This window comes from Pantoea pleuroti, assembly GCF_014156615.1.
In the GTDB taxonomy this organism is placed as follows: Bacteria; Pseudomonadota; Gammaproteobacteria; order Enterobacterales; family Enterobacteriaceae; genus Pantoea; species Pantoea agglomerans.
In genome coordinates this window covers 1-57,037 of the sequence record NZ_SBFD01000015.1, presented here as the reverse complement: position 1 = coordinate 57,037, position 57,037 = coordinate 1, and the positions used below count along the sequence as shown (strand labels likewise).

The following is a 57,037-nucleotide window of genomic DNA, read 5'->3' as shown; positions in this document are numbered from 1 at the left end:
CTCCGAGCCGCTTTTTTTGCACGCAGATGCCGAGTTCGAACGGCGCAACCGAGTCAATATTCTCCAGTAGCAGCACGCGGTTACGCACCGGATCCGGGCTGTTTTCCAGTACCACATCCGGTAAAAGTGCAATACCGCAGCCCAGCGCCACCATCGAAACAATCGCCTCATGACCCGAGACCGTGGCGTAAATCACCGGGTTCGGGATGCGCTGGCGGCGGAACCAGAGATCGATACGTCGCCGTGCCGGTCCCTGCACCGGCAGGATAAACGGAATTTTTGACCAGTCGGGCTGCGGCTGCGTTGCCTGGGTGCGAACGGCGCAGGGCAGTGCGGGTGCGATCAGCACCAGCGGGATCAGCCCCAGTGGCATAAAATCAATGCTGGCGGGCAGCGTTTCAGGACGGCCGGCAATGGCCAGATCGGCATCGCCGGAGTGCACTTTTTCCACCGCATCCGCGGCATCGCCGGTATCCAGTTTGATTTCGACCTGCGGATGTTCAGCGCGAAAGCGGTCGAGGATGGGCGGCAGATGACTGTAGGCCGCCGTCACTGAGCAGAACAGGCGCAGCTCGCCGCTGAGCGACGGGCCGTTAAGATCCATCACATGGCGCAGTTGCTGATACTGCAACAGTGTCTGCTGGGCAAACTGGCGCAGGCGTTCGCCCGCTTCTGTCAGCGTCACGGTGCGGTTATCGCGCAGAAACAGCGCATGGCCGACATCTTCTTCAAGCCGCTGGATCTGGCGTGACAGCGTGGAAGGGCTGACGTGCATAGCACGCGCAGTGCGTCCGAAGTGGCAGCTTTCTGCCAGATGAAGAAACAGTTTCAGATCCCGTAAATCCATGTGCGCGTCGCCTCTGGGTGGTGTTGCATTTATTGCAATGTGACGTTGTTAATATATCAATTTAAGCAACAGAATTCCTGTCATATGATGGGGTCATTCGCGGCGCTGCATGACACGCCGTTCCTGAACAAAAAAAGCAAACACAACCTTACCGGAGTACCCATGGCTAACTATTTCAACACATTGAACCTGCGCAACCAGCTGGCGCAATTAGGCAAGTGCCGTTTCATGGCGCGCGATGAATTCGCGGATGGTGCCAGTTTCCTGAAAGGCAAAAAAGTCGTTATCGTTGGCTGTGGTGCGCAGGGCCTGAATCAGGGTCTGAACATGCGTGATTCCGGTCTGGATGTGGCCTATGCACTGCGTGCTGAAGCAATTGCGGAAAAACGCCCTTCATGGCGCAAAGCGACCGATAACGGTTTCAAAGTGGGCACCTACGAAGAACTGATCCCGCAGGCTGATCTGGTGGTTAACCTGACGCCAGACAAGCAGCACTCCGCTGTAGTTCAGGCTGTTCAGCCGCTGATGAAAGATGGCGCTGCGCTGGGCTACTCGCACGGTTTCAACATCGTTGAAGTGGGCGAAAGCATCCGTAAAGACATCACCGTGGTGATGGTGGCACCGAAGTGTCCGGGTACAGAAGTCCGTGAAGAGTACAAACGTGGCTTTGGTGTACCGACGCTGATCGCGGTCCATCCGGAAAACGATCCAAAAGGCGAAGGCATGGCGATTGCCAAAGCCTGGGCAGCAGCAACTGGCGGCGATCGTGCTGGCGTGCTGGAGTCCTCCTTCGTTGCAGAAGTGAAATCGGACCTGATGGGTGAACAGACTATCCTGTGCGGCATGTTGCAGGCTGGTTCACTGCTCTGCTTCGACAAGCTGGTGGCTGAAGGCACCGATCCGGCTTACGCAGAAAAACTGATCCAGTTCGGCTGGGAAACTATCACCGAATCACTGAAGTTTGGCGGCATCACACTGATGATGGATCGCCTCTCTAATCCAGCCAAACTGCGCGCTTATGCGCTGTCAGAGCAGCTGAAAACCATCATGGCACCGCTGTTCCAGAAACACATGGATGACATCATCTCCGGCGAATTCTCTTCCGGCATGATGGCGGACTGGGCCAACGATGATAAAAACCTGCTGACCTGGCGTGAAGAGACCGGCCAGACCGCGTTCGAAACCGCCTCACAGTATGAAGGCAAAATCGAAGAGCAGGAGTACTACGACAAAGGTGTGGTGATGGTTGCGATGGTTAAAGCGGGCGTTGAGCTGGCGTTTGAAACCATGGTGGACGCCGGCATCATTGAAGAGTCTGCCTACTACGAATCACTGCATGAGCTGCCGCTGATCGCGAACACCATCGCCCGTAAGCGCCTGTATGAAATGAACGTGGTGATCTCCGATACCGCCGAATATGGTAACTACCTGTTCTCCTTCGCCGCGGTGCCGCTGCTGAAAGAGTTCATGACCACGCTTCAGCCAGGCGATCTGGGTAAAGCGGTTGAAGGCACGCAGGTTGATAACGCGCAGCTGCGTGACGTTAACGAAGCGGTTCGCCAGCACCCGATTGAAACCGTTGGCCGCAAGCTGCGTGGCTACATGACCGACATGAAGCGTATCGCTGTCGCGGGCTAATTACCGTCATCACAGTTTTCAGCAAAACAAACCCCGGCTTGCCGGGGTTTTTTGTTGGTGAACCATACCAGGCAAGGCCGATTGTAAGTTAGTGCCTGCACTGCTGTGAGACAGTGCAGGCACATGGAATACGGTCAGATCGGAAAGACGCAAAATCCGCCATCCATGGCATGCTCGGCCCGCGCCGTCCATGGCGCGGGACGCTTTCCTCTTCTGACCGTATTCCCTGTGCCCTTAAGCTTCTTTATTGCTGCCAATATCAATACGCCTTTCAGCGAGGTCCGGTTTTTCAAACAGACAGCTAACCCGCTTAAGGCGTATGCTCCCTGAGCCTGTCGCCTGATATTGTTTAGCCCTTCAGAGCGGTTGTACTCTGTGAGCCTGCTCCATAAAAAAACCCGGCAGCCGCCGGGTTTTCACTGACCTTCATCCAGCCGGATTAAACGTCATACAGCGTCTGATTACGCGTCTCTTTACAGGCGAGCAATGCAATCAGCGTCAGCACGGCCATCGACGCCAGATAAAGCCCTACCGCCTGCAAACCATAATGCGCATTTAGCCAGGTCGCGATATAAGGCGCAACAGAGGCACCCAGAATCGATGAGAGGTTATAAGAGAACGATGCGCCGGTATAACGCACTTCGGTCGGAAACAGCTCCGGCAGCAGGGCGCCCATCGGACCAAAGGTCAGGCCCATAATGCTCAGACCCAGCAACAGAAACGCCATCACCAGCGCCTGCGATCCGGAACCGAGCATCGCCGGGAACAGGAACGAAAACGCGATAATCATCAGCGTAATGGTAATCATCGTCTTGCGGCGACCAAAACGGTCAGCCAGCAAACCGGCAATCGGCACCATCACTCCAAAGCCAATCACCGCCAGCATCAGCATCCACAACATACTATTACGCGGAATACCCAGACCGGCCGGTGCTGCCGTGGTGCCGTAGCTCATCGAATAGACGGTCATGATATAGAACAGTGTATAGGTCGCCAGCATGATAAAGGTGCCGAGAATGGTGGCAGTCAGATGCTTGCTCAGCAGCGCTGCAATGGGCACCCGAACCTGCTTCTTCTCTTTCTGTACTTTGGCAAACACCGGACTCTCATGCAGCGAAACGCGCACATACAGGCCAATCAGCACCAGCACGGCGGAGAGAATAAACGGCACGCGCCAGCCCCACTGCATAAACTGCTCGTCGGTCAACAGCCACGAAAGCAGCAGAAAAGTGCCGTTAGCGAAGAAAAAGCCAATCGGCGCACCCAACTGAGGGAAGGAGCCATAAAGCGCACGTTTCTTCGCCGGGGCATTTTCCGTCGCCAGCAGCGCCGCGCCACCCCATTCACCACCCAGTCCCAGTCCCTGACCAAAACGCGCCAGCGCCAGCAGCAGCGGAGCCATCACGCCGATAGTTTCATAGCCGGGCAGCAGACCAATCACCACGGTGGAGATCCCCATGGTCAGCAGCGAGGCAACCAGCGTGGCTTTGCGACCCACGCGATCGCCAAAGTGACCAAACACGGCGGAGCCAATCGGACGCGCGATAAAGGCGATAGCAAAGGTGGCCAGCGACTGTAGCGTCGCGACCGTGGCATCACCCTGCGGGAAGAAAATGTGCGGGAAAACAATCACCGCAGCAGTGGCATAAATATAAAAGTCGAAGAACTCGATGGCCGTTCCGACCAGCGAGGCAATCACCACTTTACTGCGTGAGTTAACCGGCGTGGGATCCTGCTGTTTGTCGAGCGTGTCTGTGAGGGAGGCTTGCATAACTGTTTCTTATTTGTAAATACAGACAAAGAATCTTACGCATCTGCCAGAGCGCATTCAATGAAGAAAACCCGCGCCGCGTCTGGCTTCAGCGGGCAAAAAGAGGATAATTTTTGAGGTGCGACGAATGTCGGGTGATACCGGGGTAATCCGGACGATATCTGGCGGGATACTCTACGAAAGGGCTAAATAAAAGTGACCCCTCAGCTATTCATCCTGTTATCTGGTTAAAAAATAGCCGAGAGGTAATATTTTCCGCTGTTGTTAACGGATTACGATGATTTGTGTCGTGACGCGCTGCCCGCTTCAGGCATTTGTGGGTCGTCTTTATATTTGGCAGTGGCGATCCATGCCGCACAGAACAGCGTCAGACGGGCGAAGAAGTAGAAAAACGCCATCAGGCCGAGCACGGAACCAAAGGCCGCACCGGAAGGCGAGGTCGCCAGCTTGGGCAGCGTCAGCGTCATCACAAACTTGATCACCTCAAAACCGATTGCCGCCAGCAGAGTGCCGCGGAACAGCGCTTTCTTACGCGGCTTATGACGCGGCAGGATCCAGAAAATCCACAGGAACAGCAGATAGTTAGCCATAACGGAAATCGAGGTGGCGATAATGGTCAGGGCAGGCCGTAACCAGTCGACACCGTCCAGCCCCAGTGCGCTGACGATCATTGCCTGCGCAGAACCGGCTACCGAGGTCAGCGACAGCGTAATCACCAGCGCCAGCATCAGACCGGTAAGCGACAGGAAATCGCGGATATAGCGCTTCCAGATCTTCTCTTTGTCATCCGGTTTGCGTTCCCACACGTCGCGCGACTGGGCACGAATCGCTTCGCGCAGGTTACCCATCCAGTTAAGACCGGAGTAGAGCGCCAGCAGTAAACCGGTAATACCCACGGTGGCACGCTGCTGAATGGCGGTATTTACCGTATTCTTCAGCGTGGTGGCCAGCGTCGGGTCGCTGATGCTGCTGACGATTTTGTTGATGATATCGGTCAGCAGATCCGGGTTCGATGCCAGCACAAAACCCACGGCGGCAAACGACACCATCAGAATGGGGATCAGCGATAAAAAAGAGAAATAGGTAATGGCCGCGCCAAACTGGCTGCCGAGCCGATCGTTAAAGCGGTCAAGGGCGCGAATAAAATGCGCCACTGCCGGGATCGCCTGAAACCAGGCGGCAAAACGCGACACGCGCACTATCGAATGATCAACCGTCTCGTTGCCGGTTTTAATATCGATAAGCGGCTTTTGCGGCTGCGTATCCTGCGGGTTTTCCTGCTTGTCTGTCATAGACCTTCACTGTCCTGTTTATCATTAAAATCAAAGTATAGCCGCTCAGGTGACGTACTCCTGTAACACCTGACTCAGCCACTCCATAAAAACCCGCACGCGACGCGCCACATTGCGCCGGTGCGGATAGAGCAGGTGGATCGGCATCGGTCTGGCGGGAAAGCGATGCAGCACTTCTACCAGCTCGCCTCTTTCCAGTAATGTCTGAATCCCGGCGGCAGGCACCTGAATAATGCCTAACCCCGCCAGACAGGCGGCGCGATAGGTTTCGGTGCTGTTCACGGTGACCACACCGCCGGTGTGAACATAGTGACACTGCCTGCCATCAAAATATTCAAAACCCGGTGAGGCCTGACCCAGTTGCTGGCTGTAATGCACCATCGCATGCTGCGACAGCTCTTCCAGCCGGATCGGCATGCCAAAACGCGAAAGGTAGCCAGGGCTGGCGCAGTTGATCAAGGTATGGGTACCAATTTTTCGCGCAATCAGGCCAGAATCTTTGAGTTCGCCGACGCGGATTACGCAGTCAAACCCTTCCCGGATCACATCCACCTGACGGTCGCTGCTGCTCAGCTCAATCTCTACGCCGGGGTAGTGCTGCAAAAATTCCGGCAGCCGTGGCAGGATAAAACTGGTGGCCATTGCCACAGACATATCAATCCGGAGTTTACCGCTGAGCGAGGCAGGCTCGTGCTGGAACAGGCTGTCCATATCGTCAATCATCGACAATAAATCAAGACAGCGATCGTAATAGACCAACCCGTCCTGGGTTAGTTGCACCCGGTGCGTGGTGCGATGCAGCAAACGTGTTGCCATTTGATTCTCCAGCGCCTGTATCTGTCGCGAAACACTGCCTTTGGGGACACCTAAACTCTCTGCCGCGCGGGTAAAACTACCCATTTCGGCCACCCGCACAAACACCTGCATTGCGTGAATTTTGTCCATGTTGTTCACCGATTGTTGTTTTTATTGAAACAGTGATGCGCATTTAACACTGTTTATAGATCAATAATTCGCGAATATCCTTAACCTGTGTTCAATTTTTCAACAGGTGCGAGAGATGAATCAGAAAGTGGCGTTAATTACCGGTGCAAACCGCGGTTTAGGCCGTAATGGTGCGTTAAAACTGGCGGCCAGGGGGACAGACATTATCCTGACTTACCGCAGCCATGCCGATGAGGCGCAGACGGTAGTGAAGGAGATCGAGGCGCTGGGACGACGTGCAGTGGCGCTGGCGCTGGACGTCGGCGAAACCGGTCAGTTCGATCGCTTTGTCGGCCAGGTGAAAGAGGCACTGCAACAGCAGTGGCAGCGTGAGCGCTTTGACTATTTAGTGAACAACGCCGGACACGGACACTACAAGCCATTTACCGACACTACCGAGGCGGAATTTGATGCGCTGGTTAATGTGCATTTCAAAGGACCTTACTTCCTGACCCAGAAGCTGCTGCCGCTGATCAACGACGGTGGCCGCATCCTGAATATCTCCAGCGGTCTGACCCGGCTGATCTATCCTGGCTCCTCGACCTATGCGTCGATGAAAGGGGCGATGGAAGTACTGACGCGCTACCAGGCGAAGGAGCTGGGCGAACGACGCATTCGCGTCAACATCCTGGCACCTGGCGCGATAGAGACCGACTTTGGCGGTGGCCGGGTACGCGATACTCCCGAGATTAACAATCAGATTGCCGGGCTCACGGCGCTGGGCCGGGTCGGACTGCCGGATGATATCGGCGACGCCATCAGCGCGATCCTCAGTGACGAAACCGGCTGGATCACCGCTCAGCGTATTGAAGCTTCAGGCGGGCAGGGGATTTAACCGCTGGCGGCATCGCGGAAAGCACCCCGCGACGCCGCCGCCTTTTACAGCGTAATGGTGCCATCGATGACGGTTACCGTATTACCGCCAATCCAGATGGTCTCACCATTAAAGGTTACGTTCACCCGACCGGCACGCTGCAGGGCAGTACCCTGACGCACGCGATAGGAGATGGTATGGCCTGCGGCTGCAAAATACCGCGCCAGACAGGCGTTGGCGCTGCCGGTCACCGGATCTTCGGTCAGGCTGCCATTTTCCACCAGCAGGCCACGCACTTCATACTGTTCATGCTCGCCCGAGGGCAAACGGCCAAAGGGCATCACGCCCGAGACACCCGCATGTTTAATCAGACGCTGCAAATCGCTGACATTGGGCTGCAGCGCCAGCACGGCCTCGGCGCTGACCATCGGCACCAGCAGCCAGCGGATACCCATATCCACCACGGTGGGGCTTTGCGTCAGATCGAACGCATCGCTGTTTAAGGCGTTACCCATCAGCGCATCCTGCCATGGCATCAGGGTGGCAGCAGGTGCGGCAAAGGCCAGTTCGCCCGTCTCATTAATCTTCACCGTCACGTTGCCGACACCACACTCCTGAACGATTTCGCCCGGCGTACGGGTTGGCCAGCCCGCCTCCAGCAGCGCGTGTGCGGTGCCCAGCGTAGGGTGACCGGCAAACGGCAGTTCGCCTTCAACGGTAAAAATACGCACCCGGTAGTCCGCCTCTTCATGTTGTGGCGGCAGCACAAAGGTGGTTTCCGACAGGTTAGTCCAGCGGGCAATCGACGCCAGCTGGCTGTCGCTTAACCCCTGAGCATCCATAATCACCGCCAGCGGATTGCCATTAAAGGCTGCTGAGGTAAACACATCGACTTGCTTAAACGCGACCTTCATGATGACTCCTTGCGATTGGGTTCAGTGCGGCCTTTTCTCTGCCGGATGATTGCTTATAACAGCTAACAGCGTTATCAATAAGTTAAAGAGTTTACCGGAGACTGTGAATGCTAACGATCCTGGGACGCGCCTCCTCAATCAACGTGCGCAAAGTATTATGGCTGTGTGACGAGCTTGACCTTGATTACCAGCGCGAAGAGTGGGGCGATGGATTCCGCTCAACGCACCTGCCCGAATTCATGGCACTCAACCCCAATGCGATGGTGCCGGTACTGAAAGATGATGACTTTGTGATGTGGGAATCCAACGCCATCCTGCGCTATCTGGCGAACGCCTATGGTGGCGAGTGGCTCTATCCTCATCATCCGCAAACGCGTGCGCCTGTCGATCAGTGGATGGACTGGCAGTCCACCGAACTCAACACTTCATGGCGCTACGCATTTATGTCGCTGGTGCGAAATTCACCGGCTCATCAGGATCCACGTCTGCTGGCCGCGGCCAGCAAAGGCTGGGCACATACCATGAGCATTCTCAATCAGCAGCTGGAAAAAACCGGTCGTTACGTTGCCGGGCGTAATTTCACGCTGGCAGACATTCCGATTGGCCTGGCGGTGAACCGCTGGTTTGAAACCCCGCTCGAACACCCTGATTATCCGGCGGTACGCACCTATTACGAACGCCTGACTGAACGCCGCGGCTATACCGTCTGGGGCCGCAACGGCACACCCTGAGTCTCGCCGCATGCGACTCCCGCCAGTTCACAGGCGATTTCGCCCGCGCGTCTGATTGCCCAGCTGTAGCGCGCATCAAACGGATAGCAGCAGGAGAGGCGCAGTGCATGGTTGTAGCGCTCGCTCAGCGAATAGAGCGCGCCGGGCGTGACGCAAATCTGCTCCTGCAGCAGCCGATCAAACATCTCGGTGGTATTTACGCCGCCCGGTAACTCGACCCAGAAGACGAAGCCACCGCGCGGCAACGTCGCGCGGGTGCCCTCCGGGAAGTAGCGGGCAATCAGTCCCCGCGCCTCATCCAGATTGGCCGCGTAGCGACGGCGCAGCGTGCGCAGATGGTGGTCATAACCGCCGGAAGCAAGAAACTCCGCCAGCGTTTCAGAGAGCAGGGCGGATTCTGCCATCGACGACACCGCTTTCAGTCGGGCAATCGCATCATGAAAACGGCCAGCGGCGGTCCAGCCAATACGGAAATCGGGCGCCACAGTTTTGGTGAAGCTGGTGCAGTAGATCACCCAGCCGTCGCGATCAAAGGCTTTTACCGCGGGCGAGAGCGGCCAGTCGAACTGCAACTCGTCATACAGCCCATCTTCTATCAGCGGAACGTGGTAAGTATTCACTAACTTCGCCAGCCGCTTCTTGTTCTCCAGCGACATGCCGCAGCCCAGCGGGTTTTGCGCGCTCGGCATCGCAATCAGCGCCTTAATTCGCTGCTCCTGAAGCAGCATCTCCAGCGCATCCAGCGACAGCCCATGCTGCGGATCGGTGGGGATTTCCAGCGCCTTAAGGCCCAGTGAAGCCAGCAGCGGGAAGAGGAAAAAGTAGGTTGGCGACTCCAGCCCCACGCAGTCGCCGGGCTGCGTAACCGCCCGCAGCGCCAGCTGAAGCGCTTCCATACAGCCGTGGGTCAGGGTGATCTCATCGGCGGTGAGCGTCTGTCCGGCGTGCAGCGCCCGTCGCGCAATCTCCTCCCGTAAGCGCTCACTACCGGGCGGAAGCGCATAGCGCCCAATCATGTTCGGATGACGGCGCAGCAGTGAGGCAGTAATCCGGGCAATACGCGCCGCAGGAAACAGCTCGCTATCCTGGGGGCAGGCCAGGGAAATATTGATGTAGTCGGGATGGTTCTGCGCCGCAAACACCTTATCGATCAGGTCGAGCTTGCCGCTGCTGGGGTCGCGTACCCGGGTTTTATGCTGACCATGACGGGTCACGGCGGGCAACACGCCGCGCACGTAATAGCCCGACTGGGGACGCGCCTCAATCAACCCGCGATCTTCCAGCAACTGCCAGGCATTCAGTACCGTATTGACACTGACCTGATGTGACTGGGCGACGCGGCGGATCGCCGGCAGACGTTTGCCGGGTTTCAGCGTGCCCTGATGGATGGCCTCAGCGAAGCTGTCTGCCAGCTGCTGATAGAGAGGCCGATCGGAAGTGGGAGCAAGGGACACAGTAGCCTCCGGATTGGATGGGTACAATTGCTATTAACGGAAACTGTAACCATAACAATAGTGATTTTGTGTCACTGTTACCATCCCTTTTCCCGCCGTAGCATAGAACTCTGTCTGTTTCAGGAGAGTCACCATGCTCGATCCCTCTTTCTTCAGTTACGTTACCGTCATGTCGATTACGCCAGGCCCGAACAATCTGCTGCTGGCGACCTCAGGCGTCAATTTCGGCATGCGCCGCACGCTGCCGATGGTGTTTGGCATACTGGTAGGTTGTGCGCTGCAAACGGTGATCGCCGGCGTCGCACTGGAGGTCTTACTGCACTGGATGGCGGCGATTCGCCTGCCGCTGACGCTGGCAGGCTGTGCCTATCTGTTGTGGCTGTCATGGAAGATTTTCCGTGCGGCAGCACCTGAAGTGCGCAGCAAGCCGCAGCCCATGACGCTGCTGGGCGGTGCCTGTTTCCAGGCGATCAATCCCAAAGCCTGGCTGATGGCGACCAATGTGGCGCTGTTGTACAGCGCCAGCAGCGGCGTGCTGACGGTGATGATCGGCTTTATGCTGCTGAACCTGCCCTGCATTCTGATCTGGGCTGCGCTGGGCGATCGCCTGCGCAGCCATCTGCAGATTGCCTGGAAGCGTCAGTTATTTAACAGCCTGATGGCGCTGTCGCTGGTGGCGACTACCATCTGGATGCTGACCGACGCCTTGCTGGCCGCTTAATCGGGTGCACCTGGTGCTGTGGCCGACGGCCATTTCCAGTTCTGCACCTCCGGCACATCTTCACCGTGTTCACGCACATAGCGATGATGCTCAGCGATGCGCTCCTGCAGATCGTCCAGCAGCTCAGGATGCGCATCGGCCAGGCCAGGCACGCGAAGAATCGCCTCCTGCGCCAGATGATAGCGGTCAAGCTCGTTCAGCACCGTCATATCAAATGGCGTGGTGGTGGTTCCCTCTTCATTAAAGCCGCGCACATGGAAGTTGCGGTGGTTAGTTCGCGAATAGGTCAGGCGATGTATCAGCGTCGGATAGCCGTGGAAGGCGAAGATCACCGGTTTATCCGGGGTAAACAGCACGTCGAATTCCGCATCAGATTTGCCATGCGGATGCTGATCCTGCGGCTGCAGCGCCAGAAGATCGACCACGTTCACCACGCGGATACGCAGTTCGGGCAGCATACCGCGCAGCAGATCCACCGCCGCCATCGTCTCCATGGTCGGCACATCACCGGCACAGGCCATCACCACATCCGGCTCCTCATGCTCTGGCGTGGTGCCCGCCCAGCGCCACTCGCCCATGCCCGCTTCACAATGGGTTACCGCACTCGCCATATCCAGCCACTGCGGCGCAGGCTGCTTGCCCGCCACAATCACATTGATGCGGTCCCAGGTGCGCAGGCAGTGATCGCCAACCCACAGCAGCGTATTGGCATCGGGCGGCAGATAGATGCGCACAATGTCCGCTTTTTTATTGGCAACGTGATCGATAAAGCCCGGATCCTGATGGCTGTAGCCATTGTGATCCTGTCGCCAGACGTGTGAAGAGAGCAGATAGTTCAGCGACGAGATCGGCTTACGCCAGCCCAGTTTACGCGAGACTTTCAGCCACTTGGCGTGCTGGTTAAACATCGAATCGACGATATGAATAAAAGCTTCATAACAGTTAAACAGCCCGTGGCGGCCGGTCAGCAGATAGCCCTCAAGCCAGCCCTGACACTGATGCTCACTGAGAATTTCCATCACCCGGCCATCACGCGCCAGTTGTTCATCGTAAGGCTCTGTTCGTTCCAGCCAGGTACGGCTGGTCACGTCGAAGACCGGCGTCAGGCGGTTAGAGGCAGTTTCATCCGGGCCAAACAGGCGGAAATTATCGCGGTTGCGCTGGAACAGCACGCTGAGATAACGGCCCAGATGCTCAGTGGCCTGCGCCATCTGTGCGCCTGGCTCGCTGACATCGCAGGCAAACTCCGCGAGTTCAGGCGCATCCAGCTCACGGCGCAACAGGCCGCCATTGGCATAAGGGGAAGACCCCATGCGTTTATCACCTTCCGGTGCCAGCGCCTGCAGTTCCGGCTTTAAGCGACCCTGTTCATCAAACAGGTCGTCTGGCTGATAACTCCGCATCCACGTCTCAAGGATCTGGCGATGACCTTCATCTTCACGACAGGCCGCGACGGGAACCTGATGCGCCCGCCAGAAATCCTCCACTTTCTTGCCGTCGACCGTTTTGGGGCCGGTCCAGCCTTTGGGGCTGCGCAGGATAATCATTGGCCAGCGCGGCACCCCGGTGGTGGCTTTGCCCTGACGCGCCTCGCGCTGATAAGCGGCGATTTTACTGAAGGCACTATCCAGCGCCTCCGCCATCAGCGGATGCATTTTTTCAGGCTCATGCCCGCAGACGAACAGCGGCTCGTAGCCGTAGCCACTGAACAACTGGTGCAAATCTTCATCGCTGCTGCGACCCAGCAGCGTTGGGTTGGCGATTTTATAGCCATTGAGGTGCAGAATCGGCAGGACCGCGCCGTCACGTTCAGGATTCAGGAACTTAATGCCGTGCCAGCTGGAAGCCAGCGGGCCGGTCTCCGCTTCGCCGTCGCCAATCACGCAGGGTACAACCAGTTCGGGATGATCGAAGGCCGCGCCAAACGCATGGGAGAGCGAATAGCCCAGCTCACCGCCTTCATTAATCGAGCCAGGCGTTTCCGGTGCCGCATGACTGGGAATGCCCCCCGGAAAGGAGAACTGTTTGAACAGACGCTGCATGCCTGCCGCATCCTGAGTGATGTGCGGATAAACTTCGCTGTAGCTACCCTCAAGCCAGGTATTCGCTACCATGCCGGGGCCGCCATGTCCTGGTCCGCAGATGTAGATCATATCCAGGTTTTGCTTCCGGATAACGCGGTTGAGGTGGGCATAGATAAAATTCAGGCCTGGCGTGGTGCCCCAGTGACCCAGCAGACGCGGTTTAATGTGTTCCGGCCTGAGTGGCTCACGCAACAGCGGGTTATCCATCAGATAAATTTGTCCGACGGAGAGGTAGTTTGCTGCCCGCCAGTAGCGGTCGAGCAGCGTGAATTCCGGTGAAGCAGGGGAGTAAGACATGCAGTTTCCTCCTGATCGTGCAGCTAAAAGATGCCTTAACCCTAATAGAGAATGCCCGGATCGACCAGGTAACCAGCCAATAAAAAAGGCCCCGCAGTGCGGAGCCTTTTTATCAATGGCGCTGAATTATTTGCCGACGACGAAAGCGGTTTCCCGTCCTTCATCGTTTGCCGCCATCGGGGTAACCGGCGAATAGTCGAGCTGCAGAATCCGGCTGGTTTCGGCTAACACTTTCTCTGTCAGCGCTACGTCACCGTTCAGCTTACGTCCCCAGGATGGGATCACCGCACGGATTTTATTCTGCCATTCCGGCGAAGCCATCTGCTCAGGACAGACCTTGTGCAGCAGCTCCAGCATGATCGGTGCCGCCGTAGAGGCGCCAGGCGATGCACCCAGCAGTGCTGAAATCGAGCCATCCTGTGAGGCGACCACTTCGGTGCCCAGGCGTAACACGGCGCCCTCTTTCTCATCTTTCTTGATGATCTGCACACGCTGACCGGCAGTCACTAAGCGCCAGTCCTCCTGCTTCGCCTGCGGCACATAGGCGCGCAGGGCGTCCATCCGGTCGCGATCGCTTTGCAGCACCTGATCCATCAGGTATTTCACCAGATCAAAACTTTTCAGTCCCACTTTCACCATCGGCAGCATATTGCTGCTGTTCAGTGAGGTGAACATATCCATCAGCGAACCCTGCTTCAGGAACTTAGTCGAGAAGGTGGCGAACGGACCAAACAGCAGCACCTGCTTGCCATCCAGCACGCGGGTGTCGACGTGCGGCACGGACATCGGCGGCGCACCGACGCTGGCTTTGCCATAGACCTTGGCCATGTGCTGCGCGACGACCTGCGGATTTTCCGTTACCAGGAATGAACCGCCCACCGGGAAACCAGCGTAACCGTTGGCTTCCGGGATGCCAGCCTTCTGCAACAGCGGTAACGCTGCGCCGCCAGCACCGATAAATATTCTACCCGCCGTCAGTGTGCGACGCGTGCCGCTGTTCAGACACTGCAGCGTCACCTGCCAGCGACCGTCGGCGAGCTGCTTCAGCTCACGCACTTCCTGACGCAGACGCAGCTGGAAATTCGCTTTCTTCTCTAACGAGGCGATCAGCTGACGGGTGATTTCACCGAAGTTCACGTCGGTGCCCATCTCCGTCCAGGTCGCGGCCACTTTCTGGCTGCGGTCACGGCCATTCATCACCAGCGGGATCCAGCGGGCAATCTGCTGCGGATCTTCGGAGTAGGCCATGCCACGGAACAGGGTGCTTTTCTGCAGCGCCTTAAAGCGCTTGCGCAGGAAGTCGACATTGTCGTCACCCCAGACAAAGCTCATGTGCGGCGTACTGTGAATAAAGCTTTTAGGGTTGCGCAGGTTGCCTTTCTGGACCTGATAAGCCCAGAACTGGCGGGAAATCTGGAACGATTCGTTGATCGTTACCGCTTTAGTGATGTCGATGCTGCCATCCGCCTGCTGAGGCGTATAGTTCAGCTCCGCCAGCGCCGCATGACCGGTGCCCGCGTTATTCCAGCCGTTGGACGACTCTTCGGCCACGCTATCCAGCCGCTCCACCATTTCGATGGACCAGTCTGGCTCTAAATCCTGCAGCCACGCGCCGAGGGTAGCGCTCATCACACCTGCGCCAATCAGCAGCACGTCAACGTCTTTGCGCTCCTGCGCGGTAGTAGTGGTGTCCTTTGCCATGGCACTCATCGCGAGCGCAAGGTTTACAGCTGAATTGCACATGAGGCGACATCTCCTCTTCTGTTGACCTGAAGCCCAACAGTTTCGCAGGCGAAATAGTCACGCTTCTTACGAGCGCGTTGCGCTATTTCTCAAAGGTTAAGTCTCAGGTATAGGGTTAAAGCGGTAATAACGCGTTAACTGCACGTTATGCTTTGTCATCCGAATATAACATTCTCGCATCTGAATTAAACATTTGTTTATTTTTTAAATGCAGAAATGATTCAGCATAAGAATTAATCATCAGGGCTGGCAGCGTATTAGGAGTTTTTTAGTGTGAAGTCAGTGGGTTAACAAAAATAGCATGTTGCTGAAAAGCTCCATGCTGGTGCAACGCCGGAATGGATATGAACCGTGCGGAATTATTTAATTCGCTGAAATTTAGCGATTTATTATGCAGTAAGGAATAACGGGAATCGGGAGCAGAGCGCCTGAAAGGCCGCTTGTGTAAAAATAGTGTTACATTTTTGTGAGTCTGAAAATGCGTGCACATCGGCACACGCATCGGATTCACTTATGACAGACTGGCGCTGGCGGGCAACTTTTTCAGACTTATCGCCATGCGGTTGTAGGTGTTCATCAGACCAATCGCGATGTTCAGATCAACAATCTCTTTTTCACTGAAGTGCGCTTTCAGTGCGGTATAGCGGTCGTCTGGCGCACCCTGCTGAGCAATCAGGGTCAGGCATTCAGCCCAGTGCAGGGCAGCCTTCTCTTTATCACTGAACAGCGTACCGGATTCCTGCCAGACCGAGGTCAGCACGATCTTATCCCAGCCCATGCCCGCTTTATTCAGCGCTTTGGTATGTAAATCAATGCAGTAGGCACAGCCATTAATCTGCGATATGCGCAGGAACAGCAGTTCCAGTAAAGTGAGCGGCAGATCGGTTTGTGCCAGATAGCTGTATACGCCGCCCAGCGCTTTCATGCCCGCCGGTGCTGCACTGTGAAAATCGATACGTTCGCTCATCTTATTGCCTCATTCAGGGTTGATAAGGCGATTTTCAGCCTTTCAATGGAGCAGATAAAGTGCCAAAAAATGAGAGTCTGACTGGTCCATCGCCGCTTTCCACGCTGACACTGCAGCGCGGCGCGTCACGTGGCCTCAGTGAACAACTGCGTCAGCTGATTGAACAGGCGATTGGTGAAGGACGTTTACAACCTGGCGCGCGTCTGCCTTCCTGCCGCGATCTGGCGGCTCAGCTCGGCGTGGCGCGTGGCACCGTTCGCGCCAGTTACGACATGCTGGTTGATGGTCAGTTTCTGCAGGCCAGAGGCGCGGCGGGTACCTTCGTCAGCCCATTACCGCCGTTAAAACCGGTCAGCGCCGATGCTGAACGCCAGCTGCTGGAAGGTGCAGAGGAGTATGAAGCGCCACCGCTGACCTTCCAGATGGGCATTCCTGCCAGCGATGCATTCCCGGCCAAAGTCTGGCTGCGCATTCTGCAGCGTCAGACGCGCCTGCAGGTCAGCAGACCGGCCAGCTATCCCGATCCCCGCGGCAGCTTAGCGTTGCGGCAGGCGCTGGTGGCCTACCTTGCGGTGGCACGCGGCCTGCGCTGTCAGGCGGACCAGATCATTATTACCAGCGGCTATGCTGGCGCAATGGGACTGATTGGGCTAGCGATGAATTTTCAGGGTAAAACAGCATGGCTGGAAGATCCCGGATTCTGGGTGGCGCGTCGCGCGGTTGAAGCGCTGCGCGTCACGCCGGTTGCCGTGCCGGTTGATTCCGAAGGGTTGCAGGTTGAGGCCGGGATTGCCCGCGCGCCGGATGCCGCTTTTGCGCTGGTCACGCCGGGACAGCAGGCGCCGCTTGGTATGACGATGAGCCTGGCACGCCGGCATGCCCTGCTTAACTGGGCCAGCCGCGCGCAGCGCTGGATTATCGAAGATGACTATCTCGGCGAGCTTCAGCCCGGCAATCGCGCCGCGCCGTCACTGGCCGCGCTCGACAGCCAGGGGCGGGTGTTGCACATCGGCACGTTCAGCAAGACGCTGACGCCGCAACTGCGGCTCGGTTTTATGGTGGTGCCACCCGCTCTGACGGCCCGGTTCGGCGAGGTCTGCGCGTTGCTTTCGCCTGCCTCCTCCGGATTGCTGCATAATGCGGTGGCGGAATTTCTGCGGGATGGCCACTTTATGCGGCATCTGCGGCGGATGAAGCGCGTCTATCATGAGCGGCTGGAACTGATGATCGCGGCGCTGCATCCTCACTTTCCTGACCTGCAACGCGCCGGGCTGGCGGTGATTGTTCGTTTACCCGCCGGTTCACCGGATCAGGTGATTTCGCAGCAGGCGGTGGAGTGGGGCATGGCGCCGTCGCCGCTGTCGATCTGGTATCAGCAGGCGGATCAGCGCTGTGCGGGCCTGCTGCTGGGGGCGGCACATCTGCCACGTGAAGGTTATGCGTGCAGTGCCGAACGGCTAAAGGCGCTGGTCGATGCGTATCCTGCTGTCAGCCCCTGAACCAGCGACGCCAGACAAAACGGATAACAAAAAACTCCAGTGCGCCCAGCAGTAAAAACCAGACGCAAAACACCACCGTATAGAGCTGATTCAGGTCCTGCAAATGCAACATCTGCAACAGATGCTGCGCCACCGTAACGCTAAAGGCGGGCGCGGGCAGCAGCAGCGCCGAGAGAAAGCCCAGCAGTAAAATGCCACCAGGCACGATCAACGTTTCAAAAGGGTTATTCATAACCGGTATCCCATATTTATCAGCCCGGCATTTTCCGGTAAACGGCGACACGGTTCAATGGTGGCGCGCTGCTTCGTGCGCATCCGGCATGCTGCATGGCCAGACGAATGGTCAGAAAATGCTTTGCTACCATCGACTTAGCGCGATTCATAGCGGATGATAAGAGTTATAGCCTTTGCTATACTTAAATCCCTGATTTTACTGTCTTTTTATCTTTGGGTTTGCATGGTAGACTGCGCCCACTTTTTCATAACTGAACACTTTGTGTGGTGAATTCAGCGTGAATTGCCGCTTTTTCGCCCCAGGTGAATAAATCATGACCTTTATTGCCACTTTAATTCTTGCGCTGGGCATGTCGATGGACGCGTTTGCTGCTGCTCTGGGCAAAGGTGCCACGTTGCATCGTCCCGGTTTTAAAGAAGCGCTGCGTACCGGTCTGATTTTCGGCTCAATTGAAGCGCTGACGCCGCTGATTGGCTGGGCGCTTGGCCTGGCCGCCAGCCGTTACATCATGGCGTGGGATCACTGGGTCGCCTTCATCCTGCTGGCGTTTCTGGGTGGCCGTATGATGATGGAAGGCTTCCGTCAGACTGCTGTTGCAGAACCCTGTGAAGCCCCGCAAAGCCATGGCTTTATGGTACTGGCTACCACCGCGGTAGCGACCAGCCTCGATGCGCTGGCTGTCGGTGTGGGTCTGGCTTTCCTGCAGGTGAACATCATTACTACCGCGCTGACCATTGGTGCAGCCACTACGGTGATGGCGACGACTGGCGTATTAGTCGGGCGCTTTATTGGTCCGGTCCTGGGCAAATGGGCGGAAGTGCTGGGTGGAGTAGTGCTGATAGCTGTCGGCTCCACCATTCTGTTGCAGCATCTCGGCTACACCGCGTAGGGCTTTTGCACATAAAACCGTCATTTTTGTGATCTGGTTCAAATTTATTTGCTGTTAAAACGCACAGGAGCTATACTTTTTCGGTATATGTTCAACTAAATTTGAATCAGGTGTTCCATGAAACGTATTTTTAAACACGTGTTCCGCGCTTACGTTGAGACGTTCAAACACGTACCGCCGGGTGCCATGTACTAAGCACCCCGCAAGAAACCCTCGATAATCGCGGTCAGGGATCGACCTGTGATTATCACCTTTTCTGCTTCTGCTGATTTAAACCCGCGCTTTCGCACTTCTGGTGCATCCTGTTTGTTGCTACCCCTCTCCTTCTGATTGCCGTTATGCGCCACTTTGAGCCAGAAACGGACGTTGCTGCAGTGATCTAATCTGCCCGGGAGATTTCCGGATGCCAGACAAAATGGCGGCATACCTTAAACAGGAAACACGCACTTTTAATGGGGCACGGGAGTGCCTGTGCCGAAGCTAAGATTCACGTTTAACACTGATGATTCTTCCTGAATACTTCAGTAAACCATTCGATAAAGACCCGGACCTTAGGCGGAAGATAGCGTCTGTCAGGGTAGAGTATTGAAACCGGTTTCGTCACTGTCGCATAACCCGATAATACTTCCTTCAGCTGGCCTGTTTCGAGGCAGGGCTTTAATGCCGTATATAATGCGTGAAGCATGCCGAGGCCCGCCACGCCACAGGAAAGAAGTACGTCAGAATTGTTAACTCGTACGCTGCTTCCCGGATGCCGTGAAACAATTTCGCCGTTCATAACGAATTTCCATTCCTGAATGTCCCGACTGTGTTCATTAAAAAAATAAATGGCTTTATGGTCTTTAAGGTCATCAGGCGTTAAAGGAGTGCCATATTTATCCAGATAAGAGGGTGCTGCACAGGCGACCATCTGCAGGCTGCCCATTCTGCGCGAAATAAAATTCGAATCAGCAAGCTCACCGAGACGAATAACACAGTCGACACCCTCTGTAATTAAATTGGTCAGGCGATCTGAAGCGGTTAAGACTATTTCAATTTCAGGATATAAAGCCTGAAACTCGCTTAATTGTGGGATCAGGATACTGTGCGCCAGCGCCAGTGGAACATCAATGCGCAGCTGGCCACGAGGTCGCTGATTTGAAGAGTAAGAAGCCATTATATCGCTGGCATCACTCAGCAGCGTTTTAGCCCGCTGATAAATTTCTTCCCCTTCAACGGTCACACTCAGACTGCGCGTGGTGCGATGCAATAGCTTAACGCCAAGCTTGTCTTCCAGCTGTTGTACGGACTTACTGACCGCAGGGCGATGCAGCTGCAAGGCGTCAGCGGCCCGGGTGAAACTACGGAATTCAACGACGTGAACAAAAATATCCATCAATTCCAGCATGTTCGAGCGCATCATTTAACTCCGCAAAAAATATTCCTGCCGAAATAGTGTATTGCGGATTATATCTCATTCCGATTGTTTCTCCTGCAGTAACACTGAAGTCCTTTTACGTGGCTTTTTACGCCTGCCTGCTTTTTTTATCATCACCCTATTCGATGCATACACATGGGAAATGACAAAATGAAAGCATGGTTACTGAAAGATTTTGGCCTTGAAAACTTAAAGCTTGAAGAGGTGGAAACGCCTGTACCCGGTCCGGGTGAACTTCTGGTTAAAGTTGGCGCGGTGTCTCTGAACTTCAGGGATAAGGCAATAGTAGAGGGCTTCTATGAGCCTCATCTGGTTCCAAAGCCACTGATTCCTGTCTCTGATGCCACGGGCACCGTTGTTGCCACGGGACAGGGTGTATCCCGTTTTAGCACGGGTGATCGCGTTAACTCGCATCTCTATTCACGCTGGTTAGAGGGTGAACCTGCAGCCGATGAGCCAGCATGGTGTATTGGAATGCCGTTACCCGGCGGGCTGGCTGAGTACATGATCATTCATGAGGACAGCGCAGTTAAAGCGCCTGACAGCATGACAGATGAAGAAGCCTCTACACTTCCCATCGCTGCACTTACGGCATGGTACTCGCTAATGGATATCGGCAATCTGCAACCCGGTCAGACCGTGCTCGTACAGGGAACCGGTGGTGTATCGGTCTTCGCTGCTCAGATAGCGCATGCCTATGGTGCACGTGTCATTGCCACCTCCAGTAACGATGCAAACCTTGAGCGCATTAAATCACTGGGAGCCGATGAAGGGATTAACTATAAAAAATACCCTGAGTGGGAAAGAAAAGTGCTTGAAATGACTGATGGTAAAGGCGCTGACGTAACGATAGATGTCGCCGGGGGCAATGGCATCAATCAGTCAATTGCTGCGACAAAAGTTGCCGGTACGATTGCTCAGGTAGGATTTCTGACCGGCCAGACAGCACAACTTGATTTGATGCCGTTAATTTTCCGTCAGACAAAGATCCGGGGTATTGCGGTTGCACCACGCTCCTCGTTTGATCGGATGAATCCGTTCCTCAATAAACATAATATCAAACCCGTCATTGAACAGGTTTACAGTTTTAATGAGGCGGTTGAAGCCTTCCGGCACCTCTCCCGTGGTGCATTTGGCAAAATCGTCATCAGAATTAGTGACTGATAACGACTTTTATTCCTCAATTCTGGCAGTTTTTACTGACTGCCAGGTACTTTTGAATCCCACTCTCACCGCGTTAAACCCCTTCTCAAAGCGTGCTTATATTTCTTCTGCACATCGTCAAAAGGGCAGCTTTTCGTATCACCACGACCGGCAGCGGTGGGTTATCTTTGCGGGTGGATAAGCCGAAAAGTACAGACAATTTTCGCCCGGCAAAAACGCTCCTGTCTTAAAGCGCATCGGCCACAAATTCAATAAATGTCCGTACTTTCGAATTCAGTGCCGAACGTTCGGTGACACAGGCATAGATATTCATCGGGAGGGACTCAATGGTGCTCTCGCCATTGTGACCTGACCAGGACAAAGACCTTAACAGACCGCTGTCTATCAGTGGCTGAGCTACAAAGCTTGCCAGACGGGCAATGCCGCCGCCGTTTACGGCTATTCTGGCGATGATATCAATATCATCGCTGATAAAACTGGGGTTGAGTTTTGCATTAACAGGCTGTCCGTTGACCATAAACGTCCATGGCAGAAACCGTCTGTCGGTGGGATAGCGGAAAACCAGACAGGCGTGCTGGCTAAGTTCTCCAGGCGTCTGAGGCGTGCCAGCGCGATCAAGGTAAGCCGGAGCCGCACAGAATATAAAGGGTAGCGATGCAATTTTTCTGGCGATCAGTTGATCATTCAGCTGTGCTTCGATGCGGATACTGACATCGACACCTTCCAGGCGATGATCGACGTTGCGATCGGTACTGATCAGTTCAATATCTATATCGGGGAAGGACGCTTTGAAAGCGGGCATAAGGGGAGCCAGAACATACCGACCAAACGCGGCTGTTGTGGCGATACAAAGTGGCCCCTGCGGTTTGGTTTCATTCGCAGCAGCCTGCGAGGCGAGTTCGATATCATGTGGGATGTGACGGACTTTCTCGAAATAGCGTTTACCGTTTTCCGTTAAGGTCATGCTGCGGGTGGTGCGCGATAGCAGTCGCACGCCCAGATGCGCTTCAAGACGGGAAAGACTCTGGCTGACTGCTGCCGGACTCATACCTTTAGCGCGTGCCGCCGCTGCAATACTGCCGTTTTCCACCACGCGGATAAAAGTGCTAATCAACCCTAAAACGTCCATCGCATCCTCAACCGTTTATTCGTCACTTTTACTTAATAATGATTAAAGCATAACCGCTCTACAACCCCCCGCATAAGCTTGTTAAGTTAGCCGCAGTTTCGTCCACTTTTGTTAAACAGGATATTCAGATGACTGATGCTGCAAAAAAAACCTTACGAACCCGCCTGCCGGTGCGCACGGCACCTTACATATTTGCATTTTATATGGCGATCATCATGGCGTTCCTGATGAGTCTGGTCATCACGTTAGCCGAATTCGGAATGGGGCCTCATTACATGACAAATGTGATGAATGCTTACCAGGTCGCCATGCCAGCGGCTTTCTTTTGCATACTGGTTGTCCGTCCTGTTGTTATCCGGCTCGTAGGATTGACCGTTCACGGTCACTGAGACAGTCAGCATGCCCATTACGGGCGCCCGGGTGTGGTCTAGCCCGCTTCTCGCTCATCGCGGCAGGCGACGGCTGCGCCAGAATGGTGGCGGGTGGCAAACCTCCAGCATTTCAGATGCAGGGTGAGGGCGGGCAGGTCGTTCAGATACTGACCGGTATCAGGATGAAAGATACCGAAGAGCCGGGCGTACGATATGCAGCAGGTAAAGCTTACAGATGAGGATGGCGAGGAAACCCCTTCATTGGCCGTGCGGAGAGTTTCCCGCGATGTGACTTAACTGGCTCTGTTTATTGTTAAGCATCAACGTTAAATCGGCACCATTGTTATGACGGGGTTAGCCTGCTCCTCTTCGCACATAGCGGAGCCTGAAGCTCTTCCTGAGCAGCCAAAATAAAACAGCCATTCAGCCATCTGAGCGTATAAATGGTTAAAATAAATAAACATATACATTGCTAAATTATTATCGCTATGTCTTAATGCGTCATCGGTTTGGAACACAGACCTTATGAAAGCAGTTTTAGTAAAGTAGTCCTCAGTTCAAGTGTTATCCACAGATATCCTTCTTCGAGAGCCTCCTCCTAAGTGCCCAATAAGTAAATCTCTAACTACAGGCCATCTTCGCCGCTCTTAGTGGCTAATCGATTAAGGAAATATCTATGTCTGACAAAATGACTGGTTTAGTAAAATGGTTTAATTCAGATAAAGGTTTTGGCTTTATCACTCCCGATGACGGCAGCAAAGATGTATTCGTACATTTCTCTGCTATCCAGGGTGATAACTACAAAACGCTTGATGAAGGTCAGAAAGTCTCCTTCACCATTGAAAATGGCGCTAAAGGCCCTGCAGCTGGCAACGTCACAGCGCTGTAAGCCGCGCTCATTATCAGCGACGCCTACAATAGCGATGAAGACATAAGTCTGAGCAGATAAGCTCTGCTGATAATAAAATAAACCCGCCCAGTGCGGGTTTTTTATTGCCTGAAATTGGTATTATCTCTGCTCCGTTAACCTGCTCCGTGTTTATTCGTCCACCCCGAAGTTAATCCTCTCTTCATAAGCCCTGCCCGTGATGAAATGTGACGTTGAGCCATCGGGCAAAGGCCATAACGCGCCTTTTGAAATCAGCAATGCTCCCCTGAGGCGTATTACTGATTGTCAGCAAGTAATCCATTTCTTTTGCTAACGCTGGATATCGGGCATTGAATGTAAAGCGATACTCCTCGAGTGTTTCAGGCCACTCTTTGTCATGTTCACTGCGAAGAATATTGGTTGCTCTGATTGCCTTTCGTGCAGCAGCACGCTGTAGCTGCAACTTTTTATTTTCGTCAGCAGATGACTGCATTTGAGTTATTAATTTTTCCAGCACCGTCAGGAAGTCGCCATTCACTGCTACCGCGATTTCTTTTGAAGGTTTAAATGCCTGGAATCGTTGACTCAGGTCCTCGCCGTAAACGCAGACACAGTGATGTTTGAGCCAGTATCCCCAGCTAAGCAGATTATCCGGATGCACTACCTGTTGTAACAGGCCACAATCAAAATCGATTTTACTGACAACAGGGTTGTTTTGTTCAAGTTTGCGCTGGATTTCAGCAAGTTGCACTTTAGCCACTTCGCCGGGATCAACGCTAAATATGACTGTCATATCCAGATCGGACTTCCCGATTTTTGCCCAGCCTTCAGCCACACTGCCATACAAATAAAGGCTATGTATAAGCTCGGGAAAACTTTGGATTAGCTTTGCCTCGACCTGTGCAACAATATTCCGGAACTCTGGCTGCAATTTATTGGTTTCTGGCAGGGCAATAAAACCGTTGTGATCGATTGCCATTCTTTCTCCCTTTTAATGGCGTCATTCACCAGATTAATTTTATCTCTCATGTCCGCTTCTCGCTCACAGCGTACACACATCATTCACTGCCGTCATTGCCTTCCCGCTTACACCAGACACATCCCCCGCCAGAGTTTATCACCCGCAACGCCAGCGTCTTCTTAGGCGAAACCCCATACTTTTTCACACCATCACGCGGATAACCCGCCTGCTGTCTGATCCCGACCTACACTGAATTATTCTCCCCAAACCAGGAGCAGCGGATGATCCAGAAGCATCGACGAAAACAGGCAGCGATTGTGGCAGGTGTTGGATTGGGTGTGGCGGCCACGTTATGGGGCATGAAACGCTGGCGGCAGCTTAAGGAGACGCCGCCGGTGTCGCCGCACAGTCATCACGCCGGTCTGGCCGGTTATTATCAGCAGATTGGTGACTGGCGCATGTTTACCCGCGTTACGCCCAATGAGGATCAGGGACTGCCGGTCGTGCTGATCCACGGTCTGGTGATGTCGGGCCGGGCGATGGAGCCACTGGCGCTGGCGCTGGGACGCGACTATCACGTGCTGGTGCCGGATCTGCCCGGTTTTGGCGCCAGCACACTGCCCCCTTCTGCGCCGATCATGTCGGTGGATCAGCTGGCGGATGCGCTGTGGCTGTGGCTACAGCATAACGGTTTCCAGCGTGCTATCTGGGTCGGCAATTCGTTTGGCTGCCAGATTCTGGCCGCGCTGGCGGTGAAACATCCACAGGCTGTGGCGGGACTGGTGCTGCAGGGGCCGACGGTCGATCGTCATGCCCGCAGTCTGCCGCGTCAGCTCTGGCGTGACTGGCGTAATGGCCGGCTGGAATCCCGTCGTCCACCGGGCCCACTGGCCCGAATTGATTACGCCAAAGCGGGCCTGCGGCGCGCTTTCGGTACCATGCGCGCCATGATGCGTGACCGCATTGAGCATCGCCTTACTTACATTAACGCACCCACGTTGCTGCTGCGGGGCTCGCGCGATCCCGTCTGTCCGGCCCGCTGGCTGGATGAACTCGCCGCCCTGATGCCGCGCAGCGAACGAGTGACATTACGCGACGGGACGCACACTTTGCACTACGTCTACCCGTGGAGTTTCTGTCACGCCATCCGCCCGTTCCTGGCACGTATCCAGCAGGAGGATCAACATGAGTAAACCACCAAGAGGGATTGCCCGCTTTGACTCTGCTGCCGCCATGCTGCTTGCGCTGGCCAATGCGCTGCACGACCGCCCCTTTGCCAGCCCCAGCCAGTCACCGACGCTGGATCGCCTGTTGCCCTCACTGAACCGGCTACCGACCGGGCTGCGTGAGTGGGGCTATGCGCTGGGCGGCATGGCAGAAGGCATCAGCCTGCGCCAGGCGGGTGAACTGGATGTGGAAGGGATCGCCGAATGGATGGTGAGTGAATACCCGCAACAGGATTATCCGGCGGCCTTTATCGGTTCATCGAACGGTGCACTGGTGCATCTGGCGGCGGCGATGGGTGTGCCCTGGTTGCCCCAGACTTTTCTTTGCCCGGTGCGGGCCGCGAATAACGATCCCGATGACGCACAGACCAGCTTTGAGCAGGGCAAAGAGATTGCTGCCGCGCTGCTGGCTGCCTGGCCCCGGCTGGCGGTGCACCATATGCAGGACCCGAATCAGGATCGGCTGATGCTCGATCAGATGCGCTACTTCCGGCTGAAACTGCGCGAACTGCCGCTGGCCTTCAACGAATTTCTGATGGGAAGTCTGCCCGCCGGATCAACGCTGTTTATCAATCACTGTACCCGACAGTGGCCGGTAACACGCACCAGCGATCGCTCGTTTTTCCAGTTTGGTGCGCTCGGCGGCGCAACCGAAAAAGAGTACTTACAGGGCGGCCCGCGGGTGGCGGAATATCTGGCACGCTATGGCATCGATCGTGAGCGCTGGACGCCGCCCGCCATTACTGACCACGTGCCGGAAGCGGAGTGGGGACTGGATGGTTATCTGATTTCGCCGCTGAAAAAACTGGCGGAGGCTCAGAACTGGAAGCTGATGGAGATTCGTTACGAAGACCCGGAGGCGATGAGCTATGTGGTGGCAGAGATCTACCGCGACTGGTATCTGGCGGCGGGAATTTTACCGACCCGGCTGACGGTGGACAGCTTCCTGCTGATGGACCCGTGGTGCAGCATGCATCAGCACGCCATCCCGTTCTGGCTGGTCTTTTGCACCGAGCCTTCGGCCGCGACACTGCAACGCTTCCTGGAAAAACAGCCGCCGTTCCGCAACATCGACATGATGCTCTTCTCTCACGGCACCGACAGTATCGGTCTGGCGGAGATTGATCGCTGGCGGGCGCTGCTCTCCCATGCACGTGATGAAGGCGTATTGATTGGCGTGGATGAGGAACGTTTCCCGCGTGATTTCGCAACGTTTGCCCGCTTCGACTCGGCATTGCGTGAACGGGCACCGCTGTTGCCACCACCACCCGCGCTGAGCGCGGAGAAGGTGATGACGGGTATTCAGCGTTATGGTGCAAAACATGGGGTCACCCTGACGGCGCTGACGTAGCAGTCGCGCCGTCAGTCGTGATTATTCGCCGTCGGTGATCGGCTGGCGCACCAGCAGCAGGTAGGCGAGTGCGCCAACCAGCGTCACGCAGGCACAAATCATCAGCGCCATGCTGAACGATTTGGTGGTGTCGAGCACCCAGCCGGTGATGACCGGCGCGAACGAGGCGAAGATAAAGCTGGCGAAGTTCTGGATGCTGCCGACAGACGCTGTCATACGGGCGGTGACGTTGGCGTGGATCAATCCCCAGCACGACGTTCCGGCGAAGTGGATACAGAACAACGCCATCCCAATCAGCGTTACGGCGCTGGTGGTGTCGGTCGCGCGGGTCACCACGGCGGTAAAGCCGGCGGACAGCAGCATCCCGCTGACGATGCAGACTTTGCGGGTTTTCACCGCGTTAAAGCCGCGACGTACCAGCGAGTCGACCACATAGCCATTCAGCAGCATGCCCGCCGCACCGAACAGGAACGGAATCGCCGCCAGCAGGCCGGTACTTTTAAGATCGAGATGATAGGTCGACTGCAGGTAGCCCGGCAGCCACGCGATATAGAGCCAGGCGGTGTAGTTGATGCCGCTGAAGCCAATCATCATGCCCCACATGGTGCGCTGCTTAAACAGGCCGCGCCACTCTTTAAAGCTGATCGGCTCTTTACGCGAGGCAACGCTGCCCGCCTGTAAATAGTGGATCTCTTCAGCGCTCAGGGTATTGTTGTCGCGGTCACGGTAGATCATATACCAGCCGATGGCGAGGAACATGCCGAGGATACCGATCGTGACAAACATGCCACGCCAGCCCATCACCAGCATCATCGCCGCCAGAATCGGCGGAGCCACCGACAGTCCAATCATCGAAGCCGCATTGAACATCCCCATCGGCATGCCGCGATCTTTAATGTTGAACCAGTCGTTGATCACTTTCACGCCGCACGGGTTCATCGGCGCTTCACCAATGCCCAGGCCGATACGCACCAGGATGAACTGGGTAAAGTTATGCACCAGGCCAGAGGCGGCCTGAAACAGCGACCAGATAAACATGCCAATGCCGAGCATAATGCGCGGCCCTTTACGATCCAGCAGCGCGCCGCACGGCAGTTGCGCCAGGCCGTAAGCCAGCGAAAAGGCGGAGAGCAGGAAGCCGATTTCGGTGGCGCTCAGCCCCATCTCCTCGCGGATGGTCATATTCGCGACCGACAGCGAGCTGCGATCCAGATAGTTGATGATGGCGGCGAACAGCAACAGCAGCATCGCCGTGATCTGGATCTTGCGGATACGCGGTGAACGCACCACGTCGCTACGCATCGGCACGAAATCCTGGTCTGATGGCGTGTCGCCAGCTGCGCTGTCGCGGCCGGTTACTGAAGTCTTTTCCATTGCACTCTCCCGAAACTGGGTACTTATCGTTATGGTGAGAAGGGGTCTGCGCGCAGCGGCAAAAGGCCGCCGTGACGTTGCAGTCGAGACTAAGAGTAAAGGGTTAAGGATGTTGCAAAGATGTTTCTGAATCGTGCGGGAGCTAATGCTTTGTGGTTTTTAATCGGTTTTTAATTGTACTGACCGATTGAGCGCACCATCGAGGTTTTAGCGGTTGCCAGATGGTTATGTAATGCACAGAGTGCGTCGATATCCTGACGGCCAATCAGCGCGGTCAGAATCGCCATATGCTCCTCCAGCGCCACAATATTTCGCTGCTTGAGGTCACTCTCATCCCACTGATAATGCGAGTGAAAGATCACAGAGATAATCTCCAGCGACTGATTGAAAAATGGGTTGTTGGCGGCGGATAAAATCAGCGAATGCATCTGACGATCCAGCGCGGCAAAGTGGCGATAGTTACTGGCGATGGTGTCGCGCATCGATCGGTGACGATCCAGCAGATCCCGCGCCTGAACCCAGCGCTCGTCGCCTGCGGGCAGATTCAGGAAACGGCTCAGGGCGTGGGTTTCCAGCATCTCGCGCAGTTCAAACAGCTTCTCGGCGTAATCCTGGGTGAATTTTTTCATCCGCCACTGGCCGCGTCTGACCGGCTCCAGCAGGTCATAGCGCATAAAGCGCAGCAGGAATTCGCGCACCACCACCGGACTGACTTTCACCTGCTGCGCCAGTTGCAGCTCGCTGAAGGTATCGCCGGGCACCAGCTGCCGCTGATTAATCATATTAAAAAACATCTGCTCAAAGTGGCTGGCCTGCTGCTCAATCGGCGGCGTTAACGCGCTAAAACCGTCATCTTCTCGCGGATCGCGCACGATAACCCAGGTTTCATCCACCTTATCCAGCACGCCGCACTGATGCAGATAGTGCAGGGTGTGGCGCACCGTAGTCCGGCTGATATTGAACATTTCCGCCAGTGCCGCCTGGGGCGGCAGCGGTGAACGAATATGGCGCTGAGCGATGCTTTCCAGCATCTGGTTGATGACGTTCTGGCGCAAATTCTGGCTGCGGCTCATCTCACTCTCCGGTTTTTTATGCATTAAAAACCATTCAAAGCCCAAAAAAATCGCGGTGCTTCACACTTCCCGCAAACGAACACCGCAGCGCGTGCAGGATTCGCCATAACTGCCTGCAGGACAACCGGAGAATCACCATGACAACAATGAAAGCACTGGTCATCGCTGAACCACGTAAGATGGTATGGACCACCCGCGATATCCCCACGCCCGCCGCTGGCGAGGTACTGATTAAAATCCTCACCGCGGGAATCTGCGGCACCGACATCCACGCCTGGTCCGGTAATCAGCCATTCTTCAGCTATCCACGGGTGCTGGGCCATGAAATCTGCGCGGAAGTGGTGGCGCCGGGTCAGGACGCCGCGGGCTTTCAGCCGGGCCAGCGGGTGGCGTTAATGCCCTATATCTCCTGCCTGCGCTGTGACGCCTGCCAGAGCGGCAAGACCAACTGCTGTGAGCAGATCTCAGTGATTGGTGTGCATCAGGATGGCGGGTTCTGCGACTACTTAAGCGTGCCAGTCAGCACGCTGCTGGCGGTGGATGATGTCGCGCCGGAAGCGGCTGCGCTGATTGAGCCCTTTGCCATCAGCGCCCATGCGGTGCGTCGTGCCGCAATTGTGGCGGATGAGCAGGTGCTGGTGGTGGGTGCCGGACCGATTGGGCTGGGTGTTGCCGCTATCGCCGCCGCCAGCGGCGCGCAGGTGGTGGTGGCGGATACCAGCGAATTTCGTCGCCAGCATGTTGCTGACCAGCTCGGTCTGGCGGCACTGAATCCGGCTGATGAAGCGTTTTACAGCGCGCTGCGAGAGCAGTTTGGTGGCCGTCTGGCGCTGAAAGTGATCGACGCCACCGGCAGCCCGGCGGCGATGAACAATGCGGTCAACCTGATGCGACACGGCGGCACTATCGTTTATGTCGGCCTGCACAAAGGCGATCTGGTGATCCCGGACAGTGAATTCCATAAAAAAGAGACCACCCTGATGGGCAGCCGCAACGCCACCCGTGAAGATTTCGATCGGGTGCGTGCGCTGATGGCCAGCGGCCAGCTGCGCGCCGAAATGATGCTGAATCACCATCTGGCCTTCTCCACGCTGGATGAAACCTTTGAGGCGCAAATCATCAACAACCGCGAGCTGATCAAAGGCGTGATTCATTTCGATCGGTAACGCGGCCAGTCGGTTCGCGTGGTTCAGGGCGCGGTGAGGGTCTGAAAGAAGTGCGCCCGCACCGCATCAGCATCCACGCCAAGTGCGATGCGTTGGGCGGGCAGGCCGTTAAAGGGATCCTGACGGGATGCCAGCGCGCTCAGCTTACGCACCGTCTGACCGCAGGCGATGCCCTCCGTGATCACCCGCAGCGGGCTTTCGGTCAGGGTAAATGCCTGTGGCAGAGTGAGCCACGCCACCGCCAGGGTGTCATGCAACGCCATACCCTCGAATCCCTCTTTCTCCAGGCTGTAAGCCAGGTAAGGGCGACAGATCGCACTCAGCACCGGCTGATTCAGACGCTGAACCTCATCGCCGCTGATCAGCACCTTGTGCGTGACATCCAGCGGGATCACCACCACGTTCAGCGCTGAGGCGAGCACCTGATCGGCAGCATGCGGATCTTTCCAGATATTAAATTCGCTGAAGGGCGTCACATTGCCACTGTGCCCGTCGGTGCCAAATGCGCCACCCATGATCACCAGCTCTTTCACCAGCGGAATAATATCCGGCGCCTGATTAATGGCCGTGGCGATATTGGTCAGCGGACCAATCGCCACCAGGGTGATCTGATGCGGCTGCGCCCGCACGCTGTCGATAATAAACTGCACCGCGCCCGGCGCCTGATCGCTGCAGGCATTATCAAACGCATCGCCCAGCCCATCTTCACCGTGCAGTCTCGCGGGCGCAGAGGGTGGCAGCGCCAGCGGTCGTGAACAGCCGCGATAGACCTCCGCGTTAATCGCCATTTTCCCGCAAAACAGTCGGGCGTTTTTCACCGCCTGACCCACCGCCACGTTGCCAAAGACCGTGGTAATCCCAAGCAGACGCTGCGTCCGCGCCGCATAGGCCAGCGCAAAGGCGTCATCCACGCCGATATCGGTATCAAAAATCAGGGTACGCATAGGGTCTCCGCAACAGGCTGTAAACCGTCAGCATTACTCCGTATGTGGCGTGCGCGTCAAGGTTTTAAGCCGCCATGACCTCACTGTTGCCAGTCTGAAACGGCCGTCGTATTATCACCGGCTCAAGGTGATGGCGTGCCACCTTTCCCAACCGCCGGTGGGCTTAACACCGGCTGATGACGCCTGACACTCAATCCTTTCGCGGGAGCTGAGGTGTCAGGCGCAGTTTATCTCTGCCTTTCCCCTCAGCCCGGCGTCAATCTGCAATCAGGAGCAAGAAATGTTGAAACCGTTATTGGCTGTGATGATCGGCGGCTCTGCCGGCTGTGTACTGCGCTGGCTTTTTGCAATGCGCTTTAATGCGCTCTTTCCCAATCTGCCGCCGGGCACGCTGTTGGTGAATCTGATCGGCGGTCTGGTAATCGGCGGCGCAATGGCCTGGTTTGTTCGCCATCCCGACATCGACCCGATCTGGAAACTGCTGATTGTCACCGGACTCTGCGGCGGGCTGACCACCTTCTCCTCTTTCACGGCGGAATTAATGGGGTTGCTACAATCAGGGAACTATCTCTGGGCGATGACCAGCGCGCTGGTGCATGTGATCGGCTCGCTGCTGATGGCGTTTGCCGGTTTCGCACTGGTCACGATGCTGGGCTGATCCGGCTAAGCGGTGCTTGTCATACTCCTTAAGAGGTAGATACTGTTTCAGGTTTTACGCCCGACCATCCCGCATGAACGGGCGCAGAAGCTGAACGTCACCGATTATTCCGGACGATTAAGGAGCCGAGCAATGCGAACTAACCCCACATTCCTTAACCTGGTGCTGTTAAACGGTGAGCCCGGCCAGAAACTTCAGGCGGCGCGTGACGCCGGTTTCGATCAGGTGGAGATCTGGCGCGAGGATGTCCAGGCGTGCGAGGGTGGCGCGGCGGCACTGGCTGAGATCGCTACCCGGCAGGGACCTGGCTTTACTAATCTCCAGGTGCTGCGTGATTTTACCGGGGCACCCAGCGCGTTGCGCGGACAGAAGCGCGAAGAGCTGCGCCAGTTTATTCAGATTGCCCAGGCGCTGGGCTGCGATACCATTCAGGCGCCGGCCAGCACCCGCGAGGATTGCTGCGCCGACCAGATTGATGATGACCTGCGCTGGATGGCCTCTGAAGCTGCGCGCTACAACATGCGTATTATGTATGAGCCGATGGCCTGGTGCAGCGTGGATAACACGCTGCCGCTTGCGTGGCAGCGATTGCAGCGGCTCGATCAGCCCAATATCGGGCTGGTGGTCGATCTGTTTCATATCTGCGCACTGGGTGGCGACGCCTCACAGCTGGACGGCATTCCGGCCGAACGCATTTATGAAGTGCAGCTGTGTGATATGGCCGCCATGCCTGCGCAGGATAAGCAGAGTCTGATGGCGATGGCAAAGCACCAGCGTCTGCTGCCCGGCGATGGCATTATCGACATTGAACGCTTTGTCGATAAGCTCAAAAGCGGGGGCTATCAGGGACCGGTGGGCATTGAAGTCTTTAATGATGCGCTGAAACGCCTGCCGCCTGAGGTCGCTGCCCGTCATGCCTGGCAGGCATTAAAGCGCTGCTGGGGTTAATCCTGTAAGCACTGCCCGATAAACGCGGCGGCATGCATGGCGCCCTGAGCGGAGATGGTGTGGCCGGTGGCGGGTTCAAATCGCGCTTCTACCGGCACCAATGCGGCCCTGAGTCGTGCTGCGGCAGATTCGCTCTCCTGCCACGGGATCACCTCATCGGCCTGGCCGTGGATCAGCAGCGCGGGCAAATGAGGCTGTGGCGTCAGTTCACCGTCAACCGCCAGACGACCAGAAAAGGCGACCACGCCCGCCAGCGGATAACGGCCAGATGCCAGCGCATCCAGCGCCATGATCGATCCCTGTGAAAAGCCGACCAGCACCACATCCTGCCAGCGGTCGGCGAAGCCGTGCTGTGCGATAACGTCGCTGAGGGTCGCGTCAAACGCCGCCCGCGCGGCCCGTACCCGACCTGGCCGGTTCTCTGGCGTCACCTCCTCCAGACTGAACCACTGCCAGCCAAAACCGGCGGCAAAACGTTCGGGGGCATTGGGTGAGGCAAAAATCACATCCGGCAACAGCGTCGCCCAGTGACGGCCAATCGGTGCCAGATCGTCGCCGTTACTGCCTACGCCATGCAGAAAAATCACCAGTGCTTTTGCCATTATTGCTCCTTTATAGGCCGTATTCACTCAGATCCGGGCCTGCCGGAACGATCCCGTTCGGGTTCAGTGCCTTGATCGAGTAGTAACCCTGTTTGATATGATCGATGTTGACCGTCTCACGCACGCCGGAGACTGACAGCATGCTCTTAAGATAGCGATTCAGCAGCGTATAGTCGCGTATCCGGCGCAGGTTGCATTTGAACAGGCCATGATAGGCGACGTCAAAGCGAATCAGGGTGACGAACAGGCGAATATCGGTTTCAGTGAGCCGTTCACCCAGCAGGAAGGTGCGACCATCGCTGAGCAGGGCTTCCAGTTCGTCGAGCTGGCTGAAGACGTCGTTAAAGGCCTGCTGATAGCTGATTGATGTCGTCGCGAACCCGGCGCGGTAAACGCCGTTATTCAGACGCGGATAGAGACTCTCATTCAGCGCATCAATCTCAGGGCGCAGCGCGGCGGGATAGAGGTCGATGCGGTTATCGGCCAGATCGCCAAAGCCGCTGTTGAACATACGCACAATGTCAACGGACTCGTTGCTGACGATGGTGCCGGTTTTCTTGTCCCACAAGACCGGCACGGTGGCCCGGCCCGTGTAATCGGGCGCGACGCGGGTATAGATTTCATGCAGGTACTGCGCGTTATTCAGCGTGTCCTGCTGTGCGCCGGGGAAATTGCCAAAGCGCCAGCCCTGGGCACCGAGCTGCGGTTCAACCACCGTCACGCTAATCAGCGACTCCAGCCCTTTGAGCTTGCGGGCAATTAACGCGCGCGACGCCCACGGACAGATCAGCGCCACATAGAGATGGTAGCGATCCGCTTCTGCCGCAAATTCAGTGGAGCCATCGCTGCTGATAAAATGCCGGAAACCGGACGTCTGACGGACAAATCCACCCTGTTTATCGGTCGACTGCACCGGGTGCCAGTCACTACTCCATTTGCCTTCTACTAACATCGCGCGACTCCTCTGTAATGTGAGAAGCAGCTTAACTGATGACTAAACGACTGATAATCCGGTCATAAAGACAATCATTTCTTCCATTCTGGAAGAAATTACGCGGGCGGAAAACGGGTAAAGTGACTCACCAGGAAGTCGATAAGCAGGCGCGCCCGGTGTGCCAGATGACGGGCGGGCGGATAAACCGCAAACAGGCCAAGCGGTGGCGTGTCGAAATTCTCCAGCAGCCGGACAATCTCACCGCGTTGCAGCGCGGGAGCCGCGATAAAACCGGGCAGCCGCGCAATGCCCAGTCCGGCCATCGCGGCCTGCAGGCAGGCTTCGGTGTTGGCGAAGCGCAGACGTCCGCGGACCGGAACGGTGACAATCTCGCTGCCGTCGCTGCCGTCGCTGCCGTCGCTGCCGTCGCTGCCGGCAAACGGCCAGTGCCAGGGATCGCGAAAATTGGTGTCGATGATGCACTGATGCTGGGGCATCTCGCGCCAGTGCTGCGGCGTGCCAAACTGCTCAAGATAGACCGGCGAGGCGGCGATGCGCACATGCACCTCACCCAGCTTGCGCGCGACCAGGCTGCTGTCGCTGAGGGTGCCGATACGGATCGCCATATCAAAACCTTCATCGACGATGTTGACGGACCGGTCTGAAAAGCTGACATCCAGTTCAATCAGCGGATAGCGCCGGGCAAACGCCACCAGCACCTCAGATAACACCACAGTACCAAAGGAGCCGGGGGCGCTGATTTTCAGCCTGCCGGTAGGCGTCGTAGCGCTTTCACGCACGCTGGCATCCAGCGTCTCAAACGCATCAAGCAGATTTTTGACCCGCTCATAATAGCTGCGCCCGACATCGGTGGGTGACAGGGCGCGCGTGCTGCGCTTGAACAGCTGGACGCCGAGCCGCTGCTCCAGCTTTGAAACCAGCTTGGAAGCCTGACTGCTGCTGGTGCCGAGACGCAACGCCGCCGCAGAAAAGCTGCCGGTTTCCAGCACCGTGACAAACATCCGGTCACAATCGAGTCGATCCATGGCGGTGTCCTGTGGAGATAAAGTCGCAGTATAGAAGCTGTGCTCCGCTGATGCAGCCTTCACTTTGCGTGCCTTAACCCTTTCGCTGGCGCGGAAAACCTGCTTGACTGACTCTCTGCCCGACGTTCTCTGGAGTAATTCATGTCGCTGATTCACCTGACGTCACTGGCGGAGATCCCGGCCGCCGAGTGGGATGCGCTGTTGCCTGATGACCAGCCGTTTTTGCGCCACGCCTTTCTGCTCACGTTAGAACAGAGCGGCAGCGTGCGGCCCGAAGCGGGCTGGCAGCCCGATCATCTGCTGTGGCGGGAGGAGGGCGTGACCCGCGCCGCGCTGCCAGGCTACCGCAAACGCCATTCACAGGGCGAGTACGTCTTTGATCACGCCTGGGCGGATGCCAGCCAGCGCGCCGGGATCCGATACTACCCGAAATGGCTGGGCGCGATACCCTTCAGCCCGGTCAGCGGCGCGCGCCTGCTGGGCGAAACCGCTGCCGCGGCGCAACTGCTGTCGGCCCTGCCTGAGAGCTTGTTACAGCAGGGCTTAAGCGGGGCACATATCAACTTTACCGATGCGCAGGCTAACCAGCTGCTGGCCGATCAGCCCGACTGGCTCTCCCGGCTCGGTTGTCAGTATCACTGGCATAACCGTGGCTACCGCGATTTTCAGGATTTCCTGGATTCGCTGATGTCGCGCAAGCGCAAACAGCTGCGTAAAGAGCGTGAGCAGGTGATGCAGAGCGGCTTTGAGTTTGACCGCTACCTGGGCGACCAGCTGCGCGAAGATCAGTGGGATTTTGTCTACACCTGTTACGCCAACACCTATGCGGTGCGCGGTCAGCGTCCCTATCTGACGCGTGACTTTTTCAGCCTGCTGGCGGAACGCATGCCACAGAATATTGTGGTGGTGATCGCCCGTTTACAGCAGCAACCGGCCGCGATGGCGTTTTATCTGCGGGACAGCAACGCGCTCTATGGCCGCTACTGGGGCTGTCTGGCGGAGTTTGACCGGCTGCACTTTGAAACCTGTTTCTATCAGGGAATGGATTTGGCCCTTGATGAGGGGCTGACGCGGTTTGATGCAGGCGCGCAGGGCGAGCACAAGCTGGTGCGCGGCTTCGAGCCGCAGATTACCCACTCCTGGCACTATCTGCTGCATCCCGGCCTGCGTGATGCGGTCGCTGATTTTCTGGTGCAGGAGCGGGAAGGCGTGCGCGGCTGGGCGGAAGAAGCACGCGACGCCTTACCCTATCGACGCGGCGATTAATCGATGCCGACAAAACCGCCGGTCTGATGCTGCCACAGCCGGGCATAGAGACCGTTTTGCGCCAGCAGTTCGTGATGGCTGCCCATCTCGGCAATGCCGCCTTTATCCAGCACCACCAGCCGATCCATCTTCGCGATGGTCGACAGGCGGTGCGCGATGGCGATAACGGTTTTGCCCTGCATCAGTGACTCCAGGCTCTCCTGAATCGCCGCTTCCACTTCGGAGTCGAGCGCCGAGGTGGCCTCATCCATGATCAGAACCGGCGCATCCTTCAGCAGCACGCGGGCTATCGCCACACGCTGACGCTGACCGCCCGACAGTTTCACGCCGCGCTCGCCCACGTGGGCATCCAGCCCGGTGCGGCCCAGTGAGTCGGAGAGCAGCGGAATAAATTCATCGGCGCGGGCGCGGTGAATCGCAAGCTGCAGCTCCTCTTCGCTGGCGTCGGGACGACCATAAAGCAGGTTTTCACGGATTGAGCGGTGCAGCAGCGAGGTGTCCTGGGTGATCATGCCAATCTGGCTGCGCAGGCTTTCCTGCGTCACAGCGGCGATATCCTGATCGTCGATCACAATCCGCCCCGCGTTCAGGTCATAGAGGCGCAGCAGCAGGTTCACCAGCGTCGATTTACCGGCGCCCGAGGGACCAATCAGCCCAATCTTCTCGCCAGGTTTGATGTCGAGATTAAAGCCGTTAATCACCTGACGGCCACCGCCATAATCGAAGCGCACATCCTCAAAACGGATGTTGCCGCGCGTCACCTTAAGCTGCTTTGCCTGCGGTGCATCCTGCACGCTCAGCGGCTGCGCAATGGTTTTCAGGCCATCCTGTACCGTACCAATATTTTCGAAAATGCCGTTGACCACCCACATGATCCAGCCGGACATATTCACCAGGCGGATGACCAGACCGGTCGCCAGCGCAATTGCCCCGACGCTAATCAGCGACTGGCTCCATAACCACAGCGCCAGCCCGGAGGTCGAGACAATCAGCAGGCCGTTCAGCGCTGACAGGGTCAGATCCATGCTGGTGACCATGCGGCCGGCGTTCTGGGTTTTTTCGGTCTGCTCCTGAATCGCCTCACGCGCATACTGCCGTTCCAGATCGCTGTGGGCGAACAGTTTGATGGTGGCGATGTTGGTATAACCATCGACAATGGTGCCCATCAGCTTAGATCGCGACTCTGAGGAGACCACCGAACGCGCTTTGACGCGCGGCACAAAGAAACGCAGCGAGGCGCTGTAGGCCACCATCCACAGAATCAGCGGGATCATCAGCCGCCAGTCGGCACCGGCAAACAGCACCAGCGAGGTTACCGCGTAGATCAGCACGTGCCAGATGGCATCCACCAGCTGCACCGCAGAATCGCGCAGTGAACTGCCGGTCAGCATAATGCGCTGGGCGATGCGACCCGCGAAATCATTCTGGAAGAAATTGAGGCTCTGGCGCAGCACGTAGTTGTGATTCTGCCAGCGGATCATGCTGGTCATACTCGGACTAATGCTCTGATGCACCAGCATGTCGTGCAGGGCGATAAAAATCGGCCGCAGAATCAGCGCCACCGCCCCCATCCACAGCAGTATCGGCCAGTTATCCTGAAACAGGCTGGCGGGCGTGGAGTGATTGACCATATCGATAATGCGGCTCAGATAGCTGAACAGCGACACTTCAATCAGGGCTGACGCCAGCCCCACTACCAGCAGTGCCGCGAAACTCGGCCAGACCTGCCTCAGATAGTAGAGGTAAAACGACCAGACCGTTGAGGGGGGCGAGTCGGTGGGCGCGTCATGAAATATATTGATAAAACGCTCAAAACGGCGATACAACATAGCGATACTCTTTCCGTCCGGTAAAGAGCTACAGCTTAGTGCATGAACCCCGTTCGGCTAAAAGGAGAAAATATGGAAATCATTATTCGGGCACGGGAACCGCAGGATGCCGCCGCCTATCAGCGACTCTACAGTCATCCCGATGTTTATCCCTGGACGCTGCAGCTGCCGTTTCCCAGCGTTGCCACCTGGGAGAAAAAAATCGCCAGAATGGATGCCGAAGGGTTTATCGCCTTTGTCGCGGAGATCGAGGGCGTGCTGGCCGGTGAGCTGACGCTGTTTGTGGATAATAAGCCGCGCACCCGCCACTGCATCAGCTTTGGGCTGGGTGTGCATCCCGATTACGCCGGTCGCGGCGTCGGTGAGCGCCTGATCCGCACCGCGCTCGACTATTCCCGTAACTGGCTGGGGATTACGCGTATGGAGCTGGAGGTGTTTCACGACAACGAACGGGCGCTGCGGCTCTATGAGCGGCTGGGCTTTGAGCGTGAAGGGGTGATGCGCCAGGCCGCCCTGCGCGACGGTCAGCTGCGCGATGTGGTGATGATGGCGAAACTGCTGCACGGAAAGTCATAACCGGAGCGGCAGCGCTGCCGCTCCGCTTTGCATTACGGATTTTTATTGCTGTATTGCTGCATGTTCTGCTGCGTCACCAGTTCAAACGGGATCCACTGGTGGGAATCGACTTTTTCCCCTTTGATCATCTGCTGCGCCACCTCGACCGATTTTTTGCCCTGACCCACGGCATCCTGGAACACGGTGACGGCCAGTTTGCCGCTTGCCAGGGCTTTCAGGCCATCCGGCGTGGCATCAATGCCACCCACCAGAATGGTTTTTTTCGGTTTCGCCTGGGCAATCGCCATGGTTGCGCCAATCGCCATTTCGTCGTTGTTGGCGGCGACAATATCGATCTCTTCCCCGTTCGACAGCCAGTTGAGCATTAAATCCATGCCCTCATTACGCGAATAGTTGGCGGTCTGCTTCAGCACCACTTTCATGTCGGGATACTTTGCTACCACCTGCTCGACATCTTTGGTGCGCTGCAGCGCACCCGCATCGCTGAGGTTACCGATGATAATGGCGACCCTGCCACGATAACCCGCCTGCTTCGCCAGCGCTTCCATCTGCAACGTGCCCGATTCGCGTTCGTCAGAGCCGACAAACACCACGCCCGGCGGCAGGGTTTTATCGCCCGGTGTGCGGTTAACGTAGACCAGCGGAATGTGAGCCTGCTGCGCCAGTCTGGTCAGGGCAGGGGTGCTGGCGGAGTCGACCGGATCGACGATAATCGCGTCCACCCCGGAACTGATAAAGCTCTGCACCTGATCGGTCTGACGGCCCACGTCGCCGCGTGCATCTTCAAACTGCGCATCCAGCTGACGCGCTTTGGCCTCTTTCTCGATCGACTGGCGGATAATGGTCAGAAAGTTCTGGTCGAAATAGGCCATTGAGACGCCAATTTTCTCTGCCAGCGCCGACGTGGAAAGAGAGAGCAGACAGAGTATTGCCCATGCACGTTTTTTCATTGCAGACTCCCGAGGTTAACTGTGTGGAATATATTTTTCATTTATTATAAAAATGGATAAAGATTATCATTTGCAGCTTATGAACAGTCGCCGGGTTTGACAACCGGCCCTTTTCACTCTTGCTAGCGCCGCCACACTTTGCCGTAAAATCGCCGGCTCATAGCTGCCAGCGCCGATGAAATCCTCGACGTGGCGCACACTCTGCGGCAGTCAACCGCGGCTTTTTGCGCTTTTGTGCAGCATCGCACTGGCCTTTGTGGTGGTTGTCAGAAAACCGTTGAATCGGGCCTGACGATCTCAACATCCGCACAATGATCCATAGTTAGCCTCCTATCTATATTTCCTTAAGCGGGAAATCTCAGCGTTATTCCTGAAAAAAACCTCGTGGCGCAACCTGCCGCTTTTTAAGGAATTCAGCTCATGCTTAAAGACCAAACGACTCACCGGACGTCTCATGTGCGCATCTGGATCCTCTGCCTGATCCTCTTTCTGTCGGTTGTGGCTTATGCCGACCGTTCGATCCTCTCGATCTCCGGATCGGCGATCAAAGAGGAGTTCGGCCTGTCAGCGATCCAGCTGGGATTGATCCTCTCTGCTTTCAGCTGGGCCTATGTCATCGGTCAGATCCCCGGCGGGCTGTTTCTTGACCGCTTCGGGGCAAAAAAAGTGTATGGCGTCACGCTGGCGCTCTGGTCAGTCTCGACGCTGGCGATGGGATTCGTTGGCGAGTTCTCCAGCGGCATGACCGGCGCATTGATGCTGATGTTTGGTCTGCGTTTTATGCTGGGATTGATAGAGGCACCCAGCTTTCCCGCCAATGCACGCGTGGTGATTATGTGGTTCCCTGGCGCAGAGCGGGGACGGGCTTCATCGCTGTTCAGCTCGGCGCAATATTTTGCCGTCGCCATCTTCTCGCCGCTGTCAGGCTGGCTGGTGTCGCGCTTTGGCTGGGAGTGGCCGTTCTTTGTGCTGGGCGGCATCGGCCTGCTGGCGGTGTTTGTCTGGGCTGCCTGGATGCGGGAGCCACGCAATCACCCTGGCGTGTCCGAAAGTGAACTGCGCCACATCGTCGACGGTGGTGCGCTGGTGGATATCGACTCGGCGCAGACGCTGAAAGCGCGGCCACCGGTCAGTAAAGCGATGTTCAGAAAGCTGCTCACTAATCGCATGCTCTGGTGCGCCTATCTCGGTCAGTACTGCATCATCGCGCTCAGCTACTTCTTTATTACCTGGTTTCCGATCTATCTGGTGCAGGCGCGCGGCATGAACATCATGGAGGCGGGCTTCGCCACCGTTGCCCCGGCGCTGTTTGGTTTTCTGGGCGGGATCAGCGGCGGCTACCTGTCAGACAAGTTAATCGCCCGGGGCTGGAGCGTCTCCTGGGCGCGTAAAACGCCCTATATCGTCGGCATGCTGATGGCGTCCAGTCTGGTGCTGGCGGCGATCATTCCGGGCAATAGCGGCATTATCGCGATTATGTCCTTCGCCTTTTTCGGTAAAGGCATAGCGGCCGGTGCAGGCACCTGGACGGTGATCAGCGACACCGCACCCAAAGAGGCGGTGGGCCTGGCCGGCTCCATTTTTAACGGCATCGGCAATATTGCCGGTTTCACCACGCCGCTGCTGTTCGGCATCATCGTCGGTCTGACCGGCAGCTACAGCATCGGGCTGGCGTTTGTGGCGGCACACTGCGTGCTAGCGGCCCTGCTGTTCCTGCTGGTGATGGGACCGATTGAACGCGTTGGTGAAGAGAGCGATCGCCCGGCATCCTATAACAATCAGGAGAAAGAAGATGGCATTAAAGCAATGTAATGTGCTGATCAAAGGGAAGTTTCTGCCGCCGCAGCTGATAGAGAACATTGAAAAGACGTTCACTGTGTTCCGGCTGTGGGAGGCGGAAGATGAGGCAGCCTTTCTGGCTGAGCAGGGCGCAGATATCGACATGCTGGTCACCAGCGGCAACGCGGTGATGGGCGCACCGGCCGCGCTGATCGCCGCGCTGCCAAACCTGAAAGCCATCTGCAGTAACGGCGTCGGTTATGACAGCATTGATACGGAAGCCGCCCGGTCACGCGGCATTGTGGTGACCAACACGCCAGAAGTGCTCAATGATTGCGTCGCCGATCTGGGGATGGCGCTGCTGCTGGATGTGGCGCGCCGCATCAGCGAAGCCGATCGCTTCACACGCGCCGGTCACTGGTCGCAGGGCCGCTTTCCGCTGAGCAGCAAAATCGGTGGCAAGGTGTGCGGTATCGTCGGGCTGGGCAATATCGGTCAGGCGGTGGCAAGGCGCGCGCAGGCGTTTGATATGGCGATTCACTATTACAACCCGCGTTCACGCCCCGATGTGCCCTACACCCGTCATGAGAGCCTGGTGGCGCTGGCGCAGCAGGCCGATTTCCTGGTGCTGACCCTGCCGGGCGGTGCCGCGACGCGCCACATTATCAATGCGGAAGTGCTGCAGGCGCTGGGACCGCAGGGCTATCTGATTAACATTGCGCGCGGCAGCGTGGTGGATCAGCAGGCTCTGGTGGATGCGCTGGAAACCGGGCAGATCGCCGGTGCCGGGCTGGATGTGTTTGAACAGGAACCGCAGGTGCCTGACGTACTACGCCAGCGCGACAATGTGGTTATCACGCCGCACATCGCCAGCAGCACCCGCGAAACCATGGCGGCGATGGCTGACCTGGTCTTTGATAACATGCTGGCGTTTGCCCGTGGCGAGTCGGTGCTGACCCGGGTGGTGTAACCACAGCGACGTCTTAACCCCCTGCTGAAACAGGGGCGAGGCAGGACGCCTCTCCTCTGACCACTCACCAGACCTTCACCTTCGCACAAAACAGCCTGAAGAAAATTTGTCCGGCTGCCGATATCACCTTACCACCCGCTGATATTAAAGAGTGATAGCGTGATAAAGCTGATTACCATTGATGAATTGCGCCCAGGGATGTTTATCCACAAGCTGGAGGTCTGGTGGATAAAAGACCAGCGCATTCATAATGAGATGCTGATCACCGATCCCCGACAAATTGCCATGCTTCGCACTGAAGGGATCCGCCAGCTCTGGATCGACCTCGATCGATCGGTGCAGGCGCCGATCGCCTCCACGGTCGCGAAGAGAACCATTGGCCGCACCCCGTTTTTCCAGGAACTGGATCAGGCACAGCAGATCTTTTTGCAGGGCAAACCGAAAGTGCTGGCAATGTTCAACGAAGCGCGGCTGGGTAACGGCCTGAAGCTCGATTATATGATGGACCTGGTGGATGAAATCGCCGGATCGATCACGCGTGAACCCTCCGCCATGCTGAGTGTGGCGCGCCTGAAAAATCATGATGATTACACCTACCTGCACTCCATGGCGGTCTGCGGGCTGATGATTGCGCTGGGTAAAAAACTCGGGCTGGATGAGCAGGAACTGCGTCGGGTGGGCATGGGCGGTTTACTGCATGATGTCGGCAAAGCGGCCGTGCCGCTGGCGATCCTGAACAAAGCGGGCAAGCTGACTGAAGAGGAGTTCAGGGTGATGCGTGAGCATCCGGTGGTCGGTGCGCAGATGCTGATAGAAGCTGACGCCGATGACGATCTGCTCGATATCACCCTGCATCATCATGAAAAATATGATGGCAGCGGCTATCCGCACCGCCTGAAAGGCGAGGCGATTTCGTTCTACGCCCGCATGGCGGCGGTGTGTGATGTCTATGATGCCGTGACCTCGACCCGCTCCTATCGCAACGGCTGGACACCTGCTGAAGCGATGCACCAGATGCTGAGCTGGCGCGGCCATTTCGACCCTGCCTTGCTGCACACCTTCGTGCGGACCATCGGCATCTATCCGGTGGGATCGCTGGTGCGTCTGGCTTCCGGCCGGGTGGCGCTGGTGGTGAAAGCGGGCGAAAAATCGCTGATGCGTCCCTGCGTACATGTCTTCTGGTCGCTGCACGCCCAGCGTGAAGTGAAACCGGAAGAGCTCGACCTCGGCGACAGCTTCTGCACCGACAGCATTGTGGGCGCAGAGGACAGCACGCTGTGGGGTAACGTCGATCTCAATCGTATCTGGGCGCTGGAAGTCGCCTGATTTTTCGCCATTTTTACACTATTTTTACGCCCGCCCGCTGCATTTTAACCCCTTCTTTATACGCCTCCGCGCAAGCTAAGCCATAAATCCAATCCTCTGGAGGTTCCTGTGAGCGTGGGCGTAATAACCGGCATTGTGCTGGTGGTGTTGTTACTGGGCTATCTGATCTATGCCCTGTTAAATGCGGAGGCCTTCTGATGGCGGCCAATGCTTTTTTACTCATCGCATTTTATCTGCTGCTGCTGATGGTGCTGGCGCAGCCGCTCGGACGGGGTCTGGCGTCGTTAGTGGCTGACAAGCCGGTGTTTGCCCGCCTGGAAGCGCCGCTGTGGCGACTGCTGGGCGCGCAACAATCGGACATGCGCTGGCCGCACTACCTGCTGGCGATTCTGCTGTTTAATGCGCTGGGTTTCGTGGTGCTGCTGGCAATATTGCTGATGCAGGGCGCGCTGCCGCTGAATCCGCAGCAGCTGCCTGGCCTGAGCTGGCATCTGGCGCTGAATACCGCCGTGAGCTTCGTCACCAACACCAACTGGCAATCCTACAGCGGCGAAAGCACCCTGAGCTATTTCAGTCAGATGGTGGGCCTGACGGTGCAGAATTTCCTCTCAGCCGCGACCGGTATCGCCGTGGCATTTGCGCTGATCCGTGGCTTTGCTAATCGCAGCTCTGCGACCCTGGGTAACGCCTGGCGCGACCTGACGCGCATCACGCTCTATGTCTTACTGCCGATCAGCCTGCTGATGGCGCTGTTCTTTGTCAGTCAGGGCAGTATCCAGAACTTCGCGCCTTATCACAGTTTCTCCACGCTGGAAGGCGTGCAGCAGACCCTGTCGATGGGACCGGTGGCGTCGCAGGAAGCGATCAAAATGCTGGGCACCAACGGTGGCGGCTTCTTTAACGCCAACTCCTCACATCCATTTGAAAACCCGACGGTGCTGACTAACCTGGTGCAGATGCTGAGCATCTTCCTGATCCCGGCGGCGCTCTGCTTCGCGTTTGGCGAAAGCGTGCGTGACCGTCGTCAGGGCCACATGCTGCTGTGGGCGATGACGCTGATGTTTGTGGCGGCGGTATCGGTCGTCATGTGGGCCGAACTGCAGGGCAACCCGCACTTCCTCCAGCTAGGGGCTGACAGCGCTATCAACATGGAAGGTAAAGAGACGCGCTTTGGCATTCTTAACAGCAGCCTGTTCGCGGTTATCACTACCGCCGCCTCCTGCGGTGCGGTGAATGCCATGCACGACTCCTTTACCGCGCTGGGCGGCATGGTACCGATGTGGCTGATGCAACTGGGCGAAGTGGTGTTTGGCGGTGTCGGTGCCGGTCTCTACGGCATGCTGCTGTTTGTGCTGCTGGCGGTGTTTATCGCCGGGCTGATGATTGGCCGTACCCCGGAATTCCTCGGTAAAAAAATCGATGTGTGGGAGATGAAGATGACCGCGCTGGCGATTCTGGTCACACCGGCGCTGGTGCTGATCGGTACTGCACTGGCGATGATGACCGACGCCGGACGCAGTTCCATGGCCAATCCCGGCATTCACGGCTTCAGCGAAGTGCTCTACGCGGTCTCCTCGGCGGCCAACAACAACGGCAGCGCCTTTGCCGGACTGAGTGCTAACACGCCGTTCTGGAACCTGCTACTGGCTGCCTGCATGCTGCTGGGCCGCTTCGGCATTATCATTCCGGTGATGGCGATTGCCGGAGCGATGGCGGTGAAAAAAGTGCAGCCGGTGGGTAACGGCACGCTGCCAACCCACGGTCCGCTATTTATCGGACTGCTGATCGGCACGGTGCTGCTGGTGGGTGCACTGACCTTTATTCCTGCTCTGGCGCTGGGCCCGGTGGCTGAGCATCTGCAACTTGTTCAGGGACAATCCTCATGAGTCGTCAACAACAGGCGTTATTTGACGCAGCATTGCTGCGTACCTCTGCCTGGGATGCAGTGAAAAAGCTCGATCCCCGGGTGCAGTTCCGTAACCCGGTGATGTTTGTGGTCTACCTCGGCAGCATTCTGACCTCGCTGCTGGCGCTGGCGATGCTGACCGGCCGGATCAGCGGCAGCGCCAGCTTTACCGGTGCGATTGCGGTCTGGCTCTGGTTCACCGTGCTGTTCGCCAACCTGGCGGAGGCGCTGGCAGAAGGGCGCAGTAAGGCCCAGGCCAGCAGCCTGAAAGGGGTGAAAAAGACCAGCTTTGCCAAAAAACTCTCAGCGGCGCGCTATGGCGCCGAGTGGCAGCAGGTCAGTGCCGATGAGCTGCGCAAAGGCGATGCCGTGCTGGTGGAAGCGGGCGACATCATCCCCTGCGACGGTGAAGTAATGGAGGGCGGTGCCTCGGTGGATGAGAGCGCCATTACCGGTGAGTCCGCACCGGTGATCCGCGAGTCGGGCGGTGACTTCGCCTCCGTCACCGGCGGGACCCGCATTCTCTCTGACTGGCTGGTGATCACCTGTAGCGCCAACCCGGGTGAAACCTTCCTTGACCGGATGATCGCCATGGTGGAAGGCGCGAAACGCCGTAAAACCCCGAATGAGATCGCTCTGACCATCCTGCTGGTGTCACTGACCATCGTGTTCCTGCTGGCGACCGTGACACTCTGGCCGTTCTCGGCATGGGGCGGAACGCCGGTCAGCATCACGGTGCTGGTGGCGCTGCTGGTCTGCCTGATCCCGACCACCATCGGCGGCTTACTGTCGGCGATTGGCGTGGCGGGGATGAGCCGGATGCTGGGTGCTAACGTCATTGCGACCAGCGGGCGTGCGGTAGAAGCCGCGGGCGATGTGGATGTGCTGATGCTGGACAAAACCGGCACCATCACGCTGGGTAACCGTCAGGCGACCCAGTTCCTGCCCGCGCCGGGCGTCAGTGAAGAGCAACTGGCCGACGCCGCACAGCTCGCCTCGCTGGCCGATGAGACGCCGGAAGGGCGCAGCATCGTGGTGCTGGCGAAACAGCGATTTAATCTGCGTGAGCGCGATCTCAGCAGCATGGGTGCCAGCTTTATTCCGTTCTCTGCGCAGACCCGCATGAGCGGCGTGAACGTGCAGGATCGACTGATCCGCAAAGGCGCGGTCGATGCGGTACGACGCCACATCGAAGCGAACCATGGCCGTTTCCCGGCCGAGGTCAATGCGCAGGTGGAAGAGGTGGCACGCAGTGGCGGCACGCCGCTGGTGGTGTCAGAGGGCGCGAACGTGCTGGGCGTGGTGGCGCTGAAAGATATCGTCAAAGGCGGCATCAAAGAGCGCTTTGCCGAACTGCGCAAAATGGGTATCAAAACGGTGATGATCACCGGCGATAACCCGCTGACGGCCGCAGCGATTGCAGCGGAAGCGGGCGTGGATGACTTCCTGTCAGAGGCCACGCCGGAAGCCAAGCTGGCGCTGATCCGCCAGTATCAGGCGGAAGGACGTTTAGTGGCGATGACCGGCGACGGCACCAACGATGCGCCAGCACTGGCGCAGGCGGATGTGGCGGTAGCGATGAACTCCGGTACCCAGGCGGCGAAAGAGGCGGGCAACATGGTCGATCTCGACTCGAACCCGACCAAGCTGCTTGAAGTGGTGCACATTGGTAAACAGATGCTGATGACGCGCGGTTCGCTGACCACCTTCAGTATCGCCAACGACGTGGCGAAATATTTCGCCATCATTCCGGCGGCGTTTGCGGCGACCTATCCGCAGCTCAACATGCTTAACGTGATGCACCTGCACTCGCCAGCCAGTGCGATTCTGTCGGCGGTGATCTTTAACGCTCTGGTGATTGTCTTCCTGATCCCGCTGGCCCTGAAAGGCGTCAGCTACCGCCCACTGAGCGCTGCTGCGCTGCTGCGCCGCAACCTGCTGATTTACGGTCTGGGTGGCCTGCTGGTGCCGTTTGTCGGCATCAAAGCGATCGATCTGCTGTTAGTGTTTTCAGGCATGGCCTGAGGAGAGAAAAATGAGTCAGTTACGTCCGGCAATTTTACTGTTGTTGCTGCTTACGCTTGTTACCGGCGTGGTTTATCCTTTGCTCACCACCGGTCTGGCGCAGTGGCTGTTTCCGTCCCAGTCCAGCGGCTCGCTGCTGGAGGAGGATGGCGTGGCGCGCGGATCGGCGCTGATTGGCCAGAACTTTACCCAGCCCAACTATTTCTGGGGCCGCCCTTCAGCCAGTGGCGATAAACCTTATAATCCGCTGGCCTCAGGGGGCAGCAATCTGGCCGCCAGCAACCCGGCGCTGGACAAAGCGGTAGCCGATCGCGTCGCTGCGCTGCGGGCCGCCAATCCGCAGGCACCGGCCGCCGTCCCGGTTGAACTGGTCACCGCCTCAGCCAGCGGGCTGGATCCGGATATTTCGCCACAGGCCGCCCTTTGGCAGGCCCCGCGTATCGCCGCCAGCCGCCAGTTGCCGTTGCCGCAGGTCGAGGCGCTGATTGATAAGATGACGCATCGTCCGCTGCTGCCATTCCTCGGCACACCGACCCTCAACGTGTTGCAGCTGAATATGGCGCTCAACGAACTGTAATGGTGTTAAGAGCCTGGCCCATTAGGCTATTTTATTTGTCAGTCTGAACCTGGGCAGTGCTCACACAGGCTGCTTTAGCAACCTGAACGCCCGTCAGGGCGGCCCTGAAGGGGCGAGCGCAGCGACTCATCCTCACGTACTACGTGTACTACGGATTGTTCCGCGCTGTCCGTGTCCAGACTGTTTGCAACAATTACGCCTACTGGCATAGGCTCTAAGGAAGCGATGAACCACGAACCCCAGCGTCCCGATCCCGACGCGCTGCTGCAGGCTAACCGCGAGACTCATCGCGGGCAGCTGAAAATTTACTTTGGTGCCTGTGCTGGCGTGGGTAAAACCTATGCCATGCTGCAGGAGGCACAGCGGCTGCGTGCGCAGGGTCTGGATGTCTTAATCGGCGTGGTAGAGACCCATGACCGGCCGGAAACCGCGCAGCTGCTGACAGGGTTAACTCTGCTGCCGCGTCGCGCAACCGGCCGCTCGCGTCATGCAGAGTTTGATCTTGATGCCGCGCTGGCTCGCCATCCGGCGGTGATCCTGATGGATGAGCTGGCGCACACCAACGTGCAGGGCTCGCGCCATCCCAAGCGCTGGCAGGATATTGAGGAGCTGCTGGAAGCGGGCATCGATGTACTGACCACTGTCAACGTACAGCATCTTGAGAGCCTCAACGATGTGGTGGGCGGCGTCACCGGCATTCAGGTGCGCGAAACCGTGCCCGATCCCTTTTTCGACAGCGCCGACGAAGTGGTGCTGGTCGATCTGCCGCCCGACGATCTGCGGCAGCGGCTGAAAGAGGGCAAAGTCTACATTGGCGACCGCGCGGAACGCGCTATCGAAAACTTTTTCCGCAAAGGTAACCTGTTCGCCCTGCGTGAGCTGGCCCTGCGTCGCACCGCCGATCGGGTGGATGATCAGATGCGCGCCTGGCGCGATCAGCAGGGACGGGAGCGCGTCTGGCACACCCGCGACGCCATTCTGCTCTGCATTGGCGACGACAGCGGCAGTGAAAAGCTGGTGCGCACCGCCGCCCGACTGGCGGCACGGCTCGGCAGTGAATGGCACGCGGTCTATGTCGAAACACCCCGGCTGCACCGGCTGCCGGAAGCGCGGCGACGGGCGATTCTGCGCACATTACAGCTGGCGCAGGAGCTGGGCGCGGAAACCGCGACCCTCTCTGAGCCGGATGAAGCCGAAGCGGTACTGGGCTACGCCCGCGCGCACAATCTGGGCAAAATTGTCACGGGTCGTCGCCCGCTGCGTCGCTGGCGGCGTGACAGTTTTGCCGAACGGCTCGGCCAGCTGGGGCCGGATCTCGACCTGCTGGTGGTGGCGCTGGATGAGCCGCTGAAGGATGCGCCGCATCCGCTGCCGGATGGCCGCGTCACCAGCGAAAAATGGCGTATTCAGCTGCGCGGCGTAATGATGGCGCTGGTGCTCTGTATCCTTGTAACCGCCGCCGGGCAGTCGGTACTGATCGGTTTCGATCCCGCCAACTGCGTAATGATCTATCTGCTGGCGGTAGTGATCGTGGCGCTGCGCTATGGTCGCTGGCCATCGGTGATCGCCACGGTGATGAATATCGTCGCCTTTGACCTCTTCTTTGTTGCCCCCACCGGCACGGTGGCGGTCTCCGATCTGCAATATCTGGTCACCTTTGGCGTGATGCTGGCGGTGGGCGTAATCGTCGGCAATCTCACGGCAGGCGTGCGTTATCAGGCGCGGGTGGCGCGCTACCGTGAGCAGCGGGCGCGCCAGCTCTATGAGATGGCGAAATCGCTGGGCAGTGCGTTAACGCCGCAGGATATTGCCGCCACCAGCCAGCGGGTGCTGGATGCCACGTTACAGGCGCGCTGCCTGCTGCTGCTGCCGGATGAGCAGGGCGAACTGCAACCGGTGGGCGATGCGTTACCAGCCAGCGAGCCGGATCGCGCGATTGCTAAATGGAGTTACAGCAAAGGCCAGCCTGCGGGTGCGGGCACCGATACCTTACCGGCGGTGCCTTATCAGATCCTGCCGCTGAAAAGTGGCGCGCACTGCCGGGGTTTGCTGGTGGTGGAGCCGCAGAACCTCCGTCAACTGATGATCCCCGAGCAGCAGCGGCTGGTGGAAACCTTTACGGTGCTGATTGCTAACGCACTGGAGCGGATGGCGCTGTCGCATAGCGAGGCGGCGTCCCGGCTCTCGGCGGAGCGTGAACAGCTGCGCAATGCGCTGCTGTCGGCGCTGTCTCACGACCTGCGCACCCCACTGACCGTGCTGTTTGGTCAGGCGGAAATGCTGATGCTCGACCTGGCCAGCGACAACTCAAAATATGTGCCGCAGGCGAGTCAGATCCGCGAGCAGACGCTGAGCACCATCCGGCTGGTGAGCAACATGCTGGATATGGCGCGCATTCAGTCGGGCGGCCTCAACCTGCGTGAGGAGTGGCTGGCGCTGGAAGAGGTGGTCGGTGGGGCGCTGAGCAGCATGGCACCGTCGCTGAAAGGGCATGAGGTCCGGCTCGATCTGCCGGACGACATCGTGCTGATCAAAGGCGACAGCACGCTGCTGGAGCGGGTCTTCACCAACCTGATTGAGAACAGCCTGAAGTATGCCGGTAACAGCGCACCACGCGGCATTCGCGCCTGGCGTGCGGCATCACGGCTGGAGATCTCGGTCTGGGATAGCGGACCGGGCATTGCCGAAGACGATTTAAGCCGGATATTCGATAAATTCTGGCGGGGCGACAAAGAGTCGGCGGTGCCGGGCGTCGGGCTGGGTCTGGCAATCTGTAAAACCATTATCGAGAGCCACGGCGGTCAGATCTGGGCAGAGAACAGGGCCGAAGGCGGCGCGGCATTTCGTCTCTCGCTGCCACTGCCGCCGGTCCCTGAAATTTCTGACGAAGGGCTGAAATAACTTCACAGTTGATCGGTTATACTTCCGGACCTGTTTGATTATTCGTGGGATTGTATGGAACGTTTTACCGAAAACCTGATGTATGCATCGCGCTGGTTGCTGGCCCCGGTTTACATTGGACTTTCGCTGGGATTGCTGGCGCTGACCATTAAATTTTTCCAGGAAATTTTCCACCTGCTGCCCAACATTTTCAGCATTGCGGAAAACGATCTGATCCTGCTGCTGCTGTCGCTGGTGGATATGACGCTGGTTGGCGGCCTGCTGGTGATGGTGATGCTGTCGGGTTATGAGAACTTCATCTCTAAGCTCGATATCGACGAAGATAAAGAGAAGCTGAGCTGGCTGGGCAAGATGGACTCCGGCTCGCTGAAAAACAAAGTCGCCGCCTCCATTGTCGCCATCTCCTCGATTCACCTGCTGCGGGTGTTTATGGAAGCGCGCAACGTCGAAAACGACAAGCTGATGTGGTACGTGATTATCCACCTGACCTTTGTGCTCTCCGCCTTTGTGATGGGCTGGCTGGATCAGATGTCGCGCAGCGATAAAAAACCGAAGTAACCTCTCTGGCGGCCCGCTGAGGCGGGCGCCTGCTTTACCCTTTCCGCTCTGTTCTCCCTGAACGACCCGCTGGCTGTGAGGCCGGACGCGTGCCCGCCAGCTGCGGCATCACCTCTTTGATCATGGCAAAAAAGTGTTGCAGCCTGGCCGGGTAGTAACTCGCCCAGGGATAGGTCAGCCACACCGGCAGCGGCGGTGCCTGCCATGCGGGCATCAGCTGAACCAGGCTGCCATCCGCCAGATCTTCCTGCACTGCCCATGACGAGACAATCGCGGCTCCCATCCCAGCCAGTGCCGCTTTGCGCACCGCATATAAACTGTCGCTGCTCAGCCGGGGCGTAATCGCCAGGTTTACCGGCTGGCCGTCGTCAATCTTCTGCAACGCCACTTCGTTACGGTAAAAACTGGTCAGTGCCAGCCACGGCAGATCGCGCAGCTGTTCAACCCGCTCTATCGGCGGCTGCTGCGCCAGCAGGTGCGGGGCGGCCACCACAATACGCGGCACTTCTGCCAGCAGTATCGCCACCACCGAAGGATCGGTTGGCGCGCCGACCTGAATGGCACAGTCCACATTCTCCGCCATAAAGTCGGGCGTGCGGTCATTCAGCATCCACTCAATATTGAGCCGGGGATAACGGTGCAGATAGTCCACCAGCGGGGCGATCAGCTGATCCTGACCAAAGGCGTGTGGGGCGCGAACCCGCAGCGTACCGACCGGGTCATCGCTGGCCCCGGTCAGCTCATCCTCCAGCGCATGCCAGGTCGCCAGCAGCTGTCGCGCCTGGGCGTAGCAGCGCTCGCCATCATCGGTAAGCTTCAGCGCATGGGTGGTACGCAGGATAAGCTTGAGGCCCAGCCGCTGCTCCAGGCTCTGCAATCGGCGGCTGACGGTGGGTTGTGTCGTGCCGAGCTGCGCGGCGGCGGCGGATAAGCTGCCGCTTTCGACAATACGGATAAAAGTCTGCATCAGTTCGATGCGATCGCTGCTGTTTGGGTTATTCATACGCACCACGCATAACGGTTTTGCCTGATATCAGTCTACCGCGTATAACCGCAATGCGCTTTAATGGCAGGACGAAATGATGAGGATTACAGCATGTCAGCCATACAGACCCAGACCCAAAATGAACCGCTCTCTGCGCCGCTGGTGTTTACCCTGGCCGCCGGTGCCGGACTCAGCGTCGCGTCGATCTACTACAGCCAGCCGATGCTGGATATCATCAGCAAGCAGTTTAACGCCGGTATTGGCGCGGTCGGCATGGTGCCGATGCTGACCCAGGCGGGCTATGCGCTGGGTATTCTGCTGCTGGCTCCGCTGGGCGATCGCCATGACCGGCGCACCATTATCTTTATCAAAGGCTTAATGCTGGTGGCGGCGCTGCTGCTGTGTGGTTTTTCCGGTGGACTCAGCGCGCTGCTGATTGCCAGTTTTATCACCGGCCTGACCGCCACCGTGGCGCAGGATATTGTGCCCGCTTCGGCGGCGCTGGCCCCGGAACGCAGCCGGGGTAAAACAGTCGGCACGGTGATGACCGGGCTGCTGGTTGGGATCCTGCTGTCGCGGGTGGTCAGCGGAGTGGTGGCGGAGTATTTCGGCTGGCGCACCATGTACATGATCGCCGCACTGGCGGTGCTGCTGATTACGCTGACGCTGTGGCGGGTACTGCCGCGTTTCGCGCCAGGCACCTCGGTGAGCTATCCGCGCCTGTTGCTGTCGCTGGTGCACCTGTGGCGTCACCATCAGACGCTACGTCGTGCCGCACTGGCTCAGGGACTGCTGTCAGTGGGTTTTAGCGCCTTCTGGTCGACGCTGGCGTTAATGCTCAGCGACCGCTTTCATCTGGACAGTGCCGTGGCCGGGGCGTTTGGTTTAGCCGGTGCGGCGGGTGCCATGGCGGCACCGCTGGCGGGCAGTTTTGCTGACCGCATCGGTCCGGCAAGGGTCACGCAGGCTGGCGCCGCGCTGGTAACGATCTCCTTTGCGCTGATGTTTCTGCTGCCGCTGCTGCCGATGCCGGCCCAGATGGCGCTGATTGTCCTCTGTACCATCGGCTTCGATTTAGGGGTGCAGGCCACGCTGGTGGCCCATCAGACGCTGGTCTATGGCCTGGCGCCGGAAGCGCGCAGTCGCCTGAATGCGCTGCTGTTTACCGTGGTGTTTATCGGTATGGCCACCGGTGCGGCGCTGGGAAGTCTGGCGCTGGCACACTGGGGCTGGAATGGCGTGGTTGCGCTCTCGACCTTAGCCGGTGCAGCCGCGCTGGCGGTCCGCTTCGCCAGTCGTCACCTGAAAAACTGACACCTCGCCCGTCAAAAAATGTGCCAGGCTTATTCATAAACCCGAAATAATCTGGAGTGTTATGAACTTTTTAGCCTGGACAGCAGCGACGGGCGGCCTCCTGCTGCTGATGTCGCTGGCTTCCGGTTGGATTCACCGGGGGCCAGTTACCTCATTTGGTCTGTTCCTTATCGCGGGCATGCTGTGCGGCCCGTGGGGATTTGATGTTATCCATATCGATATCGTCACCCATTCCGAAGCCGTGGCGCACATCACTGAAATCACCATGGCTGCCTCGCTGTTCATCACCGGCCTCAAGCTGCGTCAGCCGCTGCAAAACAACTGCTGGCAAACCGGGCTGAAACTGGCTTTTCCTGCCATGCTGCTGACCGTGGCCGCGATGACCCTGCTGTCGCACTTCCTTGTGGGATTAGACTGGCCGATTGCGCTGGCGTTTGGTGCCATTGTCGCGCCGACCGATCCGGTGCTGGCGAGCTTAATCTCGGTCAACGATGCGCAGGATGATGACTCGCTGCGCGTGGCGATCTCCAGTGAAGCGGGCATGAATGATGGTTCCGCGCTGCCGCTGCTGATGCTGGCGCTGCTGCTGTTTAATGGCGAAAGCCTGAACGTGGCAATGCTGGGGCACTGGGGTGCGGTAGAGGTGCTCTGGGCAATTGGCGGCGGTCTGATCATCGGTTTCGTGCTGGGGCAGTTAATTGGCCTGCTGGCGACCCGACTGCGCAATGCTAATGGCGACGTGGCGCCCAATGATTTCCTGGCGCTGGCGCTGATTGCGCTGAGTTATTCACTGGTGGAGTGGCTGGGTGCCTCCGGCTTCCTGGCTGCCTTCGCCGCCGGGCTGGGATTACGCCGTGCTGAGATGGGCGTGTTCCGTCGCCATCAGCCGGACGATCTCTCTGACGACGAGCGCGTGCTGCCCTCTGAAGCACTGGTGAACCCTAACAAACGCCTGGCGCATCAGGGCGACAACAATATGGTGAAGTCGATCGGGTTTGTAGTAGGCGACGCCCTCTCTTTTGGCGATACTATTGAACGTTTACTGGCGGCTGGCATGATGGTGGTGCTGGGCGTCACGCTGGCGCAGCACTGGAACATCTACGGCGTGCTGATCGGCCTGGTGCTGTTTGTGGTGGTGCGGCCACTGGCCGTCTGGCTGGTGACGCTGCGCGCCGGGCTGCCGCTGGGGCAGCGTTTGCTGATTGGCTGGCTGGGCATCCGCGGCATTGGCAGCCTGAACTACATCGCCTATGCCTGGACGCACGGCATGCAAGGCCCGCAGATGGAAATTATGACCAATATGGCGCTAACGCTGGTGGTCTGCAGCGTGGTGGTCCACGGCACCACCGTGTCACCATTGCTGAACTGGCGTCAGAAACGCCTTGAAGCCCTTCAGCGTAAGGTTTAACCCGAACTAACAGGAGTTAAGAATGAAAGTAACTCAGATAGTGCTGCTGAGCATGCTCGCCACCGGCAGTGCGCTGGCGGCGGACGAGGCTGACACTGAGCAGAATGTCTATGCCAGTCAGCTGTGCCACATTGTCAGCGGCGAGAAAAAGGTCGCCAGCGCGGATCAGTATGTCGAACAGATGAAATCGACCGTGGCGCGCAGTCAGTCGCCGTCGGCGATGAATCAGCCCGAGTTTGATGAAGAGTCCGCGCGTGAAGTGGCCAGTGCCTGGCTGCAGCTGGGTGATGATGAGCGTGCCAAACTGCGCGTCAACGAACAGCAGTGTGAGCAGGCCGTGATGGCGCAGTTCCAGCAGGAAGATTAACCGCATCGGATTAAATAAAAACGCGCCTGCCGGGCTAATGCCAGCCAGTTAAGCGACAGGTGATAACGCAGTCTGGTGCCGGGCAGGGGCTGGCGGTCCTCGCGGCGCTACGCGGTTCCTTCACTTCATTCGCCTGCCTGACGGACCGCCGGGGATGGCACATCCTGTGCCGCCCCGCCTTTCGCCCG

The 57,037-nt window shown here is 57.5% G+C and carries 51 protein-coding genes and 1 riboswitch (1 of these 52 cut by a window edge); of the genes, 29 read left to right on the top strand and 22 right to left on the bottom strand.

All coding sequences use genetic code 11. The features are described 5' to 3' along the window. On the bottom strand, nt 1-847 hold the 5' portion of the coding sequence (gene ilvY, locus EPG66_RS21975) for an HTH-type transcriptional activator IlvY (RefSeq protein WP_008926355.1). Its footprint begins 35 nt before the window's first position; the window shows 847 of its 882 coding nt (coding positions 1-847); it begins with the start codon at nt 845-847; its stop codon lies beyond the left edge, outside the window. A gap of 162 nt (nt 848-1,009) precedes the next feature. Here ilvY and ilvC point away from each other — a divergent pair, with 162 nt between their 5' ends. Further along, nucleotides 1,010-2,485, top strand: coding sequence for a ketol-acid reductoisomerase (ilvC, locus tag EPG66_RS21970; protein WP_010253551.1), 1,476 nt, complete (start codon nt 1,010-1,012; stop codon nt 2,483-2,485). A 439-nt stretch (nt 2,486-2,924) separates the two neighbouring features. Here ilvC and EPG66_RS21965 read toward each other — a convergent pair whose 3' ends face one another. The 3 genes from EPG66_RS21965 to EPG66_RS21955 form a co-directional block, all read right to left on the bottom strand. Then, nucleotides 2,925-4,256, bottom strand: a complete 1,332-nt coding sequence (locus EPG66_RS21965) for an MFS transporter (RefSeq protein ID WP_010671462.1) — start codon at nt 4,254-4,256, stop codon at nt 2,925-2,927. Nucleotides 4,257-4,528: 272 nt separating this feature from the next. Continuing rightward, the gene (yhjD, locus tag EPG66_RS21960) at nt 4,529-5,548 is read right to left on the bottom strand and encodes an inner membrane protein YhjD (RefSeq protein WP_064704076.1); all 1,020 of its coding nucleotides are present in this window, start codon (nt 5,546-5,548) and stop codon (nt 4,529-4,531) included. Between the two features lie 45 nt (nt 5,549-5,593). After that, nucleotides 5,594-6,493 (bottom strand): LysR family transcriptional regulator, encoded by a 900-nt coding sequence (locus tag EPG66_RS21955; protein WP_182688100.1) that lies wholly within the window; start codon nt 6,491-6,493, stop codon nt 5,594-5,596. A gap of 115 nt (nt 6,494-6,608) precedes the next feature. Between EPG66_RS21955 and EPG66_RS21950 the strand changes: the two genes are divergently transcribed. After that, nucleotides 6,609-7,367, top strand: a complete 759-nt coding sequence (locus EPG66_RS21950; RefSeq protein WP_031593767.1) for an SDR family NAD(P)-dependent oxidoreductase — start codon at nt 6,609-6,611, stop codon at nt 7,365-7,367. A 44-nt stretch (nt 7,368-7,411) separates the two neighbouring features. Here the strand turns inward: EPG66_RS21950 and EPG66_RS21945 are convergent, their stop codons facing one another. Further along, nucleotides 7,412-8,260 carry a PhzF family phenazine biosynthesis protein gene (locus tag EPG66_RS21945; RefSeq protein ID WP_039389693.1) on the bottom strand — a complete coding sequence of 283 codons (849 nt, stop codon included), beginning with the start codon at nt 8,258-8,260 and terminating at the stop codon, nt 7,412-7,414. Between the two features lie 107 nt (nt 8,261-8,367). Between EPG66_RS21945 and EPG66_RS21940 the strand changes: the two genes are divergently transcribed. After that, complete coding sequence (locus tag EPG66_RS21940; RefSeq protein ID WP_064704078.1) at nt 8,368-8,991, top strand: glutathione S-transferase family protein; 624 nt, start codon at nt 8,368-8,370, stop codon at nt 8,989-8,991. Here EPG66_RS21940 and EPG66_RS21935 read toward each other — a convergent pair. Beyond that, on the bottom strand, nt 8,958-10,445 hold the full coding sequence (locus tag EPG66_RS21935) for an aminotransferase-like domain-containing protein (protein ID WP_083070527.1): 1,488 nt from the start codon (nt 10,443-10,445) through the stop codon (nt 8,958-8,960). The two genes, EPG66_RS21940 and EPG66_RS21935, sit on opposite strands and share 34 nt — an antisense overlap. 133 nt (nt 10,446-10,578) lie before the next feature. Between EPG66_RS21935 and EPG66_RS21930 the strand changes: the two genes are divergently transcribed. Then, the gene (locus EPG66_RS21930) at nt 10,579-11,166 is read left to right on the top strand and encodes a LysE family translocator (protein WP_031593770.1); all 588 of its coding nucleotides are present in this window, start codon (nt 10,579-10,581) and stop codon (nt 11,164-11,166) included. Here EPG66_RS21930 and EPG66_RS21925 read toward each other — a convergent pair. The 3 genes from EPG66_RS21925 to EPG66_RS21915 all read right to left on the bottom strand — a co-directional run bounded on the left by EPG66_RS21925 (nt 11,163) and on the right by EPG66_RS21915 (nt 16,257). Beyond that, nucleotides 11,163-13,547 (bottom strand): phosphoketolase family protein, encoded by a 2,385-nt coding sequence (locus tag EPG66_RS21925; protein ID WP_083070526.1) that lies wholly within the window; start codon nt 13,545-13,547, stop codon nt 11,163-11,165. The two genes, EPG66_RS21930 and EPG66_RS21925, sit on opposite strands and share 4 nt — an antisense overlap. Before the next feature lie 126 nt (nt 13,548-13,673). Next, on the bottom strand, nt 13,674-15,290 hold the full coding sequence (mqo, locus tag EPG66_RS21920) for a malate dehydrogenase (quinone) (protein ID WP_031593772.1): 1,617 nt from the start codon (nt 15,288-15,290) through the stop codon (nt 13,674-13,676). A 511-nt stretch (nt 15,291-15,801) separates the two neighbouring features. Further along, entirely contained in the window at nt 15,802-16,257 is a 456-nt protein-coding gene (locus EPG66_RS21915) for a carboxymuconolactone decarboxylase family protein (protein WP_039389685.1), read from the bottom strand. 59 nt (nt 16,258-16,316) lie between these two features. Between EPG66_RS21915 and pdxR the strand changes: the two genes are divergently transcribed. Continuing rightward, a complete protein-coding gene (pdxR, locus tag EPG66_RS21910) occupies nt 16,317-17,756 on the top strand; it encodes a MocR-like pyridoxine biosynthesis transcription factor PdxR (RefSeq protein WP_083070525.1) in 1,440 nt (479 codons plus the stop codon). Here pdxR and EPG66_RS21905 read toward each other — a convergent pair. Next, entirely contained in the window at nt 17,746-17,988 is a 243-nt protein-coding gene (locus EPG66_RS21905) for a DUF1158 domain-containing protein (RefSeq protein ID WP_083070524.1), read from the bottom strand. The genes pdxR and EPG66_RS21905 overlap by 11 nt on opposite strands. 316 nt (nt 17,989-18,304) lie before the next feature. Here EPG66_RS21905 and mntP point away from each other — a divergent pair, with 316 nt between their 5' ends. Together mntP and azuC are read left to right on the top strand one after the other, a co-directional pair. Further along, nucleotides 18,305-18,880, top strand: coding sequence for a manganese efflux pump MntP (gene mntP / locus EPG66_RS21900; RefSeq protein WP_031593031.1), 576 nt, complete (start codon nt 18,305-18,307; stop codon nt 18,878-18,880). Nucleotides 18,881-18,997: 117 nt separating this feature from the next. Continuing rightward, the gene (gene azuC, locus EPG66_RS23300) at nt 18,998-19,075 is read left to right on the top strand and encodes a stress response protein AzuC (protein WP_111534772.1); all 78 of its coding nucleotides are present in this window, start codon (nt 18,998-19,000) and stop codon (nt 19,073-19,075) included. A 298-nt stretch (nt 19,076-19,373) separates the two neighbouring features. Here the strand turns inward: azuC and EPG66_RS21890 are convergent, their stop codons facing one another. Continuing rightward, nucleotides 19,374-20,279 carry a LysR family transcriptional regulator gene (locus EPG66_RS21890; RefSeq protein WP_182688104.1) on the bottom strand — a complete coding sequence of 302 codons (906 nt, stop codon included), beginning with the start codon at nt 20,277-20,279 and terminating at the stop codon, nt 19,374-19,376. Between the two features lie 168 nt (nt 20,280-20,447). Here EPG66_RS21890 and EPG66_RS21885 point away from each other — a divergent pair, with 168 nt between their 5' ends. After that, complete coding sequence (locus EPG66_RS21885) at nt 20,448-21,461, top strand: zinc-dependent alcohol dehydrogenase family protein (protein WP_022623962.1); 1,014 nt, start codon at nt 20,448-20,450, stop codon at nt 21,459-21,461. A gap of 226 nt (nt 21,462-21,687) precedes the next feature. Here the strand turns inward: EPG66_RS21885 and EPG66_RS21880 are convergent, their stop codons facing one another. After that, entirely contained in the window at nt 21,688-22,590 is a 903-nt protein-coding gene (locus EPG66_RS21880; RefSeq protein WP_182688098.1) for a LysR family transcriptional regulator, read from the bottom strand. A 128-nt stretch (nt 22,591-22,718) separates the two neighbouring features. Between EPG66_RS21880 and EPG66_RS21875 the strand changes: the two genes are divergently transcribed. Continuing rightward, a complete protein-coding gene (locus EPG66_RS21875; RefSeq protein WP_182688096.1) occupies nt 22,719-22,979 on the top strand; it encodes a DUF2798 domain-containing protein in 261 nt (86 codons plus the stop codon). Nucleotides 22,980-23,637: 658 nt separating this feature from the next. After that, nucleotides 23,638-23,850, top strand: a complete 213-nt coding sequence (cspE, locus tag EPG66_RS21870; RefSeq protein WP_031593036.1) for a transcription antiterminator/RNA stability regulator CspE — start codon at nt 23,638-23,640, stop codon at nt 23,848-23,850. A gap of 181 nt (nt 23,851-24,031) precedes the next feature. On the opposite strand, the gene EPG66_RS21865 is transcribed toward cspE, so the two are convergent. After that, nucleotides 24,032-24,808, bottom strand: coding sequence for a nucleotidyltransferase domain-containing protein (locus EPG66_RS21865; protein WP_083070520.1), 777 nt, complete (start codon nt 24,806-24,808; stop codon nt 24,032-24,034). 263 nt (nt 24,809-25,071) lie between these two features. On the opposite strand from EPG66_RS21865, the gene EPG66_RS21860 reads away from it, so the two are divergent. Then, entirely contained in the window at nt 25,072-25,983 is a 912-nt protein-coding gene (locus EPG66_RS21860; RefSeq protein ID WP_069025498.1) for an alpha/beta fold hydrolase, read from the top strand. Continuing rightward, nucleotides 25,976-27,367, top strand: coding sequence for a hypothetical protein (locus EPG66_RS21855; protein WP_115758065.1), 1,392 nt, complete (start codon nt 25,976-25,978; stop codon nt 27,365-27,367). The genes EPG66_RS21860 and EPG66_RS21855 overlap by 8 nt, the downstream gene beginning before the upstream one ends. A 21-nt stretch (nt 27,368-27,388) precedes the next feature. Here EPG66_RS21855 and EPG66_RS21850 read toward each other — a convergent pair whose 3' ends face one another. Together EPG66_RS21850 and EPG66_RS21845 are read right to left on the bottom strand one after the other, a co-directional pair. Continuing rightward, nucleotides 27,389-28,741 carry an MFS transporter gene (locus EPG66_RS21850; protein ID WP_010671480.1) on the bottom strand — a complete coding sequence of 451 codons (1,353 nt, stop codon included), beginning with the start codon at nt 28,739-28,741 and terminating at the stop codon, nt 27,389-27,391. A gap of 170 nt (nt 28,742-28,911) precedes the next feature. Next, nucleotides 28,912-29,814: a GntR family transcriptional regulator gene (locus EPG66_RS21845; protein WP_064704089.1), complete on the bottom strand. Its 903-nt coding sequence runs from the start codon at nt 29,812-29,814 to the stop codon at nt 28,912-28,914. Between the two features lie 137 nt (nt 29,815-29,951). Here EPG66_RS21845 and EPG66_RS21840 point away from each other — a divergent pair, with 137 nt between their 5' ends. After that, entirely contained in the window at nt 29,952-30,980 is a 1,029-nt protein-coding gene (locus EPG66_RS21840; protein WP_039388056.1) for a zinc-binding alcohol dehydrogenase family protein, read from the top strand. Nucleotides 30,981-31,003: 23 nt separating this feature from the next. Here the strand turns inward: EPG66_RS21840 and EPG66_RS21835 are convergent, their stop codons facing one another. Then, entirely contained in the window at nt 31,004-31,924 is a 921-nt protein-coding gene (locus EPG66_RS21835) for a nucleoside hydrolase (protein WP_031593042.1), read from the bottom strand. Nucleotides 31,925-32,041: 117 nt separating this feature from the next. Further along, nucleotides 32,042-32,117, top strand: a riboswitch (Fluoride riboswitch). Between the two features lie 87 nt (nt 32,118-32,204). Between EPG66_RS21835 and crcB the strand changes: the two genes are divergently transcribed. Further along, nucleotides 32,205-32,582, top strand: coding sequence for a fluoride efflux transporter CrcB (gene crcB, locus EPG66_RS21830; protein ID WP_031593044.1), 378 nt, complete (start codon nt 32,205-32,207; stop codon nt 32,580-32,582). 132 nt (nt 32,583-32,714) lie between these two features. Beyond that, nucleotides 32,715-33,530, top strand: a complete 816-nt coding sequence (locus EPG66_RS21825) for a sugar phosphate isomerase/epimerase family protein (RefSeq protein ID WP_115758064.1) — start codon at nt 32,715-32,717, stop codon at nt 33,528-33,530. On the opposite strand, the gene EPG66_RS21820 is transcribed toward EPG66_RS21825, so the two are convergent. From EPG66_RS21820 to EPG66_RS21810, 3 genes are all read right to left on the bottom strand, one after another. Continuing rightward, nucleotides 33,527-34,132 (bottom strand): alpha/beta hydrolase, encoded by a 606-nt coding sequence (locus EPG66_RS21820; protein ID WP_010253470.1) that lies wholly within the window; start codon nt 34,130-34,132, stop codon nt 33,527-33,529. The genes EPG66_RS21825 and EPG66_RS21820 overlap by 4 nt on opposite strands. A 10-nt stretch (nt 34,133-34,142) precedes the next feature. Next, nucleotides 34,143-35,084, bottom strand: a complete 942-nt coding sequence (locus EPG66_RS21815; RefSeq protein WP_115758063.1) for a glutathione S-transferase family protein — start codon at nt 35,082-35,084, stop codon at nt 34,143-34,145. Nucleotides 35,085-35,182: 98 nt separating this feature from the next. Beyond that, a complete protein-coding gene (locus EPG66_RS21810) occupies nt 35,183-36,112 on the bottom strand; it encodes a LysR family transcriptional regulator (RefSeq protein WP_182688094.1) in 930 nt (309 codons plus the stop codon). Between the two features lie 141 nt (nt 36,113-36,253). Between EPG66_RS21810 and EPG66_RS21805 the strand changes: the two genes are divergently transcribed. Beyond that, entirely contained in the window at nt 36,254-37,378 is a 1,125-nt protein-coding gene (locus tag EPG66_RS21805; RefSeq protein ID WP_115758061.1) for a GNAT family N-acetyltransferase, read from the top strand. Here the strand turns inward: EPG66_RS21805 and EPG66_RS21800 are convergent. Continuing rightward, on the bottom strand, nt 37,375-39,207 hold the full coding sequence (locus EPG66_RS21800) for an ABC transporter ATP-binding protein (RefSeq protein ID WP_031593049.1): 1,833 nt from the start codon (nt 39,205-39,207) through the stop codon (nt 37,375-37,377). The two genes, EPG66_RS21805 and EPG66_RS21800, sit on opposite strands and share 4 nt — an antisense overlap. Nucleotides 39,208-39,279: 72 nt before the next feature. On the opposite strand from EPG66_RS21800, the gene EPG66_RS21795 reads away from it, so the two are divergent. Next, nucleotides 39,280-39,783, top strand: a complete 504-nt coding sequence (locus EPG66_RS21795) for a GNAT family N-acetyltransferase (RefSeq protein WP_064704098.1) — start codon at nt 39,280-39,282, stop codon at nt 39,781-39,783. A 32-nt stretch (nt 39,784-39,815) separates the two neighbouring features. Here EPG66_RS21795 and EPG66_RS21790 read toward each other — a convergent pair whose 3' ends face one another. Further along, nucleotides 39,816-40,733 carry a sugar ABC transporter substrate-binding protein gene (locus EPG66_RS21790; RefSeq protein WP_010253455.1) on the bottom strand — a complete coding sequence of 306 codons (918 nt, stop codon included), beginning with the start codon at nt 40,731-40,733 and terminating at the stop codon, nt 39,816-39,818. Nucleotides 40,734-41,153: 420 nt separating this feature from the next. Between EPG66_RS21790 and EPG66_RS21785 the strand changes: the two genes are divergently transcribed. The 9 genes from EPG66_RS21785 (at nt 41,154) to EPG66_RS21745 (ending at nt 52,775) form a co-directional block, all read left to right on the top strand. Then, nucleotides 41,154-42,545 carry an MFS transporter gene (locus EPG66_RS21785; RefSeq protein WP_115758060.1) on the top strand — a complete coding sequence of 464 codons (1,392 nt, stop codon included), beginning with the start codon at nt 41,154-41,156 and terminating at the stop codon, nt 42,543-42,545. Next, nucleotides 42,526-43,482 (top strand): 2-hydroxyacid dehydrogenase, encoded by a 957-nt coding sequence (locus EPG66_RS21780; protein ID WP_143789879.1) that lies wholly within the window; start codon nt 42,526-42,528, stop codon nt 43,480-43,482. The genes EPG66_RS21785 and EPG66_RS21780 overlap by 20 nt, the downstream gene beginning before the upstream one ends. A 159-nt stretch (nt 43,483-43,641) precedes the next feature. Continuing rightward, on the top strand, nt 43,642-44,808 hold the full coding sequence (locus EPG66_RS21775) for an HD-GYP domain-containing protein (protein ID WP_031593053.1): 1,167 nt from the start codon (nt 43,642-43,644) through the stop codon (nt 44,806-44,808). Between the two features lie 108 nt (nt 44,809-44,916). Continuing rightward, the gene (kdpF, locus tag EPG66_RS21770; RefSeq protein ID WP_010253443.1) at nt 44,917-45,006 is read left to right on the top strand and encodes a K(+)-transporting ATPase subunit F; all 90 of its coding nucleotides are present in this window, start codon (nt 44,917-44,919) and stop codon (nt 45,004-45,006) included. Beyond that, complete coding sequence (kdpA, locus tag EPG66_RS21765) at nt 45,006-46,694, top strand: potassium-transporting ATPase subunit KdpA (RefSeq protein WP_182688092.1); 1,689 nt, start codon at nt 45,006-45,008, stop codon at nt 46,692-46,694. Before kdpF ends, kdpA begins: the two co-directional genes overlap by 1 nt. Beyond that, the gene (gene kdpB, locus EPG66_RS21760; RefSeq protein WP_010671495.1) at nt 46,691-48,739 is read left to right on the top strand and encodes a potassium-transporting ATPase subunit KdpB; all 2,049 of its coding nucleotides are present in this window, start codon (nt 46,691-46,693) and stop codon (nt 48,737-48,739) included. The genes kdpA and kdpB overlap by 4 nt, the downstream gene beginning before the upstream one ends. Before the next feature lie 10 nt (nt 48,740-48,749). Then, a complete protein-coding gene (gene kdpC, locus EPG66_RS21755; protein ID WP_010253435.1) occupies nt 48,750-49,316 on the top strand; it encodes a potassium-transporting ATPase subunit KdpC in 567 nt (188 codons plus the stop codon). A gap of 225 nt (nt 49,317-49,541) precedes the next feature. Then, nucleotides 49,542-52,217 (top strand): two-component system sensor histidine kinase KdpD, encoded by a 2,676-nt coding sequence (gene kdpD / locus EPG66_RS21750; protein ID WP_010671497.1) that lies wholly within the window; start codon nt 49,542-49,544, stop codon nt 52,215-52,217. A gap of 54 nt (nt 52,218-52,271) precedes the next feature. Next, nucleotides 52,272-52,775, top strand: a complete 504-nt coding sequence (locus EPG66_RS21745) for a TIGR00645 family protein (RefSeq protein WP_010253431.1) — start codon at nt 52,272-52,274, stop codon at nt 52,773-52,775. A gap of 34 nt (nt 52,776-52,809) precedes the next feature. On the opposite strand, the gene EPG66_RS21740 is transcribed toward EPG66_RS21745, so the two are convergent. Further along, entirely contained in the window at nt 52,810-53,778 is a 969-nt protein-coding gene (locus EPG66_RS21740; protein ID WP_182688090.1) for a LysR family transcriptional regulator, read from the bottom strand. A 93-nt stretch (nt 53,779-53,871) separates the two neighbouring features. Between EPG66_RS21740 and EPG66_RS21735 the strand changes: the two genes are divergently transcribed. From EPG66_RS21735 to EPG66_RS21725, 3 genes are all read left to right on the top strand, one after another. Then, nucleotides 53,872-55,074 carry an MFS transporter gene (locus EPG66_RS21735; RefSeq protein ID WP_182688088.1) on the top strand — a complete coding sequence of 401 codons (1,203 nt, stop codon included), beginning with the start codon at nt 53,872-53,874 and terminating at the stop codon, nt 55,072-55,074. Nucleotides 55,075-55,135: 61 nt separating this feature from the next. Then, nucleotides 55,136-56,482 carry a cation:proton antiporter gene (locus EPG66_RS21730; RefSeq protein WP_031593058.1) on the top strand — a complete coding sequence of 449 codons (1,347 nt, stop codon included), beginning with the start codon at nt 55,136-55,138 and terminating at the stop codon, nt 56,480-56,482. A 22-nt stretch (nt 56,483-56,504) separates the two neighbouring features. Further along, a complete protein-coding gene (locus tag EPG66_RS21725) occupies nt 56,505-56,849 on the top strand; it encodes a hypothetical protein (protein ID WP_033759122.1) in 345 nt (114 codons plus the stop codon). Nucleotides 56,850-57,037 lie beyond the last annotated feature (188 nt).

Bases quoted from the DNA above. Each gene is read 5' to 3' on its own strand.
- ilvC (WP_010253551.1), top strand. From the start codon at position 1,010: ATGGCTAACTATTTCAACACATTGAACCTGCGCAACCAGCTGGCGCAA.
- EPG66_RS21965 (WP_010671462.1), bottom strand. From the start codon at position 4,256: ATGCAAGCCTCCCTCACAGACACGCTCGACAAACAGCAGGATCCCACG.
- yhjD (WP_064704076.1), bottom strand. From the start codon at position 5,548: ATGACAGACAAGCAGGAAAACCCGCAGGATACGCAGCCGCAAAAGCCG.
- EPG66_RS21955 (WP_182688100.1), bottom strand. From the start codon at position 6,493: ATGGACAAAATTCACGCAATGCAGGTGTTTGTGCGGGTGGCCGAAATG.
- EPG66_RS21950 (WP_031593767.1), top strand. From the start codon at position 6,609: ATGAATCAGAAAGTGGCGTTAATTACCGGTGCAAACCGCGGTTTAGGC.
- EPG66_RS21945 (WP_039389693.1), bottom strand. From the start codon at position 8,260: ATGAAGGTCGCGTTTAAGCAAGTCGATGTGTTTACCTCAGCAGCCTTT.
- EPG66_RS21940 (WP_064704078.1), top strand. From the start codon at position 8,368: ATGCTAACGATCCTGGGACGCGCCTCCTCAATCAACGTGCGCAAAGTA.
- EPG66_RS21930 (WP_031593770.1), top strand. From the start codon at position 10,579: ATGCTCGATCCCTCTTTCTTCAGTTACGTTACCGTCATGTCGATTACG.
- EPG66_RS21925 (WP_083070526.1), bottom strand. From the start codon at position 13,547: ATGTCTTACTCCCCTGCTTCACCGGAATTCACGCTGCTCGACCGCTAC.
- mqo (WP_031593772.1), bottom strand. From the start codon at position 15,290: ATGTGCAATTCAGCTGTAAACCTTGCGCTCGCGATGAGTGCCATGGCA.
- EPG66_RS21915 (WP_039389685.1), bottom strand. From the start codon at position 16,257: ATGAGCGAACGTATCGATTTTCACAGTGCAGCACCGGCGGGCATGAAA.
- EPG66_RS21905 (WP_083070524.1), bottom strand. From the start codon at position 17,988: ATGAATAACCCTTTTGAAACGTTGATCGTGCCTGGTGGCATTTTACTG.
- mntP (WP_031593031.1), top strand. From the start codon at position 18,305: ATGACCTTTATTGCCACTTTAATTCTTGCGCTGGGCATGTCGATGGAC.
- azuC (WP_111534772.1), top strand. From the start codon at position 18,998: ATGAAACGTATTTTTAAACACGTGTTCCGCGCTTACGTTGAGACGTTC.
- EPG66_RS21890 (WP_182688104.1), bottom strand. From the start codon at position 20,279: ATGCGCTCGAACATGCTGGAATTGATGGATATTTTTGTTCACGTCGTT.
- EPG66_RS21885 (WP_022623962.1), top strand. From the start codon at position 20,448: ATGAAAGCATGGTTACTGAAAGATTTTGGCCTTGAAAACTTAAAGCTT.
- EPG66_RS21880 (WP_182688098.1), bottom strand. From the start codon at position 22,590: ATGGACGTTTTAGGGTTGATTAGCACTTTTATCCGCGTGGTGGAAAAC.
- EPG66_RS21875 (WP_182688096.1), top strand. From the start codon at position 22,719: ATGACTGATGCTGCAAAAAAAACCTTACGAACCCGCCTGCCGGTGCGC.
- cspE (WP_031593036.1), top strand. From the start codon at position 23,638: ATGTCTGACAAAATGACTGGTTTAGTAAAATGGTTTAATTCAGATAAA.
- EPG66_RS21865 (WP_083070520.1), bottom strand. From the start codon at position 24,808: ATGGCAATCGATCACAACGGTTTTATTGCCCTGCCAGAAACCAATAAA.
- EPG66_RS21860 (WP_069025498.1), top strand. From the start codon at position 25,072: ATGATCCAGAAGCATCGACGAAAACAGGCAGCGATTGTGGCAGGTGTT.
- EPG66_RS21855 (WP_115758065.1), top strand. From the start codon at position 25,976: ATGAGTAAACCACCAAGAGGGATTGCCCGCTTTGACTCTGCTGCCGCC.
- EPG66_RS21850 (WP_010671480.1), bottom strand. From the start codon at position 28,741: ATGGAAAAGACTTCAGTAACCGGCCGCGACAGCGCAGCTGGCGACACG.
- EPG66_RS21845 (WP_064704089.1), bottom strand. From the start codon at position 29,814: ATGAGCCGCAGCCAGAATTTGCGCCAGAACGTCATCAACCAGATGCTG.
- EPG66_RS21840 (WP_039388056.1), top strand. From the start codon at position 29,952: ATGACAACAATGAAAGCACTGGTCATCGCTGAACCACGTAAGATGGTA.
- EPG66_RS21835 (WP_031593042.1), bottom strand. From the start codon at position 31,924: ATGCGTACCCTGATTTTTGATACCGATATCGGCGTGGATGACGCCTTT.
- crcB (WP_031593044.1), top strand. From the start codon at position 32,205: ATGTTGAAACCGTTATTGGCTGTGATGATCGGCGGCTCTGCCGGCTGT.
- EPG66_RS21825 (WP_115758064.1), top strand. From the start codon at position 32,715: ATGCGAACTAACCCCACATTCCTTAACCTGGTGCTGTTAAACGGTGAG.
- EPG66_RS21820 (WP_010253470.1), bottom strand. From the start codon at position 34,132: ATGGCAAAAGCACTGGTGATTTTTCTGCATGGCGTAGGCAGTAACGGC.
- EPG66_RS21815 (WP_115758063.1), bottom strand. From the start codon at position 35,084: ATGTTAGTAGAAGGCAAATGGAGTAGTGACTGGCACCCGGTGCAGTCG.
- EPG66_RS21810 (WP_182688094.1), bottom strand. From the start codon at position 36,112: ATGGATCGACTCGATTGTGACCGGATGTTTGTCACGGTGCTGGAAACC.
- EPG66_RS21805 (WP_115758061.1), top strand. From the start codon at position 36,254: ATGTCGCTGATTCACCTGACGTCACTGGCGGAGATCCCGGCCGCCGAG.
- EPG66_RS21800 (WP_031593049.1), bottom strand. From the start codon at position 39,207: ATGTTGTATCGCCGTTTTGAGCGTTTTATCAATATATTTCATGACGCG.
- EPG66_RS21795 (WP_064704098.1), top strand. From the start codon at position 39,280: ATGGAAATCATTATTCGGGCACGGGAACCGCAGGATGCCGCCGCCTAT.
- EPG66_RS21790 (WP_010253455.1), bottom strand. From the start codon at position 40,733: ATGAAAAAACGTGCATGGGCAATACTCTGTCTGCTCTCTCTTTCCACG.
- EPG66_RS21785 (WP_115758060.1), top strand. From the start codon at position 41,154: ATGCTTAAAGACCAAACGACTCACCGGACGTCTCATGTGCGCATCTGG.
- EPG66_RS21780 (WP_143789879.1), top strand. From the start codon at position 42,526: ATGGCATTAAAGCAATGTAATGTGCTGATCAAAGGGAAGTTTCTGCCG.
- kdpA (WP_182688092.1), top strand. From the start codon at position 45,006: ATGGCGGCCAATGCTTTTTTACTCATCGCATTTTATCTGCTGCTGCTG.
- kdpB (WP_010671495.1), top strand. From the start codon at position 46,691: ATGAGTCGTCAACAACAGGCGTTATTTGACGCAGCATTGCTGCGTACC.
- kdpC (WP_010253435.1), top strand. From the start codon at position 48,750: ATGAGTCAGTTACGTCCGGCAATTTTACTGTTGTTGCTGCTTACGCTT.
- kdpD (WP_010671497.1), top strand. From the start codon at position 49,542: ATGAACCACGAACCCCAGCGTCCCGATCCCGACGCGCTGCTGCAGGCT.
- EPG66_RS21745 (WP_010253431.1), top strand. From the start codon at position 52,272: ATGGAACGTTTTACCGAAAACCTGATGTATGCATCGCGCTGGTTGCTG.
- EPG66_RS21740 (WP_182688090.1), bottom strand. From the start codon at position 53,778: ATGAATAACCCAAACAGCAGCGATCGCATCGAACTGATGCAGACTTTT.
- EPG66_RS21735 (WP_182688088.1), top strand. From the start codon at position 53,872: ATGTCAGCCATACAGACCCAGACCCAAAATGAACCGCTCTCTGCGCCG.
- EPG66_RS21730 (WP_031593058.1), top strand. From the start codon at position 55,136: ATGAACTTTTTAGCCTGGACAGCAGCGACGGGCGGCCTCCTGCTGCTG.
- EPG66_RS21725 (WP_033759122.1), top strand. From the start codon at position 56,505: ATGAAAGTAACTCAGATAGTGCTGCTGAGCATGCTCGCCACCGGCAGT.